General features: G+C 61.5%; 48 protein-coding genes, 2 tRNA genes and 1 pseudogene (2 of these 51 only partly in view). 38 read left to right on the top strand and 13 right to left on the bottom strand.

Going from position 1 to position 57671, the window contains the following annotated elements; genetic code table 11:
• From PBDP_RS02930 to PBDP_RS02945, 4 genes are all read right to left on the bottom strand, one after another.
• Window positions 1-1187, bottom strand: the 5' portion of a protein-coding gene (locus PBDP_RS02930) for a cyclic-di-GMP receptor FimW-related protein (protein ID WP_109752152.1). 574 nt of this gene lie to the left of the window's left edge; 1187 of the gene's 1761 nt are visible here — the first part of the coding sequence; the start codon lies at window positions 1185-1187; its stop codon lies off the left edge, out of view.
• 125 nt (window positions 1188-1312) lie between these two features.
• The gene (asd, locus tag PBDP_RS02935) at window positions 1313-2173 is read right to left on the bottom strand and encodes an archaetidylserine decarboxylase (RefSeq protein WP_212801795.1); all 861 of its coding nucleotides are present in this window, start codon (window positions 2171-2173) and stop codon (window positions 1313-1315) included.
• Window positions 2174-2192: 19 nt separating this feature from the next.
• Window positions 2193-3008: a rhodanese-like domain-containing protein gene (locus PBDP_RS02940; RefSeq protein WP_212801796.1), complete on the bottom strand. Its 816-nt coding sequence runs from the start codon at window positions 3006-3008 to the stop codon at window positions 2193-2195.
• A gap of 42 nt (window positions 3009-3050) precedes the next feature.
• The gene (locus tag PBDP_RS02945) at window positions 3051-4589 is read right to left on the bottom strand and encodes an HDOD domain-containing protein (protein WP_116834039.1); all 1539 of its coding nucleotides are present in this window, start codon (window positions 4587-4589) and stop codon (window positions 3051-3053) included.
• A 166-nt stretch (window positions 4590-4755) separates the two neighbouring features.
• On the opposite strand from PBDP_RS02945, the gene motA reads away from it, so the two are divergent.
• Window positions 4756-5607: a flagellar motor stator protein MotA gene (gene motA, locus PBDP_RS02950; protein WP_003197198.1), complete on the top strand. Its 852-nt coding sequence runs from the start codon at window positions 4756-4758 to the stop codon at window positions 5605-5607.
• Window positions 5608-5610: 3 nt separating this feature from the next.
• The gene (gene motB / locus PBDP_RS02955; RefSeq protein ID WP_176688728.1) at window positions 5611-6648 is read left to right on the top strand and encodes a flagellar motor protein MotB; all 1038 of its coding nucleotides are present in this window, start codon (window positions 5611-5613) and stop codon (window positions 6646-6648) included.
• A 138-nt stretch (window positions 6649-6786) separates the two neighbouring features.
• Here the strand turns inward: motB and rsgA are convergent, their stop codons facing one another.
• Entirely contained in the window at window positions 6787-7818 is a 1032-nt protein-coding gene (gene rsgA / locus PBDP_RS02960) for a small ribosomal subunit biogenesis GTPase RsgA (RefSeq protein WP_028237543.1), read from the bottom strand.
• A 109-nt stretch (window positions 7819-7927) separates the two neighbouring features.
• Here rsgA and orn point away from each other — a divergent pair, with 109 nt between their 5' ends.
• A complete protein-coding gene (gene orn / locus PBDP_RS02965; RefSeq protein ID WP_003197208.1) occupies window positions 7928-8470 on the top strand; it encodes an oligoribonuclease in 543 nt (180 codons plus the stop codon).
• A 220-nt stretch (window positions 8471-8690) separates the two neighbouring features.
• Complete coding sequence (locus PBDP_RS02970; protein ID WP_170866829.1) at window positions 8691-9305, top strand: trimeric intracellular cation channel family protein; 615 nt, start codon at window positions 8691-8693, stop codon at window positions 9303-9305.
• Here PBDP_RS02970 and queG read toward each other — a convergent pair.
• Window positions 9287-10366, bottom strand: a complete 1080-nt coding sequence (queG, locus tag PBDP_RS02975) for a tRNA epoxyqueuosine(34) reductase QueG (protein WP_212801797.1) — start codon at window positions 10364-10366, stop codon at window positions 9287-9289. The two genes, PBDP_RS02970 and queG, sit on opposite strands and share 19 nt — an antisense overlap.
• A 63-nt stretch (window positions 10367-10429) precedes the next feature.
• On the opposite strand from queG, the gene PBDP_RS02980 reads away from it, so the two are divergent.
• From PBDP_RS02980 to PBDP_RS30210, 13 genes and pseudogenes are all read left to right on the top strand, one after another.
• Window positions 10430-11929, top strand: coding sequence for an NAD(P)H-hydrate dehydratase (locus PBDP_RS02980; protein WP_212801798.1), 1500 nt, complete (start codon window positions 10430-10432; stop codon window positions 11927-11929).
• Window positions 11917-12387 carry a tRNA (adenosine(37)-N6)-threonylcarbamoyltransferase complex ATPase subunit type 1 TsaE gene (gene tsaE, locus PBDP_RS02985; protein ID WP_109752159.1) on the top strand — a complete coding sequence of 157 codons (471 nt, stop codon included), beginning with the start codon at window positions 11917-11919 and terminating at the stop codon, window positions 12385-12387. Before PBDP_RS02980 ends, tsaE begins: the two co-directional genes overlap by 13 nt.
• Window positions 12387-13817 (top strand): N-acetylmuramoyl-L-alanine amidase, encoded by a 1431-nt coding sequence (locus tag PBDP_RS02990; RefSeq protein WP_109752160.1) that lies wholly within the window; start codon window positions 12387-12389, stop codon window positions 13815-13817. The genes tsaE and PBDP_RS02990 overlap by 1 nt, the downstream gene beginning before the upstream one ends.
• On the top strand, window positions 13814-15727 hold the full coding sequence (gene mutL, locus PBDP_RS02995) for a DNA mismatch repair endonuclease MutL (RefSeq protein ID WP_116834041.1): 1914 nt from the start codon (window positions 13814-13816) through the stop codon (window positions 15725-15727). The genes PBDP_RS02990 and mutL overlap by 4 nt, the downstream gene beginning before the upstream one ends.
• Window positions 15727-16698, top strand: a complete 972-nt coding sequence (gene miaA / locus PBDP_RS03000) for a tRNA (adenosine(37)-N6)-dimethylallyltransferase MiaA (protein ID WP_109752162.1) — start codon at window positions 15727-15729, stop codon at window positions 16696-16698. Before mutL ends, miaA begins: the two co-directional genes overlap by 1 nt.
• Window positions 16699-16789: 91 nt before the next feature.
• Window positions 16790-17050, top strand: a complete 261-nt coding sequence (gene hfq / locus PBDP_RS03005; protein ID WP_003186419.1) for an RNA chaperone Hfq — start codon at window positions 16790-16792, stop codon at window positions 17048-17050.
• Between the two features lie 12 nt (window positions 17051-17062).
• On the top strand, window positions 17063-18364 hold the full coding sequence (gene hflX, locus PBDP_RS03010; protein ID WP_109752163.1) for a ribosome rescue GTPase HflX: 1302 nt from the start codon (window positions 17063-17065) through the stop codon (window positions 18362-18364).
• Between the two features lie 85 nt (window positions 18365-18449).
• Entirely contained in the window at window positions 18450-19622 is a 1173-nt protein-coding gene (gene hflK, locus PBDP_RS03015; RefSeq protein WP_212801799.1) for an FtsH protease activity modulator HflK, read from the top strand.
• On the top strand, window positions 19622-20491 hold the full coding sequence (gene hflC / locus PBDP_RS03020) for a protease modulator HflC (RefSeq protein WP_109752165.1): 870 nt from the start codon (window positions 19622-19624) through the stop codon (window positions 20489-20491). Before hflK ends, hflC begins: the two co-directional genes overlap by 1 nt.
• A 313-nt stretch (window positions 20492-20804) precedes the next feature.
• Window positions 20805-21992, top strand: coding sequence for an ATP phosphoribosyltransferase regulatory subunit (locus PBDP_RS03025; protein ID WP_109752166.1), 1188 nt, complete (start codon window positions 20805-20807; stop codon window positions 21990-21992).
• 54 nt (window positions 21993-22046) lie between these two features.
• A complete protein-coding gene (locus tag PBDP_RS03030) occupies window positions 22047-23339 on the top strand; it encodes an adenylosuccinate synthase (protein WP_003186407.1) in 1293 nt (430 codons plus the stop codon).
• Between the two features lie 1125 nt (window positions 23340-24464).
• Window positions 24465-24518, top strand: a pseudogene (locus PBDP_RS30205) (hypothetical protein); the annotation flags it as partial.
• Window positions 24519-24719: 201 nt separating this feature from the next.
• Entirely contained in the window at window positions 24720-25424 is a 705-nt protein-coding gene (locus PBDP_RS30210) for a methyl-accepting chemotaxis protein (RefSeq protein ID WP_370873794.1), read from the top strand.
• Window positions 25425-25798: 374 nt separating this feature from the next.
• Here the strand turns inward: PBDP_RS30210 and PBDP_RS03040 are convergent.
• Together PBDP_RS03040 and PBDP_RS03045 are read right to left on the bottom strand one after the other, a co-directional pair.
• Window positions 25799-25885 (bottom strand) — tRNA-Leu (locus tag PBDP_RS03040).
• A gap of 177 nt (window positions 25886-26062) precedes the next feature.
• Window positions 26063-26149, bottom strand: a tRNA-Leu gene (locus tag PBDP_RS03045).
• A 227-nt stretch (window positions 26150-26376) separates the two neighbouring features.
• Between PBDP_RS03045 and rnr the strand changes: the two genes are divergently transcribed.
• From rnr to PBDP_RS03115, 14 genes are all read left to right on the top strand, one after another.
• Window positions 26377-29013: a ribonuclease R gene (rnr, locus tag PBDP_RS03050; RefSeq protein WP_163855555.1), complete on the top strand. Its 2637-nt coding sequence runs from the start codon at window positions 26377-26379 to the stop codon at window positions 29011-29013.
• Window positions 29010-29771: a 23S rRNA (guanosine(2251)-2'-O)-methyltransferase RlmB gene (gene rlmB / locus PBDP_RS03055; protein WP_109752169.1), complete on the top strand. Its 762-nt coding sequence runs from the start codon at window positions 29010-29012 to the stop codon at window positions 29769-29771. The genes rnr and rlmB overlap by 4 nt, the downstream gene beginning before the upstream one ends.
• A 306-nt stretch (window positions 29772-30077) precedes the next feature.
• Window positions 30078-30506: a 30S ribosomal protein S6 gene (rpsF, locus tag PBDP_RS03060; RefSeq protein WP_003186395.1), complete on the top strand. Its 429-nt coding sequence runs from the start codon at window positions 30078-30080 to the stop codon at window positions 30504-30506.
• A 28-nt stretch (window positions 30507-30534) separates the two neighbouring features.
• On the top strand, window positions 30535-30765 hold the full coding sequence (gene rpsR / locus PBDP_RS03065; protein ID WP_002551829.1) for a 30S ribosomal protein S18: 231 nt from the start codon (window positions 30535-30537) through the stop codon (window positions 30763-30765).
• A gap of 36 nt (window positions 30766-30801) precedes the next feature.
• Window positions 30802-31692 (top strand): YybS family protein, encoded by an 891-nt coding sequence (locus PBDP_RS03070; protein ID WP_212801800.1) that lies wholly within the window; start codon window positions 30802-30804, stop codon window positions 31690-31692.
• An 18-nt stretch (window positions 31693-31710) separates the two neighbouring features.
• On the top strand, window positions 31711-32157 hold the full coding sequence (gene rplI, locus PBDP_RS03075) for a 50S ribosomal protein L9 (RefSeq protein ID WP_003197251.1): 447 nt from the start codon (window positions 31711-31713) through the stop codon (window positions 32155-32157).
• A 117-nt stretch (window positions 32158-32274) separates the two neighbouring features.
• Window positions 32275-33672 (top strand): replicative DNA helicase, encoded by a 1398-nt coding sequence (gene dnaB / locus PBDP_RS03080; RefSeq protein ID WP_027911801.1) that lies wholly within the window; start codon window positions 32275-32277, stop codon window positions 33670-33672.
• A gap of 196 nt (window positions 33673-33868) precedes the next feature.
• Window positions 33869-36169, top strand: coding sequence for a YgiQ family radical SAM protein (locus PBDP_RS03085; protein WP_176688725.1), 2301 nt, complete (start codon window positions 33869-33871; stop codon window positions 36167-36169).
• A 303-nt stretch (window positions 36170-36472) separates the two neighbouring features.
• Window positions 36473-37399 carry an Ssp4 family T6SS effector gene (gene ssp4 / locus PBDP_RS03090; RefSeq protein WP_109752172.1) on the top strand — a complete coding sequence of 309 codons (927 nt, stop codon included), beginning with the start codon at window positions 36473-36475 and terminating at the stop codon, window positions 37397-37399.
• Window positions 37396-37857: a hypothetical protein gene (locus PBDP_RS03095; RefSeq protein ID WP_116834045.1), complete on the top strand. Its 462-nt coding sequence runs from the start codon at window positions 37396-37398 to the stop codon at window positions 37855-37857. The genes ssp4 and PBDP_RS03095 overlap by 4 nt, the downstream gene beginning before the upstream one ends.
• 174 nt (window positions 37858-38031) lie before the next feature.
• Window positions 38032-41307: a transglutaminase family protein gene (locus PBDP_RS03100; protein WP_212801801.1), complete on the top strand. Its 3276-nt coding sequence runs from the start codon at window positions 38032-38034 to the stop codon at window positions 41305-41307.
• Between the two features lie 88 nt (window positions 41308-41395).
• A complete protein-coding gene (locus PBDP_RS03105; RefSeq protein ID WP_163855547.1) occupies window positions 41396-43882 on the top strand; it encodes a circularly permuted type 2 ATP-grasp protein in 2487 nt (828 codons plus the stop codon).
• Window positions 43882-44775, top strand: a complete 894-nt coding sequence (locus tag PBDP_RS03110; RefSeq protein ID WP_116834047.1) for a transglutaminase family protein — start codon at window positions 43882-43884, stop codon at window positions 44773-44775. The genes PBDP_RS03105 and PBDP_RS03110 overlap by 1 nt, the downstream gene beginning before the upstream one ends.
• Before the next feature lie 124 nt (window positions 44776-44899).
• Window positions 44900-45277: an NUDIX hydrolase gene (locus tag PBDP_RS03115; protein ID WP_176688723.1), complete on the top strand. Its 378-nt coding sequence runs from the start codon at window positions 44900-44902 to the stop codon at window positions 45275-45277.
• A 43-nt stretch (window positions 45278-45320) separates the two neighbouring features.
• Here the strand turns inward: PBDP_RS03115 and PBDP_RS03120 are convergent, their stop codons facing one another.
• Together PBDP_RS03120 and PBDP_RS03125 are read right to left on the bottom strand one after the other, a co-directional pair.
• A complete protein-coding gene (locus tag PBDP_RS03120) occupies window positions 45321-45509 on the bottom strand; it encodes a hypothetical protein (protein WP_109752178.1) in 189 nt (62 codons plus the stop codon).
• A gap of 68 nt (window positions 45510-45577) precedes the next feature.
• Window positions 45578-46165: a cytokinin riboside 5'-monophosphate phosphoribohydrolase gene (locus PBDP_RS03125; protein WP_109752179.1), complete on the bottom strand. Its 588-nt coding sequence runs from the start codon at window positions 46163-46165 to the stop codon at window positions 45578-45580.
• A gap of 342 nt (window positions 46166-46507) precedes the next feature.
• Between PBDP_RS03125 and azu the strand changes: the two genes are divergently transcribed.
• Window positions 46508-46954, top strand: a complete 447-nt coding sequence (gene azu, locus PBDP_RS03130) for an azurin (protein ID WP_109752180.1) — start codon at window positions 46508-46510, stop codon at window positions 46952-46954.
• A 171-nt stretch (window positions 46955-47125) separates the two neighbouring features.
• Here the strand turns inward: azu and nadE are convergent, their stop codons facing one another.
• From nadE to PBDP_RS03145, 3 genes are all read right to left on the bottom strand, one after another.
• A complete protein-coding gene (nadE, locus tag PBDP_RS03135; protein ID WP_109752181.1) occupies window positions 47126-47953 on the bottom strand; it encodes an NAD(+) synthase in 828 nt (275 codons plus the stop codon).
• A 4-nt stretch (window positions 47954-47957) separates the two neighbouring features.
• Window positions 47958-49184, bottom strand: coding sequence for a nicotinate phosphoribosyltransferase (gene pncB, locus PBDP_RS03140; protein WP_109752182.1), 1227 nt, complete (start codon window positions 49182-49184; stop codon window positions 47958-47960).
• 142 nt (window positions 49185-49326) lie between these two features.
• Entirely contained in the window at window positions 49327-50238 is a 912-nt protein-coding gene (locus tag PBDP_RS03145; protein WP_109752183.1) for a LysR family transcriptional regulator, read from the bottom strand.
• A gap of 178 nt (window positions 50239-50416) precedes the next feature.
• Here PBDP_RS03145 and amaB point away from each other — a divergent pair, with 178 nt between their 5' ends.
• From amaB to PBDP_RS03175, 6 genes are all read left to right on the top strand, one after another.
• Window positions 50417-51907: an L-piperidine-6-carboxylate dehydrogenase gene (amaB, locus tag PBDP_RS03150; protein ID WP_212801802.1), complete on the top strand. Its 1491-nt coding sequence runs from the start codon at window positions 50417-50419 to the stop codon at window positions 51905-51907.
• A gap of 155 nt (window positions 51908-52062) precedes the next feature.
• Entirely contained in the window at window positions 52063-53346 is a 1284-nt protein-coding gene (amaA, locus tag PBDP_RS03155; RefSeq protein WP_212801803.1) for an L-pipecolate oxidase, read from the top strand.
• A 371-nt stretch (window positions 53347-53717) separates the two neighbouring features.
• Window positions 53718-54854, top strand: coding sequence for a branched-chain amino acid ABC transporter substrate-binding protein (locus PBDP_RS03160; protein ID WP_109752186.1), 1137 nt, complete (start codon window positions 53718-53720; stop codon window positions 54852-54854).
• Between the two features lie 164 nt (window positions 54855-55018).
• Complete coding sequence (locus PBDP_RS03165; RefSeq protein ID WP_042732182.1) at window positions 55019-55933, top strand: ABC transporter permease subunit; 915 nt, start codon at window positions 55019-55021, stop codon at window positions 55931-55933.
• A 2-nt stretch (window positions 55934-55935) separates the two neighbouring features.
• Entirely contained in the window at window positions 55936-57216 is a 1281-nt protein-coding gene (livM, locus tag PBDP_RS03170; protein ID WP_163855533.1) for a high-affinity branched-chain amino acid ABC transporter permease LivM, read from the top strand.
• Window positions 57213-57671: the 5' portion of an ABC transporter ATP-binding protein gene (locus tag PBDP_RS03175; protein WP_109752188.1), read on the top strand. The gene runs 414 nt beyond the window's last position; 459 of the gene's 873 nt are visible here — the first part of the coding sequence; its start codon is at window positions 57213-57215; the stop codon falls past the right edge of the window. The genes livM and PBDP_RS03175 overlap by 4 nt, the downstream gene beginning before the upstream one ends.

Consider the following 57671-nt stretch of genomic DNA (forward strand, 5'->3'; position numbering starts at 1 on the left):
TCGATTTCTTCATAGGGCAGCAGGTCGCTGTCACCGGCGGGGGCGGCGTCGAAGGCCTGCTTCCAGGCGTCGTTTGTCTTGCTCGGCGAGGCTTCGAAGCGGGCTTTGCGGGTGGTGGGGCTTTTCAGGATTTCGTTGAAAGAGCGCTCGCCGCCGAGGTAGTAGTGCAGCGCACTCATGCCCACGCACAGGGTCAGCGTGCCGTTGCCCTCGGTGCGCTGGAAGCTGCGTTCGGCCGCTTCGCCCCAGGCCGCTTGCAGGTGATGCAAGGTGTCGACGCTCATGCCGCCAGGTACTGGCAGGTTGTTCTCGGCAGGTTGTTCCAGGTGAGTGGCGATTGCACGCACCAGGGGCTGGGGATCGAAGCCCTGCAAGGTCGGCTGCTGTTCGGCTCGGAACTTGGAGCGGTAGCGCGGCCCGACATCCAGCTCCGGCGCGACCGCGAACAGGCTGCTGGCAGCGGTGGCAGGGTCCAGCTTGACCCACTGGCTCCAGGATTCGAGCACTTGGGTCAGTCGCCCGATCTGGCTCTGGCGCAGTTGATTGCTGCGTGACGCGCCCAGCAGCAGGGCGACGACATAGGTTTGCTCGGCGTTCAATTGATGAACCTGGCTGGCCAGGTCATCACTCACGCTCAGGTGCTGCAAGCGGTGCAGGCAAGCGATCCGGTACAGCTGATGCAAATCGAGCCATAGCCCTTCAGGTACTGGGCTGTACAGCTGGCTGGCACGCAGCAGCGGGCCGTTGAGGGCATGTATCGCCCGTTGCAGCGCGGTGCTCAGCAGGCGAGCCCGATCCTTGGTGTATTTCGAGGCGATACGCGCCACGATCTGTTTGTAGCCCATCGCCAGTTGGGTTTGCAGGGCCTGGCACAGGTTGACGATCTTGCGCGAGCGCTCATCCAGCACGATGGCCTGTTGCAGGAAGTGCCGCTCCAGGTGCTTGCAGACGTAATACACCTCGGGCCGCAGCAGCTCGAGCAGTTGCAGTCGATTGTCGCTGGGCGTGAGCAGTTGGTTGAGTTCACCAAGGGCCTGGTACAACAGGCGGGCGGTTTCGCCGATGTTGGCCTTGGGCAGGTTGGCGATCCAGCGCTTGAGGTCCCGTGGCGTGGCATCGCAGAACGACAGGCGTGATTGCGTTGGGGGCTGGACGCGCAATAGCTGGAGAGGGCTGGTCTCATTCATGCCGTGGTCGGGCTCCGGCGGGAAATAAACGTGATGTTTCCAACTCTAGCAGTTGTGGGCGAAAGAGGTGCTCTATCTATGCAGCATGCCCTGTGGGGAGCTCGCTCCCCACAGGGGCCGATGACTCAGGCTTTTGGCAGTGCCAGGCCTTGACCCATCTGCACGGGCGAACCAGCCACCAGTTCCTCGGTCCATTTCACTTGATCCGGACCAAACAGCACGATGGCGGTCGAACCCAGCTTGAAGCGGCCCAGTTCGGCGCCTTTTTCCAGGTGGATCGGCGCACGGGCGACTTCGTCGTAGCGGAAAGTCTTGAGTTCGCGCTTGGGCGGTGTCACCAGGCCGGCCCAGACGGTTTCGATGGACGCCACGATCATCGCGCCCACCAGCACCACGGCCATCGGCCCGCGTTCGGTGTCGAAAATGCACGCCACGCGTTCGTTACGAGCAAACAGTTCTGGAACGTTTTCGGCGGTGGTCTGGTTGACCGAGAAAATTCGTCCTGGGATATAAACCATCTCCCGCAGGGTGCCGGCCAGCGGCATGTGCACGCGGTGGTAGTCCTTGGGGGAAAGATAGATGGTGGCAAAATCGCCGCCCATGAACGGCGCCGCGTTGGCTGCATCGCCGCCCAGTAGCTCCAGTACGCTGAAGCTGTGGCCCTTGGCCTGGAATACCCGGCCGTGCTCGATCGGGCCGAGCTGGCTGACGGCACCGTCGGCGGGGCTGAGGATGGCGCCCGGGGTTGGGTCCAGCGGACGCGCACCGTCTTTCAGGGCGCGGGTGAAGAAGGCGTTGAAGTGCTCGTACGCCGTCAGGTCTTCCACCAGGGCCTGGGACATGTCCACTTGGTAGCGCTTGGCAAACCACGCGGTGAAGGCGTTCTTGAACCAGCGCACGCGGCATTCGGCAATGCAGCCGGCCAGCCGCGACAGCAGGTGGTGGGGCAGCAGGTATTGAGTGAGGATGAACAAACGGTTTTTCATTAACTGTCCTTAAGAACCTTCAAAGCTCGATGGAGGTATCGGGGTGGTTGCCCCATTCACCCCAGGAACCGGCATAGCCTTTGACTCGTGGATAACCGAGCGCCTTGGCCACCAGGTAGGTGAAGCCGGAGCGGTGGTGAGTCTGGCAGTGGGTGATGATTTCTTTGTCGGGCGTGATGCCCAATTGTTCGAGGATTTGCGGCATGTCCTTGCGGATGCGCAGGTTGCGCTCCTGGTCCATGCCAGCAGTCCATTCGAAATTGACCGCGCCGGGAATGTGCCCGCCTCGGGCTGCGACGACTTTCTCGCCGGAATACTCCAGCGGGCCGCGAGCGTCCCAGATGGCCAGGTCGGCAGCGCCGAGACGGCTTTGCAGATACTCGCGGGTAGCGGTGGGAGCATCGTGCAGTGTCAGGCTGACCGGGCCTGCAACCGGTGCAGGGACGTCGACGGACACCGGCAGGCCTTCGGCCAGCCACGACAGCAAGCCGCCGTCGAGGTAGTGGTAGTTCGAGTGACCGATCACGTCCAACAGCCAGATATAACGCCCGGCCCAGCCGCCGCCTTCATCGTCGTAGACCACGTAGACCGCATCCGGGTTATGCCCGAGCTCGCCGAACAGTGCTTCGAGGTCGGCTTTGGCTGGCAGCAGGCCCGGGGCTGGCGGCTGGCCGAGCTGGGTGCGTTTGGGATCGACGAAGCGTGCACCGGGAATATGCCCGGTGCTGTAGCGGGCGGCGCTGGTCAGGTCCACCAGAATCAGTTCGCGGGCGTCGAGGCGCGGTAGCAGTTCGCTCGGCTCGATCACCAGTGGCAAGCCAGAGAAGTCAGGCATGTGAGGTCTCCAGGGGCGCAAAGGGAAAGGATTGTAGCAAGTTCAGCGGCCGCGGTTGGTAAAGGTATGCAGGGCCCGTTCGATGCATTGCACGGTTTTGCCGAAGGCTTGCACGGTCACGTCCGAGAACGGCCCGCCGCCCTGGTCCACCGCCACCAGCATGATGACTCGGCCATTGCAGGTCAGTGAGCGCAACAGCAGGTGCTCACCCCGGAACAGGCTGCGCAGGCCCGGTGGCAGCAGAGCCGAAAACTGCGCATTGTTGTCCGGGTTCAGGCGAACCTGGGCCTGCTGGGCCAGCAACCGCTGCAATATCTTGCTCTGGCTGATGGTAAAACTCATGGCCGCGGCTTCTTTCGGCAGGCCGGCGGTCTGGTGTACGCGCACGCTGGCCTGGCTGCGGTCGGCCATCAGGATCATCACCCGACGCATGCCACAGGCCACCAACACGTCCCGTGCCGAGGTGGTCAAGTGCATGGCATTGCGAAAGGGGCTCGGTTCCACCAACAGTGCGGAGCATTGCTTGCGCCACTGGCTCAGGTCTTCGGCGCTGGGTGGGGCGGGGGGGAGCAATCCGGGGTGGATGCGACGGCTGTCCCAGGGCCAGAGCAACGCCACGGCCGGGTGCCAGAGGTCCGGCATGGCGTCATGACGGGCGCTGGTGACAGCTTGTTGGTGCAGTTGTTGCTGGACCTCATCCATCGGCATCTGCAGATACAAACTGGTGAGGTATTGCCAGCGGACAATGTGGGGGCTGTCCCAGGCCTGTTGCGCTGAAAGTGCCAGGCCGTTGGCCAGCAATACGGTATTGGCCGGTTGATTGAGCCAGCGCCGCAGCGTCGGGTCATCGTCCAGGCGATTCTGTTGGCGCAGTGGGTGTTCGCTGTCCCGGGCGATGCGCAGCACTCTCACCAGCTCGCGGCGTTCATTGAGCAGCAGGCGATAGCCCTGCATCACCCAGATCGGCAAGCGCCAGGTTTCTACCAGTGCCAGGCAGATCTTCAGCAGGCTGACGCCGAACAATTCGCGCTCGACCTTGCTCGCGGGCTCACCTTTATGGACGACCCGCAACTCCCACTCCCCCAGCAACCGCGGGTGAGTCAGTGCCAGGGGCCAGAGCGGCGACAGAAACAACAGGCTGCCCCAGTGTATGTCCTGCCACAGTCGCGCCAGGCGGCTGGCAAAAAAGCCATTGGCCTGTTGCGTGGCGTGCTGGCTGATCAATTGCAGCTGGCGCAAGGCAACGGGGATTTCTTGCCCCGGCAACGACGGCAAGCGAGCGAGCAGTTCCTCGGTGCGCTTGAGGCCGAGACGGTTGATGGCTACTTCGAGATTTTCCGCCGGTTCTGCAAGGCTGCCATGGGTGTGATGGTTGGCCTCGCGGATGACGCTCAGGGCCAGGGCCGGGCTGTCCTGCATCAGTTCGGCGATGTCGCGCAACGAGCGGCGGCTGTCGGCAATGGCCTTGCAGACCAGGTCATGACTGGCCTGGGGCACTGGTAGGTGCACGCCGTCCAGCAGCTTTACCCAGCCTTCGAGCGTGGTCGGTCGCGGCGTTGGAACCTTAGTTTCGTTAGTCATGGCTGGACGTGATCATCGTATGAATTCTCTACGCCCGAAGCGGGCCAAACTGGCTTTTCGCCAGAACTGGCTATAGTCTGGCGCAGTTTTGCCGATAAGTAGAAGAAGAGATTTTTCAGCTTCCGAATATGACCTTGAACCCGACTTAAATAAGTACTTTCTATCTATGGCTAAAATTATCGGCATCATTGTCGTGTTCGCGAGCGTACTCGGCGGATACGTGCTTTCTCACGGCAAGATTGCCGCCCTGATCCAGCCTTTCGAGGTGATGATCATTGGTGGCGCGGCCCTTGGCGCATTCCTGCAGGCCAACCCCGGCTACATGACGATGCACGTGCTCAAGAAGTCCCTGGGCATGTTCAGTTCGCGTTTCAGCCACACCTTCTACCTCGAAGTGCTGGGCCTGATCTACGAGATTCTCAACAAGAGCCGCCGCGAAGGCATGATGGCGATCGAAGGCGATATTGAAGACGCCGCTGCCAGCCCGATTTTCGCCAAGTATCCTGCGGTGCTCAAAGATGCCCGCATGACGGCGTTCATCTGTGATTACCTGCGCATCATGTCGTCCGGCAACATGGCGCCCCATGAGCTCGAAGGCCTGTTCGACATGGAGCTGTACAGCCTCAAGGAAGACCTGGAGCACCCTTCCCACGCAGTCACCGGTATCGCCGACGCCATGCCCGGCTTCGGTATCGTCGCGGCGGTATTGGGCATCGTGGTGACCATGGCTTCCCTGGGCGACGGCGACCAGAAGTCCATCGGCCTGCACGTGGGGGCGGCACTGGTGGGTACCTTCTTCGGTATTCTGGCTGCGTATGGTTTTTTCGGCCCACTGGCCCACTCCCTGGCCCATGACGCCAAGGAAGAACTCAACGTCTACGAAGCCATCAAGGCTTCCCTGGTGGCCTCGGCCTCGGGCATGCCGCCATCGCTGGCGGTGGAGTTCGGTCGCAAGGTCCTGTACCCGGCGCACCGTCCAAGCTTCGCCGAGCTGGAACAAGCGGTTCGCGGTCGTTAAGTCATGGAAAATAACCAGCCGATCATCATCAAGCGCGTCAAGCGCATAGCCGCGGGGCATCACGGGGGCGCCTGGAAAATCGCCTTCGCCGACTTTGCGACGGCGATGATGGCGTTCTTCCTGGTGCTGTGGCTGCTGTCCACCGCGACCCCGGAACAGAAGATCGCCATCGCCGGTTACTTCAAGGACCCGGTCGGTTTTACTGAAAGCGGCACGCCGTACATCATCGACCTGGGTGGTTCACCGACCCTGGCGCCGGACACGACCCTCAATCCTGAAGTCAAATCCGAGCCCCAGCCCGACAAGGTGACGGTGGATTCCGAGCAGGTCGAAGGCATGGCCGAGCAGATCGAGCGCGAGCGCCTGGAATTGTTGCTGCAGGAATTGCAGAACAAGGTCGAGGAGAACCCGCAGCTGCAGAAATTCAAGGACCAGATCCTGTTCGAGATCACGCCGAACGGCTTGCGCATCCAGATCATGGACGCCGAGAACCGGCCGATGTTCGATTCCGGCAGTGCGCGCCTGAAACCTTATTTCGAAGACATTCTGCTGGCCATGGCCGACACCATCAAGGCGGTGCCGAACAAGATCAGCATCAGCGGTCATACCGATGCCAAGCCCTACGTCGGCAAAGGTGATTTCGGTAACTGGGAGCTGTCCGCCAACCGCGCCAACGCGGCCCGTCGTGCCCTGGTGGCTGGCAGCTATCCGGACGAACAGGTGGCGCGGGTGGTCGGTTACGCATCCTCGGCGTTGTTCGACCGCAAGGACCCGTTCAACCCGGTCAACCGGCGTATCGATATCGTGGTGTTGACCAAGAAGGCCCAGCAAGCCATCGAAGGTTCGCAAACCGACGACCCGGCGCCGGATCCGGCCCAGGGCCAGGGCGCACCGGGTGAAGTCCCGGCGACGCCTGGTGCTGCGGTTGATCCGAACGCCTTGCCGGCGGACCAGCAGCCCGTGCCGGCCCATGAGCTGCGCGAACGTCTGAACCTGTTCGACGATGCTGCGCCCAAGCCTGCTGGAACGCCTGCGCAGTGACCTAAGGGCCGATACAGACCTGTGGGAGCAAGGCTTGCCCGCGATGAAGGCGATGCGGTCTTTCAGAGACCGAGGTGCCTGTTTCGCGAGCAAGCTTTGCTCCCACGAATCCCCTCGCCACAAAGGTGTCCGGTCGGGTCAGTAACTGCTTTCCGGCAGGCTGGCGATGATCGAGCGGTAGCTGTTCATCCGTTGCTGATGCACACGACCTTCTTCCAAGGCCTTGAGCAGGGCACAGCCGGGTTCGCGATCGTGCTTGCAGTCGCGGAAGCGGCAGGTGCCGATCAGCTCGTTGAACTCGATGAATCCGGCTTCGACATCGGCCCGGCTCACGTGACCCAAGCCAAACTCACGGATGCCCGGTGAGTCAATCAATTCACCGCCGCCGGGGAAGTGGAACAGTCGCGCGGTGGTGGTGGTGTGGGTGCCCTGGCCGGACAGCTCGGACAGCGGCCCGACACGGGTCTCGACGTCCGGCAGCAGGCTGTTGACCAGCGACGACTTGCCGACACCGGACTGGCCGACGAACACACTGATGCGCCCGTCCAGTTGCTGCTGCAATTGCTCCATGCCGTTGCCGTGATGGGCCGAGACTTCCAGCACCGGGTAACCCAAGTCCCGATAGACCGACAGCAAGGCGTTCAGCGCCGGAGCGTTGTGTTCGTCGATCAGGTCGAACTTGTTGAGCAGCAATAACGGTCGGATGCCAGCATGCTCGGCGGCTACCAGGTAACGGTCGATCAGGTTGGCGTGGGGTTCGGGCAGCGGGGCGAACACGATGACGATCATGTCGACGTTGGCGGCCACGGGCTTGAGCTGACCCCGACTGTCTGGACGGCACAGCTCGGTGTGGCGCGGCAATTGTGCGACGATCACGCCGATGCCCTGGTTGCCGGCACGCCAGACGACCTGGTCGCCCGTCACCAGCGCCGGCAGGTTGGCGCGCAGGTGGCAGCGGAATACCTGGCCGGCCAATTCGCCTTCCCGGGCCTCGACCTCGACCTGCACGCCGAAGTGGGCGATTACCAGGCCGGTCTGTTCAGGGCCCAGGTCGCCACCCTCCAGGGCTTCGACAGCACTGGATTCGCGTTTGGCGGCGCGGGCGGCGCGCTCGCCCTGGATCTTTTCGATGCGCCAGTTCTGACGACGATTGAGTTGGCGTTTGGCCATGGGTGTTCCGTATGAAGAAATACAGCGAATAGGGTAAAACGGCCGCGAGTTTAGCACGCCCAAAGGCCGGCCTAGGCTAAACTGCGTGGCTACGCCGAGGAGCCTCCCTATGCAAAACCCGCAGAACCTGATCTGGATCGACCTGGAAATGACCGGTCTGAACCCTGATACCGACGTCATCATCGAAATGGCCACCATCGTCACCGACAGCGACCTCAACACCTTGGCCGAAGGCCCGGTGATCGCAATCCATCACAGCGACGAGATCCTGGCCGGCATGGACGAATGGAACACCCGCCAGCACGGCGGCTCGGGCCTGACCCAGCGGGTGCGCGAAAGTAAGATCAGCATGGCCGAGGCCGAGGCCCAGACCATCGCCTTCCTGGAACAGTGGGTGCCAAAGGGCAAGTCGCCGATCTGTGGCAACAGCATCTGCCAGGACCGTCGCTTCCTCTATACCCACATGAAATCCCTGGAAAGCTACTTCCACTACCGCAACCTGGATGTCTCCACCCTCAAGGAACTGGCCGCCCGCTGGGCCCCGCAAGTGCGCGACAGCTTCCAGAAGGGTGGCAGCCACCTGGCCCTGGACGACATTCGCGAGTCCATTGCCGAGTTGCAGCACTACCGTAAGCACTTCATCAAGTTCTGATTCCAGCGCACGGCGTTCTTGTAGCTTGTGGTTTTGTGGGAGCAAAGCTTGCTCGCGAAACAGGCGACTCGGTTTCTGAATGACCGCACCGCCATCATCGCGGGCAAGCCTTGCTCCCACAAATCTTCTCGCCACGGGTTCTGTGTTGACATGTCGGAGCTGCCCTCTTTTGGTGCCTGCCCAAACTGGCTAGACTGCGCGCCTTCCCGTACGGACCGCCATCATGTTGCTGATGCTTTATCTGATCGCCATCACCGCCGAAGCCATGACCGGCGCCTTGTCTGCCGGACGCCGGGGCATGGACTGGTTCGGCGTGGTGCTGATCGCCTGTGTCACGGCGCTGGGTGGCGGCTCGGTGCGCGACGTGCTGCTCGGTCATTACCCGCTCACATGGGTCAAGCACCCCGAATACCTGGTGCTGACCACGGCAGCGGCGATGCTGACGGTGTTCCTGGCGCGCTGGATGCGCCATTTGCGCTCGTTGTTCCTGGTGCTCGACGCCGTGGGCCTGGTGGCGTTCACCCTGATCGGCTGCATGACGGCCCTGGAAATGGGTCATGGCATGCTGGTGGCGTCGGTCAGTGGGGTGATCACCGGGGTGTTCGGCGGCATTCTGCGGGACATCTTCTGCAACGATATTCCGCTGATCTTCCGTCGTGAACTTTACGCCAGCGTCTCGTTTGCCGCGGCATGGTGTTATCTGCTGTGTGTCTTCCTGCAACTGCCGAACGAACAAGCGATCCTCATCACCTTGTTCGGTGGTTTCCTGTTGCGGCTCCTGGCGATTCGCTTCCACTGGGAAATGCCGAAGTTCGTCTACAACGACGAAGTTTGACGCTCGGCATGTTGGCGCAACGCCCACTCCACGTGCTCGCGCACCAGCTCCGACGGGTAGTCGCGCCGGGCCTCCAGAGCTTGCAGCACGGGAATCGTCGAGGGCGCATTACCCAGGCCCACCGCCAGGTTGCGCAGCCAGCGCTCGTACCCGGCGCGGCGCAGCGGTGAACCTTCGGTGCTGCTGAGGAAAGTCGCCTCGTCCCACATGAACAGCTCGGCCAACCCGGCATTGTCCAGGTTGTGCCGTGGTTTGAAGTCGCTTTCCCCGGACGGTCGGGCGAAGCGGTTCCATGGACAGACGATCTGGCAGTCATCACAGCCGAACACCCGGTTGCCGATCAACGGCCGCAGCTCCTCGGGGATGGCGTTTTTCAGTTCGATGGTCAGGTAGGAAATGCAGCGTCGGGCGTCAAGCACGTAGGGCCCGACGAAGGCATTCGTAGGACAGATATCCAGGCATGCGGTGCATTTTCCGCAATGTTCGCTGGCATGGGGCGGGTCCACCGGCAGGGGCAGATCGACAAATAGCTCGCTCAAGAAGAAATAGCTGCCGGCCTTGCGGTTCAGCACCAAGGTGTTTTTACCGATCCAGCCCAGCCCGGCCTGTTCGGCGATGGCTTTTTCCAGCACCGGCGCGCTGTCGACGAAGGCGCGATAACCGAAGGGGCCGATGACCGCGTGAATTTTTTCTGCCAGTTGTTGCACGCGTTTACGGATCAATTTGTGGTAATCGCGGCCCAACGCATAACGCGAGACGTAGGCTTTCTCCGGTTGACCGAGCATCTGCGCCATGTGCGTGTCGCCCGACAGGTAGTCCATGCGCAGGGACACCACCCGCAGCGTACCTGGCACCAGCTCCTCGGGGTGTGAGCGTTTGCTGCCGTGGGCGCCCATGTAGTCCATTTCGCCGTGGTAGCCGGCGTCGAGCCAGCGTTGCAGGTGTTGCTCATGCTCGGCAAGGTCCAGGCCGCTGATGCCGACCTGCTGGAAACCCAGCTCGCGGCCCCATTCCTTGATGGATTGGGCGAGGGCGGGGAGGTCTGTGGGAATGGCAGGCATGAGGCGAGAGAAACCAGAGCTGAGATGCGTATAATTCTGCCAGACATCGGAGCCCGAAGACGCATGCCGCACACTAAAGATGATTTTCCCGACGCGCTGTACAGTGCTGCGCAGGTCCGGGCCCTCGACGCACAACTGATCGCGGCCGGCACCGCCGGTTTCGAATTGATGCAGCGGGCTGCCCGCGCCACCTGGCGAGCGATTGTTCGGCGCTGGCCTGACGCCCGCGAACTGACCGTGCTGGCCGGGCATGGCAACAATGCGGGTGATGGCTACCTGGTCGCTACCCTGGCCCGGCGCGCTGGCTGGTCGGTGCGGGTGCTGACGGTGGGCGAGCCCCGGCGATTGCAGGGCGACGCGGCCAATGCCCATGCCGAAGCCGTGGCGGTGGGCGTGCCGATGGAGCCATGGTCGGATGAGGCAGAGTTGCGTGGCGTATTGCTGGACGCACTGCTGGGCACGGGCCTGAGTGGCGATGTGCGCGAGCCTTATGTGCAGGCCATCGATACGATCAATGTCAGCGGCCTGCCGGTCGCGGCGGTGGATATTCCCTCGGGGTTGTGTGCCGACACCGGGCGGGTGCTGGGCACGGCGGTGACGGCTGACCTGACCGTGACCTTCATTGGCTTGAAACTGGGCCTGTTTACCGGCGAAGCGGCGGACCGGGTCGGTGAACTGGTATTCAATGATCTGCACGCCGACCCAGATATTGTTGAAGCCACACCGGCCAGTGCCCGACTGCTTTCACCCCATAATCTGCCACGTCTGACACCTCGCGCCGCCACGTCCCACAAAGGCAAGTTCGGTCACGTGCTGCTGATCGGTGGCGACCGGGGTTTTGGCGGTGCGATCCAGATGAGTGCCGAAAGCGCCCTGCGCTGCGGTGCGGGCATGGTGTCGATGGCGACCCGCAGCGAGCATGTAGCGGCTGCGCTGACGCGTTTACCTGAAGTCATGGTGCAGGGTACCCATTCGGCGAACCAATTGATGGGCTTGCTCCAACAGGCCAGCGTGCTGGTGGTCGGGCCAGGCCTGGGCCAGGCCGCTTGGGGGCGTAGCCTGTTGTCGGCGGCGGCCAATGCGTCGCTGCCGCAAGTGTGGGATGCCGATGCGCTGAACCTGCTGAGCAACGGTGACGTTGGTTTGCCCGAGCAGTGTGTGATCACCCCACACCCGGGCGAGGCGGCGCGATTGCTGGGGATATCCACAGCCCAGGTGCAGGCCGATCGCCCGGCGGCGGCCCATGCATTAAGTCAGAAATACACCGCCACGGTGATCCTCAAGGGCGCCGGCAGCCTGATTGCCAGCCCGGATGGTCGCCTGGCGGTTTGCAGCCAGGGCCATCCGGCCATGGCCACGGCGGGCCTGGGGGATGTGTTGGCCGGCGTGGTCGGTGCCTTGCTCGCCCAGGGCATGGAGAGCTTCGAGGCCGCGAGCCTGGCGGTCTGGCTGCATGCCAGTGCTGGCGCCCAGGCCGGTCGTGCGGGGCGGGGGTTGGCGGCGACCGATCTGATCCCGACCATTCGTCAGTTGTTGGAGGAGCATTCACCGTGTCTGAAGTAACCCTGTACGTGGCCGATGAACACGCCATGACACAATTTGGTGCTCGCATCGCGCAGATCACCGCCGGCCATGGCCTGATTTTTCTCGAAGGCGACCTTGGCGCGGGGAAAACTACCTTGTCCCGTGGCATCATTCGCGGCCTCGGGCACGTCGGCTCCGTCAAAAGCCCTACGTTCACCCTGGTCGAGCCCTACGAGATCGGCGACATTCGCGCCTTCCATTTCGACCTGTATCGACTGGTGGATCCTGAAGAGCTGGAATTCCTCGGTATCCGCGATTATTTCGAAGATGACGCCTTGTGCCTGATCGAATGGCCCCAGAAGGGTGCAGGCTTTTTGCCAAAGCCCGACCTGACCATTACCATTGGCGCGCAGAACGGCGGGCGTTCGCTGAAACTGACGCCGCAAGGCTCGCGTGGCGAGTCGTGGTGTGCCGCTTTGGCATTGGAAACTAATTGATGATGGGGTTTGGTATGCGCTTTCGCGCGGTGGTTGCTGTCGTAGGACTGTTGCTTACGGCACTGGCCGTCGATGCTGTGGCCGAGACAAAGGTCAACAGCGTTCGCCTCTGGCGGGCGCCGGACAATACACGGCTGGTGTTTGACCTGACGGGCCCGGTGCAGCACAGCGTATTCACCCTGACCGCCCCGGATCGCCTGGTGATCGACATCAATGGTGCGACCCTGGGCGCGCCATTGAACGTGGCGACCGCCAACACGCCGATTACCGCGATGCGCTCGGCCCAGCGTACGCCGACCGACCTGCGGGTGGTCATCGACCTGAAAAAAGCCGTGACCCCGAAAAGCTTCACCCTGGCCCCCAACGCCCAATACGGCAACCGGCTGGTGGTGGACCTGTTCGACAACCCGGCCGATGCGGCGCCACCTCCACCGCCGCCGACCAATGTCGCCACGGTCCCAGCGGTGCCGGTGACCCCTACCGAGCCTGCGCTCAAGCTACCACCGGCCCCGGCCGGCAAGCGCGATATCATCGTGGTGATCGATGCCGGTCACGGTGGCGAAGACCCTGGAGCCTCGGGCTCGCGCGGACAACGTGAGAAGGACGTGGTGCTGTCCATCGCCCGCGAATTGCAGCGCCAGGTCAATGGCATGAAAGGCTTCCGCGCCGAGCTGACCCGTACCGGCGACTACTTCATTCCCCTGCGCGGGCGTACCGAAATCGCCCGCAAGAAGGGCGCCGACCTGTTCGTCTCCATCCACGCCGACGCCGCGCCTTCGGCCGCTGCGTTCGGGGCCTCGGTGTTTGCCCTGTCCGACCGTGGCGCCACCTCCGAGACCGCCCGTTGGCTGGCCGACAGCGAAAACCGTTCCGACCTGATCGGCGGTGCCGGCAACGTCAGCCTCGATGACAAGGACCGGATGCTCGCCGGTGTATTGCTCGATTTGTCGATGACGGCCTCGTTGACCTCCAGCCTCAACGTCGGCCAGAAAGTCCTGAGCAACATCGGTCGCGTCACGCCGCTGCACAAGCAGCGCGTCGAACAGGCCGGGTTCATGGTGCTCAAGTCGCCGGACATCCCGTCGATCCTGGTGGAAACCGGCTTCATCTCCAACTCCAACGAGGCGTCCAAGCTGTCGTCCTCCAGTCATCAGCAGGCCCTGGCCCGTTCCATCAGCAGTGGCGTGCGGCAGTTCTTCCAGCAGAATCCACCGCCAGGTACCTACATTGCCTGGCTGCGCGATTCCGGCAAGATTGCCCAGGGCCCGCGGGACCATCGGGTCAACCCCGGCGAAACCCTGGCGATGATCGCCGTGCGTTACCAGGTGTCGCCTGCGACCTTGCGCAGCGCCAACAACCTCAAGAGCGACGAGCTCAAGATCGGCCAGACCCTGACCATTCCCGGCAATGACGTGGCGGTTCAGCAATGAGTGACGAAGTGATCGGCAGCAACGCCCGCATCGAGCTGCTCAGCCCCCGGCTGGCGAACCAGATCGCCGCCGGCGAAGTGGTCGAGCGGCCGGCGTCGGTCATCAAGGAGTTGCTGGAAAACAGCCTCGACTCCGGGGCCAGGCGCATCGATGTGGATGTCGAGCAAGGCGGCGTCAAGCTGCTGCGGGTACGCGATGACGGTGGCGGTATTTCTTCCGAGGACCTGCCGCTGGCCCTGGCGCGTCACGCCACCAGCAAGATTCGCGACCTGGAAGACCTTGAGCGGGTCATGAGCCTGGGCTTTCGTGGTGAGGCGCTGGCGTCCATCAGTTCGGTGTCGCGCCTGACTCTCACCTCCCGCACCCGTGACGCCGAACAGGCCTGGCAGGTCGAGACCGAGGGCCGGGACATGGCCTCTCGCGTCCAGCCCGCGGCCCATCCGGTGGGTACCTCGGTGGAAGTGCGCGACCTGTTCTTCAACACTCCGGCCCGGCGCAAGTTCCTCAAGGCCGAGAAGACTGAATTCGATCACTTGCAGGAAGTCATCAAGCGCCTGGCCCTGGCGCGTTTTGACGTGGCGTTCCATTTGCGCCACAACGGCAAGACCATTCTCAGCCTGCACGAGGCCCATGATGATGCGGCCCGTGCCCGCCGTGTCGGCGCGGTGTGCGGTGCCGGTTTCCTGGAGCAGGCATTGCCCATCGAGGTGGAGCGCAATGGCCTGCACCTGTGGGGTTGGGTCGGGTTGCCGACGTTTTCCCGCAGCCAGGCGGACTTGCAGTATTTCTACGTGAACGGTCGCGCTGTGCGCGACAAGCTGGTGGCCCACGCGGTGCGCCAGGCTTATCGCGATGTGCTGTTCAACGGTCGGCATCCGACCTTCGTGCTGTTTTTCGAAGTCGACCCGGCGGTGGTGGACGTCAACGTGCACCCGACCAAGCACGAAGTGCGCTTTCGTGACGGGCGCATGGTCCACGATTTCCTCTATGGCACCTTGCACCGTGCCTTGGGCGATGTGCGCCCGGAAGATCAGTTGGCGGCTCCGGCGGCAGTGGCTGGCATGGTCCGGCCAACGGGGCTGGAAGCGGGCGAGTTCGGCCCGCAGGGCGAAATGCGCCTGGCGGCCAACGCGCTGCTGGAGCAGTCCCCGCCGCAACCGAGCTACAACCCGGCCGGGAGCGGTGCCGGCAGCGGCTACCAGTATCAATACACCCCACGCCCGCAATCCAACGTGCCGGCGGCCGAGGCTCAGGCAGCCTATCGCGAGTTCTTCAAACCCTTGCCTGAACCCGGTGCGGTGGCATTGCCCGACGGCCAGGGTGATATCCCGCCGTTGGGTTATGCCCTGGCGCAACTCAAAGGCATCTATATCCTCTCGGAAAACGCCCAGGGCCTGGTCCTGGTGGATATGCACGCCGCCCACGAACGGATCATGTACGAGCGGTTGAAAATCGCCATGGCCAGCGAAGGCTTGAGCGGCCAGCCGCTGTTGGTGCCCGAATCCCTGGCCGTCAGCCAGCGCGAAGCCGATTGTGCCGAGGAACATGTGGCCTGGTTCCAGCGCCTGGGCTTCGAATTGCAGCGCCTGGGGCCGGAAACCCTGGCGATCCGCCAGATTCCGGCGTTGTTGAAACAGGCCGAGGCCAATCGCCTGGTCAGCGACGTGCTGGCGGACTTGATGGAATACGGCACCAGCGACCGGATCCAGGCGCACCTGAACGAACTGCTCGGCACCATGGCCTGCCACGGCGCGATCCGCGCCAACCGGCGCCTGGCCCTGCCGGAAATGAACGGCCTGCTGCGGGACATGGAAAACACCGAGCGTAGCGGTCAATGCAACCATGGCCGGCCGACCTGGACCCAACTGGGCCTGGACGACCTGGACAAACTGTTCCTGCGCGGTCGTTGATGAGCCAGTTGCCTCCTGCGATTTTCCTGATGGGCCCGACCGCCGCCGGCAAGACCGACCTGGCGATCGAGTTGACCAAGGTTTTGCCCTGCGAGCTGATCAGCGTCGATTCGGCCCTGGTCTACCGGGGCATGGACATCGGCACTGCCAAGCCGTCAAAAGAACTGCTGGCCGAATTTCCCCACCGCCTGATCGACATCCTGGACCCGGCCGAGGCGTATTCAGCGGCCGACTTCCGCCGTGACGCGCTCCAGGCCATGGCCGAAATCACCGCGCGAGGCAAGATCCCGCTGCTGGTGGGCGGCACGATGCTGTATTACAAGGCTTTGGTCGACGGGCTGGCGGACATGCCGGCGGCCGATCCCGAGGTGCGCGCGCAGATTGAAGAAGAAGCCGCGCGCCTTGGCTGGCAAGCCCTGCATGAGCAATTGGCGGTCATCGACCCGGAGTCGGCGGCGCGTATTCACCCCAATGACCCGCAGCGGCTCAGTCGGGCCCTGGAGGTTTATCGGGTCAGCGGCCAGAGCATGACGGCCCTGCGCCAACGACAATCTGCGCAAAGTACTGAAGCAGCCGCTTCGGGACTGCAACAATTGCCCTATACTGTCGCGAATCTGGCCATCGCTCCGGCGAACCGGCAAGTGCTGCATCGGCGAATTGAACAAAGATTCACATTAATGTTGGAACAGGGGTTCATAGACGAGGTCGTAGCCCTGCGTGAGCGAAGTGACCTGCATCCCGGGTTGCCGTCTATACGTGCGGTAGGTTATCGACAAGTCTGGGATTACCTGGACGGCAAGCTGACGTCAGCCGAGATGCAGGAGCGTGGGATCATTGCCACGCGCCAATTGGCGAAACGCCAGTTCACCTGGCTGCGCAGCTGGACTGACCTGCATTGGCTCGACAGTCTCGATTGCGACAATCTGCCACGCGCCTTGAAATACCTTGGGACCATCTCCATATTGAGCTGAGTCCTTGCAATTGCCGTCTATCCTTGGGGGTGTGACGGCCCAAGCCATCTGATTCCGATTTTTATAATTGATCCTTAAAGGAGTGCGGCACATGTCAAAAGGGCATTCGCTACAAGACCCTTACTTGAACACTTTACGTAAAGAGAAAGTTGGGGTGTCCATCTATCTGGTCAACGGGATCAAACTGCAAGGCACGATCGAGTCTTTCGACCAGTTCGTCATCCTTCTGAAAAACACCGTCAGCCAGATGGTCTACAAGCACGCGATCTCTACAGTCGTGCCAGTTCGTCCAATTCGTCTGCCTAGCGCAACCGAATCCGAAGGCGGTGACGCTGAACCGGGTAACGCCTGATAGGAGCCTCCTTTGTTCTTTGAGCGCCACGGTGGTGGTGAACGGGCCATTCTCGTTCACTTGGATGGACAGGACCCTGAGGCGCGCGAAGATCCGCAGGAGTTTCAGGAATTGGCACTTTCGGCCGGCGCCGAGACCGTCGCGTTTTTCAACGTGCCGCGTCATCGGCCAACCGCCAAGTTCCTGATCGGCAGTGGCAAGGTCGAGGAGTTGCGCGACCTGGTCAAGGCCGAGCAGGTCGACCTGGTGATTTTCAATCACATCCTCACGCCCAGTCAGGAACGTAACCTCGAACGTGTCTTCGAGTGTCGCGTGATCGACCGTACGGGGCTGATCCTCGATATCTTCGCCCAACGCGCCCGCACCCATGAAGGCAAGCTCCAGGTCGAACTGGCCCAGCTTGAGCACATGAGTACGCGGCTGGTTCGCGGCTGGACTCACCTTGAGCGGCAGAAAGGCGGTATCGGTCTGCGCGGCCCGGGTGAAACCCAGCTGGAAACCGACCGGCGCCTGTTGCGGGTTCGCCTGCGCCAGATCAAGGGGCGGCTGGAAAAGGTCCGCAGCCAGCGCGAGCAGTCGCGACGCGGCCGCAAGCGCGCGGATATCCCGACGGTTTCACTGGTGGGCTATACCAACGCCGGCAAATCGACCCTGTTCAATAACGTCACCCAATCCGACGTCTACGCCGCCGACCAATTGTTCGCCACGCTCGACCCGACCCTGCGCCGGCTCGACCTGGACGACCTCGGGCCGATCGTGCTGGCCGACACCGTAGGCTTCATCCGTCACCTGCCGCACAAGCTGGTCGAGGCTTTCCGGGCTACGCTCGAAGAGTCGAGCAACTCCGACCTGCTGCTGCACGTGATCGATGCCGCCGAACCGGACCGGATGCTGCAGATCGAGCAGGTGATGGTGGTGCTGGGTGAGATCGGAGCCCAGGACTTGCCGATCCTCGAGGTATACAACAAACTCGATTTGCTCGAAGGCGTGGAGCCGCAGATCCAGCGCGATGCCGATGGCAAGCCGCAAAGGGTCTGGCTGTCGGCCCGCGATGGCACCGGCCTGGACCTGCTCAGGCAGGCCGTGGCCGAGCTGTTGGGCAACGATCTGTTTGTAGGCACCCTGAAATTGCCGCAACGTTTCGCCCGGCTGCGTGCGCAGTTTTTCGAGCTGGGGGCCGTGCAAAAAGAAGAACACGACGACGAAGGCGTCTGCCTGCTGGCTGTTCGCCTGCCTCGGTCGGAGCTCAACCGGCTGGTCAGCCGCGAAGGGCTGCAACCGATGGAATTCATCGAGCAACACACTTTGCAATAAAAGCCTGAGAAAGCTGTGTCAGGCATTCTGTAGCATTGGTCGGCGCGCCGTGGGTGCGTCTTTGCTTTATCAGATGGAGAGCGCTATGGCTTGGAATGAGCCGGGTGGCAACTCGAATAATCAGGATCCTTGGGGTGGCAAGCGTCGTAACAACGGCGACCGCAAGGGGCCGCCGGATCTCGACGAGGCCTTCCGAAAGCTGCAGGAAAGCCTGAACGGTTTGTTCGGTGGTGGTAAAAAACGCGGTGACGAGGGTGGTGGTCGTCCGGGCAAGGGCGGCGGTTTCGGCCTGCTCGGCATCGGCCTCGTCGTGCTGGCGGCTGTCTGGCTGTACAGCGCGGTCTATGTCGTGGACGAGCAGGAGCAGGCCGTGGTGCTGCGCTTCGGCAAGTACTACGAGACGGTTGGCCCGGGCCTGAACATCTATTTCCCGCCGATCGACCAGAAGTACATGGAAAACGTCACGCGTGAGCGGGCGTACACCAAGCAGGGCCAGATGCTGACCGAAGACGAGAACATCGTCGAAGTGCCGCTGACCGTGCAATACAAGATCACCAACCTGCAGGACTTCGTGCTGAACGTCGACCAGCCGGAAATCAGCCTGCAGCACGCGACCGAAAGCGCCCTGCGCCATGTGGTGGGTTCCACCGCCATGGACCAGGTGCTGACTGAAGGTCGTGAACTGATGGCCAGCGAAATCAAGGAACGCCTGCAACGGTTCCTCGATACCTATCGCACCGGGATCACCGTGACCCAGGTCAACGTCCAGAGCGCAGCGGCACCGCGTGAGGTCCAGGAAGCCTTCGATGACGTGATCCGTGCCCGTGAAGACGAGCAGCGTTCGCGCAACCAGGCCGAAACCTATGCCAACGGCGTCGTGCCGGAAGCCCGTGGCCAGGCCCAGCGCATCATCGAGGATGCCAACGGTTACCGTGACGAAGTGGTCTCCCGCGCCAAGGGTGAGGCTGATCGCTTCACCAAGCTGGTGGCCGAGTATCGCAAGGCCCCTGAAGTGACCCGCCAGCGTCTGTACCTGGACACCATGCAGGAAGTCTTCAGCAACACCAGCAAGGTCCTCGTGACCGGCAACAAGAACGGCCAGAGCAATCTGCTGTACCTGCCACTGGACAAGATGGTCGAGAGCGGTCGCAACACCAGCGCGCCAGTGACCAGTTCGGCGGCCGCCAGCAATGAAGCCAACGCTCGTGCGGCGGCGGATCTGCAGCAACAGCAAGCACGTACCAGGGAGAGTCGCTGATGAGCAATAAATCGCTGATCGCCCTTATTGTCGGTGTCGTCGTGGCGATCGCTGCCTGGAACTGCTTCTACATCGTGGCTCAGACCGAGCGTGCGGTGTTGCTGCAATTCGGTCGCGTGGTCCAGGCTGATGTCCAGCCGGGGCTGCATGTGAAGGTGCCGTACGTCAACAAGGTGCGCAAGTTCGACGCGCGTCTGATGACGCTGGATGCGCCGACGCAACGCTTCCTGACGCTGGAAAAGAAAGCCGTGATGGTCGACGCCTATGCCAAGTGGCGCGTGAAGGATGCCGAGCGCTTCTACACCGCGACCTCGGGCCTGAAGCAGATCGCCGACGAGCGCTTGTCCCGTCGCCTGGAATCGGGCCTGCGTGACCAGTTCGGTAAGCGCACATTGCATGAAGTGGTGTCCGGTGAGCGTGATGCGCTCATGGCCGACATCACCCGTTCGCTGAACTCGATGGCAGAAAAAGAGCTGGGTATCGAAGTGGTCGATGTCCGGGTCAAGGCCATCGACCTGCCGAAGGAAGTGAACCGCAGCGTGTTCGAGCGCATGAGCACCGAGCGTGAGCGTGAAGCCCGTGAGCACCGTGCCAAGGGTAACGAGCTGGCCGAAGGCATCCGTGCCGACGCCGATCGTCAACGCCGTGTGCTGCTGGCCGAAGCCTATCGTGAATCGGAAGAGGTCCGTGGTGATGGTGATGCCCAGGCCGCTTCGATCTATGCCAAGGCCTACGGGCAGGATCAGGAGTTCTACGCGTTCTACCGTAGCCTGCGTGCCTACCGTGAAAGCTTCGCGAACAAATCCGACGTCCTGGTCCTGGACCCAAGCAGCGACTTCTTCCACTACCTGGAAAAGTCCAAGCCTTGATGCGACGTTGACCTGAGACACTCCGCCCGGCGGCTAAAGCGTCGGGCGGGGTGATCCTTTGGGAAAACGTGTGTATGATGCGGCAGCCGGGAAATTCCCGGCTTTTTTGCGTCTGCACGTTTGATTGCGGTTTTGGTTGCAGGCGTCGGGTTGAACGATCCGACAGGTTTTTCGAGGAAAGCGCTGGGCGAGGCCGATTGCGGGCCATTCGTCACGTCGCTCATGCGCGTGTTTTGCGTGTGGGCCAAGTGTTTTCTGCTTCACTCAAGGCTTGCCCGAGGGCTGGCCGCCCGGACCATAGGGGAATGGCGTAATGGCAACGGTAGACCGCTGGCTGCTGCCAGATGGCATCGAAGAAGTACTGCCACCGGAAGCTGCGCGTATCGAAGTAGCGCGTCGGCAGGTGTTGGATCTGTTCCAGAGTTGGGGTTACGAGTTCGTCGTCACCCCGCATATCGAGTACCTGGAATCCCTGCTCACCGGCGCGGGCCAGGACCTGGACCTGCGCACCTTCAAGGTTATCGACCCGCAGTCGGGCCGGCAGATGGGCTTTCGTGCCGACATCACGCCGCAAGTGGCGCGCATCGACGCCCACACCCTGCGCCGTGAAGGTCCGAGCCGCCTGTGCTACGCCGGCAGTGTGCTGCATGCCCAGCCGCGGGCCTTGTCGTCTTCGCGCAGCCCGATCCAGCTGGGTGCCGAATTGTATGGCGACGCCAGCCCGAGCAGCGACGTAGAAGTCATCAGCCTGATGTTGGCCATGCTGCAACTGGCTGACGTGCCGGATGTCCACATGGACCTGGGGCATGTCGGCATCTATCGCGGCCTTGCCCGTGCGGCCGGTTTGTCCGGCGAAGTGGAGCAACAGTTGTTCGATGCCCTGCAACGCAAGGCCATCGACGAGGTCATCAGCCTGACCGAGGGCCTGCCGGCCGATCTGTCGGACATGTTGCGGGCGCTGGTGGATCTGTGTGGCGGACGTGAGGTGTTGACCGCTGCCCGTGAGCGCCTGGCTCGTGCGCCGGCGCCTGTATTGGCGGCGCTGGACGACTTGCTGGCGATTGCCGAGCGTCTGTCGGTGCGCTTCCCCGAGTTGTCGCTGTATTTCGACCTGGGTGAGTTGCGCGGTTATCACTACCACACCGGCGTGGTGTTCGCCGTGTTCGTCCCGGGCGTGGGTCAGTCCATTGCCCAGGGCGGTCGTTATGACGACATCGGTGCCGACTTCGGTCGTGCCCGTCCGGCGACCGGTTTCTCTACCGATTTGAAAACCCTGGTGACCCTGGGGCGTGCTGAAGTCGAGCTACCGTCTGGCGGTATCTGGATGCCTGACAGTACGGATGCGGCACTCTGGCAAGCAGTCTGCCAGTTGCGCAGTGAGGGTCAGCGTGTCGTCCAGGCCTTGCCTGGGCAACCATTGGCCGCCGCCCGTGAAGCGGACTGCGACCGGCAATTGATTCAGCAGAACGGGCTTTGGCAAGTATTGCCGCTGGCTTCTTGAGTTTTCCTGCCGGCCGCGGCCGGCACCAAGTTTGCGCGAATGAGGACAAGTGTTATGGGTAAGAATGTCGTAGTCCTGGGCACCCAGTGGGGTGATGAGGGCAAAGGCAAGATCGTTGATCTGCTGACCGAACATGCTGCCGCCGTAGTGCGCTACCAGGGTGGCCACAACGCAGGTCACACCTTGGTGATCGACGGTGAAAAAACCGTCCTGCACCTGATCCCCTCGGGCGTGCTGCGCGAAGGCGTCCAGTGCCTGATCGGCAACGGCGTGGTGGTTGCTCCCGACGCCTTGCTGCGGGAAATCATCAAGCTGGAAGAGAAAGGCGTACCGGTGCGCGAGCGCCTGCGTATCAGCCCGTCCTGCCCGCTGATCCTGTCCTATCACGTTGCGCTGGACCAGGCCCGTGAAAAGGCCCGTGGCGAGCTGAAGATCGGCACCACCGGTCGCGGCATCGGCCCGGCCTACGAAGACAAGGTGGCCCGTCGTGGCCTGCGCATCGGTGATCTGTTCCACCGTGAGCGTTTCGCGGCCAAGCTGGGCGAGTTGCTGGACTACCACAACTTTGTCCTGGTCAATTACTACAAAGAACCGGCCATCGACTTCCAGAAAACCCTGGACGAGTGCATGGAGTACGCCGAGCTGCTCAAGCCGATGATGCTCGACGTCACTGCCGAACTGCACGAGCTGCGTCGCGCCGGCAAGGACATCATGTTCGAAGGTGCCCAGGGTTCCTTGCTGGACATCGACCACGGCACCTACCCGTACGTCACCAGCTCCAACACCACCGCTGGCGGCATCGCCACCGGTTCGGGTTTCGGTCCGATGTACCTGGACTACATCCTGGGCATCACCAAGGCCTACACCACTCGCGTGGGTTCGGGTCCGTTCCCGACCGAGCTGTTCGACGACGTCGGTGCCTTCCTGGCCAAGCGTGGCCACGAGTTCGGTGCTACCACTGGCCGTGCCCGTCGTTGCGGCTGGTTCGATGCCGTCATCCTGCGTCGCGCCATCGACGTCAACAGCATCTCGGGCTTGTGCCTGACCAAGCTGGACGTGCTGGACGGCCTGGAAACCATCAATATCTGCGTGGGCTACAAGAACCAGGACGGCGCCGTCATCGACGCTCCGACCGACGCCGACAGCTACATTGGCCTGGAGCCGGTGTACGAGCAGATGCCTGGCTGGACTGAATCGACCGTGGGTGCCAAGACCCTGGAAGAACTGCCTGTGGCGGCTCGCAACTACATCAAGCGCGTCGAAGAGTTGGTCGGTGCGCCGATCGACATTATTTCGACGGGGCCGGACCGCAACGAAACCATCGTTCTGCGTCATCCGTTTGCCTGATAAGTCATTGATGTAAAACACAAAGGACCCTCGTTTGGGTCCTTTGTCGTTTCTGGTTGCCGCACGGCACGACACTTGCTATGCATCTTCATTAAGGCACCGCTTCCATAAGTGCCATCAAATTAATGGCGTTTGGTAGAGGGATTTCACGTGTCGGCCGTTCTCTCACTGTTACAAAGCCGTTTGTTGCGGCCTGTGTTCATTACCCTCGGTATCGCCCTTTTGGTGCAGGTACTGGTGGCCGTTGCGCTGACCCGAAGCACGGTCACGGCGCTGGAAGCCGACCTCGGTGCGCGCCTGGGGGCTGACAGCCAGAAGCTTTCCGGCGAGCTGGAGCAGGCGGGGCGTGAAGTCACGTCGAGCCTGGACAGTCTCTCTGCCAATACCCGCCAGCGGCTCAATGCCGGGTTGTCGGCTCGCCTGAAGGATGAGCAGGCGCAACTGCGTGGGACATTGGAAAAGGATTTGAGGGATTCCGCCAATGATATGGCGCAACTCCTGGCTTCCGTCGCTCCTCGCGCCATGTGGGACAGCGACGTGCCCACGCTCTCCGAATTCGCCCGTCGGGCCCAGCGTAATCCCAATGTGCTGTTTGTCATTTATGACGACGCGAATGGTGAGCACCTCACCCGCTACCTGAACCGGGAAAACCCGATCAACAAGGCGCTGCTGGAGAAAGGCAAGGGCGAGCGGGCCTTGGACAAGGTGCTGGATGCGGCGAAGAACGACCCTTCCGTGTATTACCTTGAAGCCTCGATCAATCCCAACGGCGTGGAGATCGGCAAAGTACTGATGGGGGTTTCCACGGCTGCCGTTGAAACCGATCTGAAGGCGCTGGACCAGCGCTTCTCGGCCTTGATCGCCAGCAGCGACCAGTTGGTCGGCGACAGCCTCAAGGGGGCGGCAGCCGACAGCGCCACCGCCATGCGCGGTCGCCTGGAATCGGCCCAGGCCACCGCCACGCAGATGCAGACCAACACCGCCACCACCGTGCAGGAAGCCGCGGCTACCCTGCGCTGGCGCATCGGCCTGGGCCTGGCGCTGGTGGGCTTTGGCGTGCTGGCGCTGCTGGCTGTGGTGCTGGGGCGTCGGGTGGTCAATCGCTTGAAGTTGCTGATCGCGGCCATGAACGACCTGGCGGCGGGTGAGGGGGACCTGACCAAGCGTGTGCAAATCAACAGCAAGGACGAAATTGGCGACATGGCCTCGGCGGTCAATCGCTTTGTGGATAAGTTGCAGCCCATCGTGCGCGAGGCGGGTGATGTGGCCCAGCGTACCGGTGTGGAAATCGGTGCGATGACCTTGCGTAACTCCGGTGCCGATGCGGCGGCCGGGATGCAGCGTGATGAAGTGGCCGAGAGCCTGCGTGCGCTATCGCAAATGGCTGATGAAGCTCAGTCGGAAAGCCAGGCGATGCAGGCGGCTTTGCAGCAGGTGGTAGAAATTCGCCAGGCCACCGATGAAAACACCCGCACTTCGGCCAAGGTCAGTGGCTTGATCGAGGCGCTGGCTGGGCAGGTGGACACAGGGGCGAAAGTGATCGAGCGGCTGGCGCAACAGAGCGAGCAGATCGAAGTGGTGTTGACGGTGATCCACGGCATCGCCGAGCAGACTAACTTGCTGGCCTTGAACGCGGCCATCGAGGCGGCGCGGGCTGGGGAAACCGGGCGCGGGTTTGCCGTAGTAGCGGATGAGGTGCGGGCGTTGGCGAGCAAGACCCAAAGCTCGACGGGCGATATACAGGCGCATATCGTGGCCTTGCAGCAGGGGGCTCGCGAGGCTGTGGCCGCCATCGGCCAAGCTGGGCGCCAGGCAAGTGAAGGTTTGTTGGTGCTGCGAGACAGCGCGCGGTTGCAGCAGTCGGTGCAGGCCTCTGTAGAGCAGGTGCATGCGGCTATTGGTCTGGCTACTCAGGCGGCGGCTCATCAGGCCCAGGGGGCGCAGGCGGTGCGTGGGCGGGTGGAGACGATTCATGCCCAGGCTGAGAAAGCGGCCCAGGCTGTGGTTGAGACCACGGCCAGTGGCAAGGTGCTGGATAGTTTGGCGGCGCAGTTGAAGGCGAGTTTGGGGCAGTTCAGGGCTTGATCGGGTTTTCACAGGCTTATACGCGACCAAAACCTGTGTGCGAGTTTGCTCGCGAAGGCGGCCTAACAGCCGACCTGAGTCCTCCCGGTCGTACACCCATCAGATCTGTGGGAGCAAAGCTTGCTCGCGAGGCGGCCTGACAGCCGGCCTGGTTCTTCCCGGTGGTACACCAGTCAGATTTTGTGGGAGCAAAGCTTGCTCGCGAAGGCGGCCTGACAGCCGACCCGGTTCTTCCGGTCGTGCCTCCATCAGGCCTGGTTCGGTCGGGGAGGGCTTTGCCCTCCAGCGGGAGCAAAAGTTCAGATGGCAGAAACGCAAAAACCCGCTTTTGCGGGTTTCTGTGAGGTTCAAGGTCGTGACCTTGAAGCTTGAATTGGTGCCCAGAAGAAGACTCGAACTTCCACGACCTTGCGGTCACCAGCACCTGAAGCTGGCGTGTCTACCAATTTCACCATCTGGGCAGCATCTTCAGCGTTGCCGCTGTTGATGTGGCGCACTATACGGAGCGCGTTTTGATCTGTAAACCCCTGTTTTTGTTTTAGTAATTGCCAAACGCAATTTCAGGGAGATAGAAATGCAAAAACCCGCTTTCGCGGGTTTTTGTTGGGCTTGCAGGTCATTGACCTGTTGCTCGAAATTGGTGCCCAGAAGAAGACTCGAACTTCCACGACCTTGCGGTCACCAGCACCTGAAGCTGGCGTGTCTACCAATTTCACCATCTGGGCAGTATCGGCAACGTGTGTACGTCGTCGATGGCGCGCACTATACGGAGCGTGTTTTTAACTGTAAACCCCTCCTGAGAAAAAAACCGCTAAATTTCACGAGCGGTGCTTTTCCGGGGCTTCAAAGGCAGGCCAAATCGATCTGGAAAAGCCATCGCATGTTTGAAATTTCCCGTTTCATTAAGCCTATGCCAAACTAACCCGCATATAGACAAGGTGAAAACTCTCTAATGGCCGATTGGCAGTCCCTCGATCCCGAGGCCGCTCGTGAAGCGGAAAAATATGAAAACCCTATTCCTAGTCGCGAACTGATCCTGGCGCATCTCGCCGATCGGGGTTCGCCTGCTAGCCGCGAGCAGTTGGTCGAAGAGTTCGGTCTCACCACCGAGGACCAGCTCGAAGCCCTGCGCCGCCGTCTGCGCGCCATGGAGCGCGACGCTCAACTGATCTACACCCGGCGCGGCACCTATGCGCCGGTGGACAAGCTCGACTTGATCCTGGGCCGCATCGCCGGCCACCGTGACGGCTTTGGTTTCCTGATTCCGGACGACGGTAGCGACGACCTGTTCATGAGTCCGGCGCAAATGCGTCTGGTGTTCGATGGCGACCGGGCCCTGGCCCGCGTGTCCGGCCTGGACCGTCGTGGTCGCCGTGAAGGCGTGATCGTCGAAGTGGTGTCCCGTGCCCATGAAAGCATTGTCGGCCGTTACTTCGAAGAAGGCGGCATCGGTTTTGTTGTGCCGGATAACCCGAAGGTTCAGCAGGAAGTGCTGATTACTCCGGGTCGTAATGGCGCCGCCAAGGTGGGTCAGTTCGTCGAGGTGAAAATCACCCACTGGCCAACTGCGCGCTTCCAGCCACAGGGCGATATCGTTGAAGTGGTCGGCAACTACATGGCGCCGGGCATGGAAATCGACGTTGCGCTGCGCACCTACGACATTCCTCACGTCTGGCCCGAGGCTGTGCTCAAGGAAGCCGCCAAGCTCAAGCCGGAAGTCGAAGAGAAAGATAAAGAAAAACGCATCGACCTGCGCCATCTGCCGTTCGTCACCATCGACGGCGAAGACGCCCGCGACTTCGACGATGCGGTCTACTGCGAAGCCAAACCCGGTAAGCTGCGCCTGTTCTCCGGCGGCTGGAAGCTGTTCGTCGCGATTGCCGACGTGTCCAGCTACGTGAAGATCGGTTCGGCCCTGGATAACGAAGCCCAGGTGCGCGGCAACTCCGTGTATTTCCCTGAGCGCGTGATCCCGATGCTGCCTGAGCAGTTGTCCAACGGCCTGTGTTCGCTGAACCCGAAAGTCGACCGTTTGGCCATGGTTTGCGAGATGACCATCTCCAAAACCGGCGAAATGACCGACTACCAGTTCTACGAAGCGGTGATCCACTCCCAGGCGCGTCTGACCTACAACAAGGTCAGCACCATCCTGGAAACGCCGAAGACCAGTGAAGCCAAGGCGTTGCGCACCGAATACGCTGGCGTGGTGCCGCACCTCAAGCAGCTGTACGCGCTGTACAAGGTGTTGCTGGGTGCCCGTCACGTGCGCGGCGCGATCGATTTCGAGACCCAGGAAACCCGGATTGTCTTCGGTTCCGAGCGCAAGATCGCCGCAATCACCCCGACGACCCGTAACGATGCGCACAAGCTGATCGAAGAGTGCATGCTGGCGGCCAACGTGGCCACTGCGGAGTTCCTCAAGAAGCACGAGATTCCTGCGTTGTATCGCGTGCACGACGGCCCGCCGCCGGAGCGCCTGGAAAAACTGCGCGCCTTCCTCGGCGAGCTCGGCCTGTCCCTGCACAAAGGCAAGGACGGTCCGACGCCGAAGGACTACCAGGCACTGCTGGCCAGCATCAAGGACCGCCCGGATTACCATGTGATCCAGACGGTGATGCTGCGCTCTCTGAGCCAGGCGGTGTACAGCGCCGACAACCAGGGCCACTTTGGTCTGAATTACGAGGCGTACACCCACTTCACCTCGCCGATCCGCCGTTATCCGGACCTGCTCACGCATCGCGCGATCCGCAGCGTGATCCATTCCAAGCTGAACACCCCGCACGTCAAGCGCGCCGGTGCCATGACCATTCCAAAGGCGCGGATCTACCCGTACGACGAAGCGGCCCTGGAACAGTTGGGCGAGCAATGCTCCATGAGCGAACGCCGCGCCGACGAAGCCACGCGTGACGTAGTGAACTGGCTCAAGTGCGAGTTCATGAAAGACCGCGTGGGCGAGTCGTTCCCAGGCGTGATCACTGCGGTGACCGGCTTTGGTTTGTTTGTCGAACTGACCGACATCTACGTCGAGGGCCTGGTGCACGTCACCGCCTTGCCGGGTGATTACTATCACTTTGATCCTGTGCATCACCGCCTGGCGGGCGAGCGCACCGGTCGCAGCTTCCGTCTGGGCGACACCGTGGAAGTGCAGGTCATGCGCGTCGACCTCGATGAGCGCAAGATCGACTTCGGAATGTCTGACAAGCCCGCCGAAGCGCCGACTGGCCGTAAAAAGCGTGGCGGCGAGACCGCAGCGCCTGCGACCAAGGGTAAAGGTAAAGGTGCTCCTGCCAAAACCGCAGAGCCTGAGCCAGCCAAGGCCGGTCGTCGTTCGTCCGTCAAGGACAAGGCTCCCGAAGCCTACCGCCCCAGCGACGCAGCGGCGAAGAACGCCGAGCTTCGCAAGAGCCGCGAGTTGAAGCAGCAGTTGCTCAACGAAGCCAAAAGCGGTGGTAAAGCGGCGTCTGGGGGAAAGTCCCACGGGGCGGAAAAGTCGTCGAGCAAGCCAAGCAAACACCGGAAGGGTCCGCCGAAAGCGGGCTCGGCCCCAGCCAAGAGCGGCGGGGCGCGTAAACCCAAGGCCAAGTCATGAGTCAGTTGGAAAAAATCTACGGCGTGCATGCCGTGGAAGCGTTGTTGCGTCATCACCCCAAGCGGGTCAAGCAGATCTGGTTGGCCGAAGGCCGTAGCGATCCGCGGGTCCAGACCCTGGTCGAACTCGCCAACGAAAGCCGCGTCGCGGTCGGCCAGGCCGAACGGCGCGAAATGGATGCCTGGGTCGAAGGCGTGCACCAGGGGGTCGTGGCCGAGGTCAGTCCGAGCCAGGTCTGGGGCGAAGCGATGCTCGACGAACTGCTCGATCGCACCGAGGGCGCGCCCTTGCTGCTGGTGCTCGATGGCGTGACCGATCCGCACAATCTGGGCGCCTGCCTGCGTTCGGCGGATGCCGCCGGTGCGTTGGCGGTGATCGTGCCCAAGGACAAGTCGGCCACCTTGACGCCAGTGGTGCGTAAAGTCGCCTGCGGCGCCGCGGAAGTGATTCCGTTGGTGGCGGTGACCAACCTGGCGCGCACCCTGGAAAAACTCCAGCAGCGCGGCCTGTGGGTGGTCGGCACGGCGGGCGAGGCCGAGGTCAGCATCTATGACCAGGACCTGACCGGCCCGACGATCCTGATCATGGGGGCCGAAGGCAAGGGCATGCGCCGCCTGACCCGCGAGCATTGCGATTACCTGGTCAAGTTGCCGATGGCTGGCAGCGTCAGCAGCCTCAACGTCTCGGTGGCGACTGGGGTGTGCCTGTTCGAAGCGCTGCGCCAGCGTAGCGTCAAGGCTGTCGCCAAAAAGCCCTGATCTTGCTGTAAGTCCTGTGGGAGCGAGCCTGCTCGCGATAGCGGCGTGTCATTCAGCGCAAATGTTGAATGTGGCGTCCTCATCGCGAGCAAGCTCGCTCCCACATTGATTTTGTGTTTGGGCGTGGATTGGTGGCTGTTCAAATAATCACCAATTACCTTGCGCCTCCCTCGGCCCTTCTCTACAATTGCGCCCCTTGCTGTGATGGCAGGCACTTATGTGTCTAGCGTCCACAAGTCCATAAGTGTCATTCACTCCTTGTCTGACCGTTTTTGAGCGGCAGGCTACAACCCGTAAGGAGCATTCATGCGTCATTACGAAATCATCTTTTTGGTCCACCCGGATCAAAGCGAGCAAGTCGGCGGCATGGTTGAGCGTTACACCAAGCTGATCGAAGAAGACGGCGGCAAAATCCACCGTCTGGAAGATTGGGGCCGTCGTCAACTGGCCTACGCAATCAACAATGTTCACAAGGCTCACTACGTGATGCTGAACGTTGAGTGCACTGGCAAGGCCCTGGCCGAGCTGGAAGACAACTTCCGCTACAACGATGCAGTGATCCGTAACCTGGTCATCCGTCGCGAAGAAGCCGTCACCGGCCAATCCGAGATGCTCAAGGCTGAAGAAAACCGCAGTGAGCGCCGTGAGCGTCGCGACCGTCCTGAGCACTCTGACAGCGCCGATGGCGATGACAGCGATAGCGACAGCGACAACAGCGATAACGCTGACGAGTAATCCACGGACCTTTTAAGGAGCCAATCACATGGCACGTTTCTTCCGTCGTCGTAAATTCTGCCGCTTCACCGCTGAAGACGTGAAAGAGATCGATTACAAAGATCTCAACACTCTGAAAGCCTACGTATCCGAGACCGGCAAAATCGTTCCAAGCCGTATCACCGGTACCAAAGCTCGTTATCAGCGTCAGCTGGCCACCGCTATCAAGCGCGCCCGCTTCCTGGCCCTGCTGGCCTACACCGACAGCCACGGCCGCTGAGACCGGGCAGTCGACGAGTAGTAAGGGATTGAATGCATGCGCGCCTTAGCTGACTTCATCATGCGGGGACGTGTGCAGGCCACGTTGGTTGTGGCCGGATCCGCGGCATTGCCGCTGTTGTTCTGGTTGAGTGCCGCCGCTGGGTGCCTTGTGCTCCTGCGGCGCGGTTCGGACGCCTTGAGCGTCCTGGGTATCGGGTTGCTGTCAGCGTTGGTGAGCTGGTATTTCCTGAAGGACCCGACAACACTCCTGGTGTTGCTCGGGGCTTGTGGCCTGGCGTTGGTTCTGCGCGCCGGACATACCTGGAACCGCGTGCTGCTGTGCAGCGTGGCCGTGGGGTTGTTGTGTGCGGTGAGCCTGGGGACCGTATTCGGTTCCTTCATCGAGTCACTGGCGCAGACGTTCGAACACGTCCTGCCGCTGGCGATGGGTGAGGTCTACGAGACATTCTCGACAGACCAGAAGGCATTTCTCGCCGCACTGAGCGCTCCGCTGATGATCATCTCGATAGCGTCTTCGCTGCAGATCTTTAGCGTGCTGTGCCTGATTCTTGGGCGCTATTGGCAGGCGTCGTTGTATAACCCCGGTGGTTTCGGTCGCGAGTTTCGCGCCATCCGATTCCCCAAGAGCGTGGCGCTGTCACTGCTGGCCGTCATGTGTGTTGCCCCGTTTTTCGGGCTGCATGCACTGATCCTGTTGCCGTTGTGCAGTGTACCGCTGGTCTTCGCCGGCCTGGCCCTGATTCACGGGCTGGTGGCGCAGAAGCGACTGGCCACGTTCTGGCTGGTGGGGATATACGTGACGTTGTTGCCTTTCATGCACTTGCTCGGTCCGTTGCTCGTGGTCTTGGCCATCGTCGACAGCCTGATTGATTTTCGCGGTCGTATGGCGCCGAAAGACGCCGACAACGCGAACGGTGAAGGTTAAAAGTTAGAGGATTTTCACATGCAACTGATCCTTCTGGAAAAAGTCACCAACCTGGGCAACCTGGGTGACAAAGTAAACGTTAAGGCCGGCTACGGTCGTAACTACCTGCTGCCTTACGGCAAAGCCACCGCTGCGACCGCTGCCAACCTGGCTGCGTTCGAAGAGCGTCGCGCTGAGCTGGAAAAAGCTGCCGCAGACCGTAAAACCTCGGCTGAAAGCCGTGCTGCCCAACTGGCCGAGCTGGAAGTGACCATCACTGCCACCGCTGGCGACGAAGGCAAGCTGTTTGGTTCGATCGGTACTCACGACATCGCTGACGCACTGACCGCCTCTGGCGTTGAAGTTGCGAAAAGCGAAGTTCGTCTGCCGAACGGCACCATCCGCAACGTAGGCGAATTCGACGTAGCCGTGCACCTGCACGCCGAAGTTGAAGCCACCGTACGCGTTGTCGTGGTAGCAGCCTAAGCAACACCTGTCGGCTGGCACCCTCGGGTGCTTGCCGGTAACATCGGGCACGATCCTGTTTACAGGTCGTGCCCTTTGTCTTTCTGCAATTGCTGAATTTCATAACCAGACGTGGCCATGAACGAAATCACCGCTCCCGAGCAATATGATCTGCAAACCGCTGCCCTGAAGGTGCCCCCGCATTCCATCGAGGCCGAACAGGCCGTGCTCGGTGGCCTGATGCTGGACAACAACGCCTGGGAACGCGTGCTCGATCAAGTCTCCGACGGCGATTTCTATCGACATGACCATCGCCTGATTTTCCGTGCGATCGCCAGGCTTGCCGATCAGAACATGCCGATCGACGTCGTCACCCTGGCCGAGCAATTGGACAAGGAAGGGCAGACGTCCCAGGTCGGTGGCCTCGGTTACCTGGGCGAGTTGGCAAAAAACACGCCGTCTGTCGCCAACATCAAGGCCTATGCGCAGATCGTCCGCGAACGGGCGACGTTGCGTCAGTTGATCGGTATCAGCACTGAAATCGCCGACAGCGCCTTCAACCCGGAAGGCCGCACCGCCGCCGAGATCCTCGACGAAGCCGAACGGCAGATCTTCCAGATCGCCGAGGCCCGGCCGAAAACCGGCGGCCCGGTGAGTGTCAACGACCTGCTGACCAAGGCCATCGACCGTATCGACACCTTGTTCAACACCGACAACGCCATCACCGGCCTGTCCACTGGCTACACCGATCTCGACGAGAAGACCAGCGGTCTGCAGCCGTCCGACCTGATCATCGTCGCCGGCCGTCCGTCCATGGGTAAGACCACCTTTGCGATGAACCTGGTGGAAAACGCCGTGCTGCGCAGCGACAAAGCCGTGCTGGTGTACTCCCTCGAGATGCCAGGCGAATCGCTGATCATGCGTATGCTCTCGTCCCTGGGGCGTATCGACCAGACCAAGGTCCGTTCCGGCCAATTGGAAGACGATGACTGGCCGCGCCTGACATCGGCGGTCAACCTGCTCAACGACCGCAAGCTGTTCATCGACGATACCGCGGGTATCAGCCCGTCGGAAATGCGTGCCCGGACCCGTCGCCTGGTGCGTGAGCATGGTGACATCGCGCTGATCATGATCGACTACCTGCAATTGATGCAGATCCCGGGTTCCAGCGGCGACAACCGGACCAACGAGATTTCCGAAATCTCCCGTTCCCTCAAGGCCCTGGCCAAGGAATTCAACTGCCCGGTGGTTGCACTTTCCCAGTTGAACCGTTCCCTGGAACAGCGCCCGAACAAACGCCCGGTGAACTCCGACTTGCGGGAATCCGGAGCGATCGAGCAGGACGCCGACGTGATCATGTTCGTCTACCGTGACGAGGTGTATCACCCTGAGACGGAACACAAGGGCATCGCCGAAATCATCATCGGCAAACAGCGGAACGGTCCGATCGGCTTCATTCGCCTGGCGTTCATCGGTAAATACACCCGATTCGAGAACTTGGCGCCGGGTAGCTACAATTTTGATGACGATGAGTAAATTCTTCATCGCCTGATCTGGCCTCATCGCGAGCAGGCTCGCTCCCACATGGGATCTGTGTGTTGCAGATATTTTGTGGGAGCGAGCCTGCTCGCGATGAGGGCGTCACCATTTCCGACCATAGCCGTCGGAATTGGTCAAATTTTGTGCTATATTCCGCGCCCGCGATTTTTCATCCTTTATACCGGTCATCGACATGCAAGCAGCCAAGCCGTTATTTGACTATCCCAAGTACTGGGCCGAATGTTTCGGCCCGGCGCCGTTCCTGCCCATGAGCAGGGAGGAGATGGATCAGCTCGGCTGGGATTCATGCGACATCATCATCGTGACCGGTGATGCCTACGTCGATCACCCGTCGTTCGGCATGGCGATCATTGGCCGTTTGCTGGAAGCCCAGGGCTTTCGCGTCGGGATCATTGCCCAGCCGAACTGGCAGTCCAAAGACGACTTCATGAAGCTCGGCGAGCCCAACCTGTTTTTCGGTGTCGCGGCCGGCAATATGGACTCGATGATCAACCGCTACACCGCCGACAAGAAAATCCGTTCCGACGACGCCTACACCCCCGGTGGCCTGGCGGGCAAACGTCCGGACCGTGCGAGCCTGGTCTACAGCCAGCGCTGCAAGGAAGCCTACAAGCATGTGCCGATCGTGCTTGGCGGTATCGAAGCGTCGCTGCGGCGTATCGCCCATTACGATTACTGGCAGGACCGGGTCCGCAATTCGATCCTGATCGACGCCTGCGCCGACATCCTGCTCTACGGCAACGCCGAGCGGGCGATTGTCGAAGTCGCCCAGCGCCTGTCCTACGGCCACAAGATCGAAGACATCACCGATGTGCGCGGCACGGCGTTCATCCGCCGCGACACGCCGCAAGGCTGGTACGAAGTCGATTCCACGCGCATCGACCGCCCGGGCAAGATCGACAAGATCATCAACCCGTATGTGAATACCCAGGACACTGCTGCTTGCGCCATCGAGCAGGAGAAGGGGCCGGTTGAAGATCCGAGCGAAGCCAAGGTCGTCCAGATCCTGGCGAGCCCGAAGATGACCCGCGACAAAACCGTGATTCGTCTGCCATCGGTGGAAAAGGTCCGTGGCGACGCGGTGCTGTACGCCCACGCCAACCGGGTACTTCACCTGGAAACCAACCCGGGTAACGCCCGTGCCCTGGTGCAGAAACACGGCGAGGTCGATGTCTGGTTCAACCCGCCGCCCATTCCGATGACCACCGAGGAAATGGACTACGTGTTTGGTATGCCTTACGCACGTGTTCCGCACCCGGCTTATGGCAAGGAAAAGATCCCGGCCTACGAGATGATCCGTTTCTCGGTGAACATCATGCGTGGCTGCTTCGGCGGCTGCACCTTCTGCTCGATCACCGAGCACGAAGGCCGGATCATCCAGAACCGCTCCGAAGAGTCGATCATTCGCGAGATCGAAGAGATCCGCGACAAGGTCCCAGGCTTCACCGGCGTCATTTCCGACCTCGGCGGCCCGACCGCGAACATGTACCGCATCGCCTGCAAGAGCCCGGAAATCGAGTCCGCGTGCCGCAAGCCGTCGTGCGTGTTCCCCGGCATCTGCCCGAACCTCAATACCGACCATTCTTCGCTGATCCAGCTGTACCGCAGCGCCCGTGCCTTGCCTGGGGTGAAGAAGATCCTGATCGCCTCCGGCCTGCGTTACGACCTGGCGGTCGAGTCGCCGGAATACGTCAAGGAATTGGTGACCCACCACGTCGGTGGTTACCTGAAGATCGCCCCGGAGCACACCGAGGAAGGCCCGCTCAACCAGATGATGAAGCCGGGCATTGGCAGCTATGACAAATTCAAGCGGATGTTCGAGAAGTACACCAAGGAAGCCGGGAAGGAGCAGTACCTGATTCCGTACTTCATCGCCGCCCACCCGGGCACCACCGACGAAGACATGATGAACCTGGCGCTGTGGCTCAAGGGCAATGGTTTCCGCGCCGACCAGGTGCAGGCGTTCTACCCGTCACCGATGGCTACCGCGACCGCCATGTACCACTCGGGCAAGAACCCGCTGCGCAAGGTCACCTACAAGAGCGATGCGGTGACCATCGTCAAGAGCGAGGAGCAGCGCCGCCTGCACAAGGCCTTCCTGCGTTATCACGACCCCAAGGGTTGGCCGATGCTGCGTGAAGCGCTGACCCGCATGGGCCGCGCCGACCTGATCGGGCCGGGCAAGAACCAGTTGATCCCGTTGCACCAGCCGGCCACCGACAGCTACCAGAGCGCCCGGCGCAAGAACTCGACGCCGGCTGGCAGCCACAAGGTGGGCAAGGAAACCACCAAGATCCTGACCCAGCACACTGGGCTGCCACCGCGTGCCAGTGACGGTGGCAACCCATGGGACAAGCGTGAGCAAGCCAAGGCCGCGGCATTCGCCCGCAACCAGCAGGCCGCCAAGGAACGCAAGGACGCCGCCAAGGGCAAGGGCCCGAAACCGGCGCGCAAGCCTGTCGTGCCGCGCTGATCCTTGAGCGACAACGTAAAACGCCAGCCTTAAGTGCTGGCGTTTTGCTTTCTAGCGACGGTGCTGGCCGTTTGTTATCGTGGCGACCGCCTTACGACGTGATGGCGGATGCATAGCCTTTTGTGGCGAGGGAGCTTGCTCCCGCTGGGCTGCGAAGCGGCCCCAAATAATCCCATGCAATGTTCTCAGACAGACCGTGCCGGCCGGTTTACGACGGCTTCGCCGCCGAGCGGGAGCAAGCTCCCTCGCCACAGTATTGTGTGTGGATAAAGACTCACTTTCCGACTCTCAAGGACGATTCATATGAGCAGCGCTTCAACGGGCATCGGCATGGACCTGAGCTTCTCCCAGTTCATGGCCCGCAAACGCATCGAAAGCCAGATCAACCTGCCACGCCTGTTCGCTGCCATCGACGCTGATCCTGGCATCGCCGGGGCGGGTGTGGTCTATGTCGATTCCGAATACAACGTTGTGACCCTGCGCGAATTCAAGCCGATTTGCAGCATCGCGCCCAAGCGCATCATTCTGCGCGAGGCGAAAAAATACATCGCGCCGCAGCAGTTCATCGACCAGGTAAAAAGCAGCCCGCGTGAATCCAAGCTCGGGCTTGAAGCAACCAATGCCGGGTTGTCCTGTGTCGCCGCGGTGATTGGTTGGGTGGTGGTGTTCAGTGGCAGCGTCGCGGTGCCCTTTACGGCGGGGGCCAGTGCCTTTGTCGTTGCCCTGGGCGCCGCTGCCGCGACGGCCAGTACCGCGCAATGTGTCATTGGCGGGATGCGGGTGGCCAATGAGCTGACCAATCCGACTGGCAACGATGAGATGAATGATGCTGACTGGTACAACATCGTGTCGCCGATCCTTGACGGAGTGTCCCTGGTGGGTGTCGGTGGCTCGGCCCTGACGACTGTCCGACTGCTCAAGGCCAACAAGGCGGCTGGCACTGGAAAGAGTTGGTATCAGTTGCTCAAGGGCTTGAATCGGCAAGAGCGAAGCAAGCTGACCAAGGAACTGTTGACGCTCAAGGACCCGAGCCTGACTGCCAAGCTACTCAAGTTGCAGCAACGGGCCGGGGCCATGCCCAAGCGTTATTCTTCAGCCGAAATCAGGCACGCGACCCTGACCCAGATAAAGGATTCCCTCGGCGGCGCGCTGGGGATCATTGGCAGTTATACCGGCGATGGCGCCGTGAAGACTGTTGCCGTCGGCCTGTATGAGGAATTCACGGAATGATCGGTGGCGGATCGCTCAAGCAATTCCTCGCCCGTTATTTTCCGGTTTTCATGGGGACGATCCTGCTGGGCTGCTTTTCCGGGTCGACCCTGCTTGTGTTGGCGGGGACCACTTATTGGCGTGCCCTGGAGCCGTCAGCCAGGACCGACTATATCGGGCTCGGCACTCTGGCCCTGGTGCTCGTCCTGGTCCTGGGCAACCTCTTGATCGTTCGCGGACGCGCCTGGGCGGTCTGGTGGGTAGCGGGGTATTTCCTGGCCTGTCTGGCGGCGGTGCTGCCGATGTTCGCTTATCGACCGCATCAGGGGGTGTACCTGTTCGCGGTGCTGTTGCCACTGCTGGGGCTGTTGCTGCTCAACAGCAAGCGCCACCGGGAAATGCGCAAAAAACTGGTGGAGATCCGCCGCCAGCGCTCACTCATCACCCAGGCCGCCAAGGCACCACGGTCGCGTCGCTGAGTCGATTCGTGCTGCCCGCGCCGCATTTATGTGCGTTGCTTTGCAGATGAATACGGGCATCGCGCGTTTTTAGTGCTCTACTGCCTTGAGTAGATCAAGAAAGTGTCCGGCCTGCCTGCATGGCATAAGTCTTGCGCCGCTTTCGATATCGCCCAGGCTCGCAGGAGGCACGTCGTGTCGATCCATGTCGCATTGCATCACGTCACGCATTACCGTTACGACCGCGCCGTCGAGCTCGGCCCGCAGATCGTTCGCCTGCGCCCGGCGGCCCACAGCCGCACGCGCATTCTTTCCTATGCGCTGAAGGTTTCGCCCGACCAGCATTTCATCAACTGGCAGCAGGATCCCCAGGGCAACTACCTGGCGCGGCTGGTGTTTCCCGAGAAAACCCGGGAGCTGCGGATCGAGGTCGACCTGCTGGCGGAAATGGCGGTATTCAATCCGTTCGACTTCTTCCTCGAACCCTACGCCGAAAAGATTCCGTTCGCCTACGCGGCCGATGAGCGCAAGGAACTGGCGCCTTACCTGGAAACCCTGCCGCTGACGCCGAGGTTCCAGGCGTATCTGGATGGCATCGACCGCACGCCATTGCCGGCGGTGGATTTCCTGGTGGCGCTCAACCAGCGCCTGAGCGAAGACATCAACTACCTGATCCGCATGGAGCCCGGCGTGCAGACGCCGGAGCACACCCTGGAGCACGCGTCCGGCTCCTGCCGCGACTCGGCCTGGTTGCTGGTGCAGTTGTTACGCAACCTCGGCCTGGCGGCGCGGTTCGTGTCCGGTTACCTGATCCAGTTGACCGCCGATGTGAAAAGCCTCGATGGCCCATCCGGCACCGAGGTGGACTTTACCGACCTGCATGCCTGGTGCGAGGTCTACCTGCCCGGTGCCGGCTGGATCGGCCTGGATGCGACGTCCGGGCTGTTCGCTGGTGAAGGCCACATCCCGTTGGCCTGTAGTCCCGATCCGTCCTCGGCAGCACCGATCAGCGGCCTGGTGGAGCCTTGCGAGTGTGAGTTCAGCCACGAAATGTCCGTCGAGCGGGTCTGGGAAGCGCCGCGGGTGACCAAGCCGTACACCGAAGCGCAATGGCTGGCGATCCAGGCGCTGGGGCGCCAGATCGACGCCGACCTGTTGGAGGGCGATGTGCGCCTGACCATGGGCGGCGAACCGACCTTTGTCTCCATCGATGACCCGGACGGCGCCGAGTGGAACACCGCCGCCCTCGGGCCGGACAAGCGCCGGCTCTCCGCCGAGCTGTTCCAGCGCATGCGCAAGCACTATGCGCCCCAAGGTCTGGTGCACTTTGGCCAGGGCAAGTGGTACCCGGGCGAGCAATTGCCGCGCTGGTCGCTCAACTGCTATTGGCGACGCGATGGTGTGCCGATCTGGCACAACAGCGCATTGATCGCCGACGAGCAGGAGGATTACGGTGCCGATGGCGAACTGGCTGGGCGCTTCCTGGCGAGCGTCGCCGAGCGTTTGAAGATTCCTGCGCGGTTCGTGTTTCCGGCCTACGAAGACAATTTCTACTACCTCTGGCGCGAAGGTGCGTTGCCGTCGAATGTCACGGCCGAGGATCCGCGTCTGGAGGACGCCCTGGAGCGGGCACGATTGCGCAAGGTCTTCAGCCAGGGCCTGGATAAAGTGATTGGCCAGGTCCTGCCGCTGGCTCGCACTGCCAAGGGCGATCAATGGCAGAGCGGTCGTTGGTACCTGCGCGACAACCACTGCCGCCTGGTGCCGGGGGATTCGCCCCTGGGCTATCGCTTGCCGCTGGCGTCCCAGCCTTGGGTGACGGCGGCCGAGTACCCGTACATTCATCCCACCGACCCGAACCAGGACTTGCCTGAACTGCCCGGCACCGAGTCGCTGGCGCGTCACGGCGAGTCGGCGACCGAACAGGAGCGTGTCCCACAGATCGACATATCCGCCGACTGGCTGACCCGCACTGCCTTCTGTGCCGAGGCCCGTGAAGGCCGGCTCTATCTGTTCATGCCGCCGCTGGAGCGGGTCGAGGATTATCTGGAGCTGGTCAGCGCCATCGAGGCGACGGCTGAGGAGTTGCACTGTCCGGTGCTGTTGGAAGGCTACGAGCCGCCGAGCGACCCGCGCCTGAGCAATTTTCGCATCACCCCCGACCCCGGTGTGATCGAGGTCAACGTGCAACCCTCGGCAACCTGGGATGAGTTGGTCGAGCGCACCGAGTTTCTCTACGAGCAGGCGCGACAGACTCGGCTGACCACCGAGAAATTCATGATCGATGGCCGGCACACCGGCACTGGTGGCGGTAACCATTTCGTACTGGGTGGCGCGACACCGGCTGACTCACCGTTCCTACGGCGTCCCGACCTGTTGCGCAGCCTGATCAGCTATTGGCATAACCACCCGTCGTTGTCCTACCTGTTTTCCGGATTGTTCATCGGCCCGACCTCCCAGGCGCCTCGGGTGGATGAGGCGCGCAACGACGCGTTGTACGAGCTGGAAATCGCTTTTGCGCAAATGCCACAACCCGGCGAGGAATGCCCGCCATGGTTGGTCGATCGCTTGCTGCGCAACCTGTTGATCGACGTGACAGGCAATACCCACCGCGCCGAATTCTGCATCGACAAGCTCTACTCACCGGACGGCGCCACGGGCCGTCTTGGCCTGTTGGAACTGCGTGCTTTCGAAATGCCGCCTCACGCGCGCATGAGCCTGGCCCAGCAATTATTGCTAAGGGCGCTGGTGGCGCGGTTCTGGCGTGAGCCTTATGCACCGGCGAAATTGGCGCGCTGGGGCACGGAGCTGCATGACCGTTTCCTGTTGCCGCACTTTATCGAGCAGGATTTTGCCGACGTCATCCATGAGCTGAACGCCGCCGGTTACCCGCTGCGGGCCGAGTGGTTCGCCGCACACCTGGAGTTCCGCTTCCCCAAAGTGGGCGATTACGCGGTCAGCGGTATCGAACTGCAATTGCGCCAGGCCCTCGAGCCTTGGCATGTGCTGGGGGAAGAGGGCGCGGTGGGTGGCACTGTGCGTTATGTGGACTCCTCCCTGGAGCGCTTGCAGGTCAAGCTCAGCGGCCTGGCGCCGCAACGCTACCTGCTGACGTGCAATGGCGTGCCGGTGCCGTTGCAACCCACCGGTCGGGTTGGCGAGTTCGTCGCCGGGGTGCGTTTCCGCGCCTGGCAACCGGCCAACTGCTTGCAACCGACCATCCCGGTGCATGCGCCGCTGGTCTTCGACTTGCTCGACACCTGGATACAACGTTCCATAGGCGGTTGCCAGTATCACGTGGCTCATCCGGGCGGGCGCAACTACGACAGCCTGCCGGTCAATGCCAATGAGGCTGAGAGCCGGCGGATGGCGCGTTTCTTCCGTCTTGGACACACGCCTGGGAAACTTCCTATACCCAGCCTGGCCATGGATGACGAGTTTCCCCTCACGCTCGATCTGCGACGGTTCTGAGTCTTACGCGACGCCCGGATATTTCAACTATCCGGGCGTCATGCGCTTGCGCTAGTCTCACCTTTCATTGCCGTCTGCCGAGCTTTCCATGCCTGACCTGCTTGACCATTACCCGCTGACAACGGGCACCTATCATGAACTGTTGGACGACAGCGGTGCCGTGCGTACGCACTGGCGGCGGCTGTTCGACCAGTTGCAGCGCAGCACGCCGGCCCAGTTGGTCCAGCGCCAGGCCCTGCTGACCCGGCAGATCCAGGAAAACGGCGTGACCTATAACGTCTACGCGGACCCCAAAGGCGCCGACCGGCCGTGGGAACTGGACCTGCTGCCCCACGTGATCGACCCGCAAGAGTGGAAGCAACTGTCGGCCGGAATCGCCCAGCGTGCTCGGCTGCTCAACGCGGTGCTGGCCGACCTGTACGGGCCACAACGGCTGATCAGCGAAGGGCTGTTGCCGGCAGAACTGGTGTATGGGCACAACAATTTCCTTTGGCCTTGCCAGGGCATCGCGCCGCCGGACGGCAGCTTTCTGCACCTGTATGCGGTGGATCTGGCGCGCACGCCCGATGGACGCTGGTGGGTCACGGCGGATCGGACCCAGGCGCCTTCAGGTGCCGGATACGCGTTGGAAAATCGCATGATCGTTTCCCGCGCCTTTCCCGATTTGTATCGTGATCTGAAGGTGCGGCACTTGTCCGGCTTTTTCCGTACCTTGCAGGAAACCCTGGCACGACAGGCTCCCAGCGACGGCGAATCGCCGCTGGTGGTGCTGTTGACGCCGGGGCGCTTCAACGAAAGTTATTTCGAACATCTCTACCTGGCGCGCCAGTTGGGTTATCCGCTGGTAGAAGGGGGTGACCTGACCGTTCGGGACGCCACGGTCTACCTCAAGACCCTCAGCGGCCTGCGTCGGGTCCACGCCATCATGCGCCGGCTCGACGACGATTTCTGCGACCCCTTGGAACTGCGCACCGATTCAGCCCTCGGCGTGCCAGGGTTGTTGGAAGCGGTGCGTCAGGGCCGGGTACTGGTGGCCAATGCCCTGGGCAGCGGCGTGCTGGAATCACCGGGCCTCCTGGGGTTCCTGCCAAAGATCAACCAGTACCTGTTCGGCGAAGAGCTGCTGCTGCCGTCCATCGCCACCTGGTGGTGCGGTGAGCCGCCGGTGCTGGCCCAGGCCCTGGAAAAATTGCCGCAGCTGTTGATCAAGCCGGCGTTTCCTTCCCAGAGTTTCAGCCCGGTGTTCGGCCGCGACCTGAGCGAGAAGCAGCGCGTCCAACTGGCGGCGCGCATGCAGGCACGGCCCTATGCCTATGTCGCCCAGGAACTGGCGCAATTGTCCCAGGCCCCGGTCTGGCAGGCCGAAGATGGCCAGATCCAGCCCAGGGCGATTGGCATGCGCATGTATGCCGTGTCCGGCAAGGACGATTACCGGGTGCTACCGGGTGGGCTGACCCGCGTGGCCGCCGAGGCCGACGCCGAAGTGGTGTCGATGCAGCGCGGTGGCGCCAGCAAGGACACCTGGGTGCTGGGGGAGCAGGCGCCTGGCGGTGAACAATGGAAGGCCCAGCGAACCGTGGGGGTCCACGACCTGGTTCGACGCGATCCGTATTTGCCTTCGCGGGTGGTGGAAAACCTGTTCTGGTTCGGTCGCTACTGCGAGCGTTGCGACGACAGCGCGCGGCTGCTGCGGATCATGCTGGCGCGCTATGTCGATGGCGACGACCCACAGGCCCTGCAATCGGCGGTGTCCCTGGGTGAAAGCCTGATGCTGCTGCCCGAAGAGGGCGAGTTGCCCGAGCGTTTGCTGGCGGCACTGTTGGGGGATGACTGGTCGTTCAGCCTGCGCGCCAACCTGCAACGCTTGCAGTGGGCGGCCTCGCAGGTGCGCGGCAAGTTGTCCCGGGAAAACTGGCAAGCGCTGGTGGAATTGCAGCGCGAGGCCATGGAGTTGGAAACCGGGGAGCCGGATTTTGGTGAACTGCTGGATTTCCTCAACCGATTGGTGATGTCCCTGGCGGCATTGTCCGGGTTCGCCCTGGACGATATGACCCGCGATGAGGGCTGGCGCTTCTTGATGATGGGCCGGCGCCTGGAGCGCTTGCAGTTTCTCAGCAGTAGCCTGGCTGCGTTCCTGCGGGGCGAGGCGGTGTTCGACCAGGCCGGGCTGGAGTGGTTGTTGGAACTGGGCAACAGCAGCATCACCTACCGCTCGCGCTATTTGGCGGTGGCCCAGTTGATCCCGGTGCTGGACCTGTTGCTACTGGACGAGCAGAACCCCCACGCGGTGCTCTTCCAGTTGAAATTGGTGGCCCGTACCCTCAAGCGCTTGAACGATGATTTTGCCGCGCCCAGGGAAACCGCATTGCCGGACTTGGTCGCACGCCTGTCACGCTTTGACCTGCGATGCCTGGAAAACCCCTTGTTTGGTGAAGCCAGCCTGCGCGCCGCACTCGATGGTCTGGCCGACCTGTTGCAGGAAGTGGCCGACGTTAGCGGTCAGGTCTCCGATCGCCTGGCGTTGCGTCATTTCGCCCATGTCGATGATGTCAGCCAACGCACGGTGTCCGTCTGATGAACGCTCGTTACCAGATCCTCCACGACACTCATTATCACTACGACAGCCCGGTGTCCCTGGCCCAGCAACTCGCTCACTTGTGGCCGCGCGCCTGTGACTGGCAGCGGTGCACCGAACAACAGTTGCTGATCAGCCCGGAGCCGACGATCCGTCGCGATGAGCAGGATGTGTTCGGCAACCCGCTGACGCGCCTGGCCTTTGAACGGCCCCATGACGAGCTGTTGGTCAATGCTCGCTTGAGTGTCGAGGTGCTGGCTCGCCCCGAGTTGGATTTCAACCTGTCCCCGGCCTGGGAGTCGACCTGCAACGCGCTGACCTACAGTGGTCGGCCACTCGCGGCGCCACTGCTGGAGGCGTGCCGTTACCGTTTCGAGTCACCGTATGTGCACCTCAAGCGCAGTTTCGTCGAGTTTTCCGAAAGCTGCTTCCCGCCGGGGCGACCCTTGATGGTGGGGGTTCGAGCGCTGATGGAGAAAATTTTCGAGGAGTTCACCTTCGATGCCGAGGCGACCCAGGTGGCAACGCCGCTGGTGGAGGTGCTGGAGCGGCGGCGGGGCGTATGCCAGGACTTTGCTCACCTGATGCTGGCTTGTGTGCGCTCTCGCGGTTTGGCGGCGCGTTACGTCAGTGGCTACCTGCTGACCCAGCCGCCACCCGGCCAGCCACGGCTGATTGGCGCCGATGCGTCCCATGCCTGGGTCTCGGTGTATTGCCCGGTGTTGGGCTGGGTGGACTTCGACCCGACCAACAACGTACAGCCGGCCCTGGAACACATCACTCTGGCCTGGGGCCGGGATTTTTCCGATGTGTCGCCGCTGCGGGGAGTGATCCTGGGGGGCGGTGCCCATGATCCTGAAGTGCGTGTGACGGTGATGCCGTTGGAGTCGTGAAGCGTTCCCTTGTGGGAGCGAGCCTGCTCGCGATGAGGCCATCACATCCAGCATGTAATTGACTGTCGTGACGCTATCGCGAGCAGGCTCGCTCCCACAGTATGTATCGAACTAAGGAGGGTGCATGTTCCCGGTGTCCATCAAAGGCGTGCTGCAATCCCCCGAAGGCCTGGTTGTGCTGATGCTCAACGAACGGGACGAATGGGAACTGCCCGGTGGGCGGATCGAACTGGGCGAAACGGCGCCGCAATGTCTGGCGCGGGAAATTGCCGAGGAGCTGGCGGTTGAGGTGAGTGTAGGGGAGCCGTTGGATTCGTACCTGTTCGAGGTCATTCCCGGCAAGCACGTCTTCATCTCCACGTACCGCTGCCAGTTGCTGGGCGGTTTCGTGCCGATCGTCAGTCATGAGCACAAAGAGATCGGGCTGTTCGCGCCGGGCCAGTTGCCGGTGAACCTGCCTGTCGGTTATCGCCTGTCGATTACCAAGGCGCTGGGATTGTAAGGGTCGACAGCGGGGCTGTCGGCCCTGGACACAAGATGGGGTATCAGGCGTCGGGTGCCTGATCTTTCGGTGCATCGACGTCATGTTCTGCTGCTACTTCGCCTTCGGTATCCGGGCTCAGTGCGGCTTCTTCTTCAGCTGTGGCTTTCTTGCGCTGCAGCTTTTCCTCTTTCTTCTGCTCCTTGGCCAGGTCTCTCTGACGTTTGGCGAAGGAATAATTGGGTTTAGCCATGGGCGATCCTCTGGGGTCGAAGGTGAGGTAGAGCGGCGCGTATTCTGCCCTGTATCGGGGCCGAGCCGTTAGCTGGGTTTTTGTTCGGCCCACTTTGGCTGCACGGACGGTTGCCATTCGTCCAGCGCATCGAGCAGGTTGTGCGGTGATTGGCTCACTTGCAGCATGTCACGATGGGCCGGGCGGACGAAGCCTTCGCCGACGATATGATCGAGAAAACCGGTGAGCTTGCTGTAGAAACCGTTCACTTCCAGCAGCCCCAGCGGCTTGCCGTGGTAGCCGAGCTGGCCCCAGGTCCAGACCTCGAACAACTCCTCCAGCGTGCCGAGGCCGCCGGGCAGGGCGATGAAGGCATCGCTGAGTTCGGCCATGCGCGCCTTGCGGGCATGCATGCCATCCACCACTTCCAGGCGGGTCAGGCCGCCGTGGCCGATTTCCTTGTCCTTCAGGCTTTGCGGGATGATACCGATGACCTCGCCGCCGGCCGCCAGGGCCGCATCGGCGACGATGCCCATCAGGCCGACGGCTCCGCCACCATAGACCAGGGTCAATTTTCGTTCCGCCAACGCCCGGCCCAGGGCCTGCGCCGCTTCACGATACGTTGGATCGGTGCCGGTGCTGGCGCCGCAAAATACACAAACGGATGCTATGGACATGCTTTACTCCATGATCAGTAACCGATCCAGAGTAAAGCCTGGCCTATGCTGCGCAAAGGACTTAAACCTCGCGTTGGGGTTTTTCGTAGGTACCACTGGCGCCGCAGGCATAGGCGGCGAGCAAGCTGCACAACAGGCTGTTGAGGTTCATGATGGGCGCTCCAGAGAGGTGATGGGGCCAATCATAGAGAGGTGTCATTCCTCTGGCTGGTTGATTGTGTCCATCAGGCTGATAGCCTTAAGTTGTATACAATGTTTGATTCAGGTCATAGGAACTTGTCTCAAATTCAGGCAGTCTTCCCCTTTGACGGAATTTTGTTAACCATGCCTTGGAGATTCACGATGTTTGCCAAACTTGTTGCAGTATCCCTGTTGACGCTGGCCAGCAGCCAACTGATGGCAGCGGAGTGCAAGACCACCATCGATTCGACCGACCAGATGTCCTTCAACACCAAGGCCATCGAGATCGACAAGAGCTGCAAGACGTTCACCGTTGAGCTGACTCACTCGGGCAGCTTGCCGAAAAACGTCATGGGCCATAACTGGGTGCTGAGCAAAGAGGCTGACATGCAGCCGATCGCCACTGATGGCCTGGCCGCCGGTATCGACAAGAACTACCTGAAAGAAAATGACGCTCGCGTCATCGCCCATACCAAAATCATTGGTGCCGGGGAGAAAGACTCGGTGACTTTCGACGTATCGAAACTGGATGCCGCTGAAAAGTACGGCTTCTTCTGCTCGTTCCCAGGCCACATCTCGATGATGAAAGGCACTGTTACCCTGAAGTAACCCGCTTCGGCATCAAAAAAGCGCCCCCGTGCAGGGCGCTTTTTTGTGTCCGGCCAATAATCGCATCTCCTGTGGGAGCGAGCCTGCTCGCGATGGCTGCGGCACATTCAACATCAATGCAAACTGATCCACCGTTATCGCGAGCAGGCTCGCTCCCACAGGGACTGCCGGTCACGGCGCGTACGGCATCACCCGCTTGTGCTCGGTCTTGCGGTAGGTGTCGCAAATGATCCTGAACGCCTCGTCCCGCACCGGCTCGCCGTGCAGGAAAGCATCGATCTCGGCGTAGGTCACACCGTGGGAGGCTTCGTCCGGCTTGCCTGGCGACAGGTCTTCGAGATCGGCGGTGGGGACTTTTTCCACCAGCGATTCCGGTGCGCCGAAGTCTCGGGCAATGGCCCGGACCTGGTTTTTCACCAGGCCGCTGAGCGGGGCCAAGTCGCAAGCACCGTCACCGAACTTGGTGAAGAAGCCCATCACCGCTTCGGCTGCATGATCGGTACCGATTACCAGGCCTTGCTCAGTGCCCGCGATGGTGTATTGCGCCACCATGCGCATCCGCGCCTTGGTATTGCCCAGCACGAAATCCCGCGACACCGCTGCCTTGCCTTCGAACGCTGCGACCTGCTCGGCCAAGGCTTTGACCGCCGGACCGATGTTGACGGTATGACGCTCGTCCGGATCGATGAAGTCCACACAGGCTTGCGCTTCATGTTCGTCGAACTGGGTTTCGTACGGCAGGCGCACGGCGATGAACTTGTAGGCGGTGTTGCCGGTTTTCTCCCGCAGTTCGCGCATGGCTCGTTGGGCCAGCAGCCCGGCAGTCAGCGAGTCGACCCCGCCACTGATGCCCAGCACGAGGGACTTGAGACCGGAGTTGACCAGGCAATCCTGGATAAAGCCCACCCGCCGGGCGATTTCGGCCTTGAGGGCGGCGTCATCGGCGAACGGTGGCTGGACCTTGAGCTGTTCAGCAATCTCACGCTGTACGGCTTGCATGAATTCACTCCTTGCTTGATGTGTCAGAAAGGGCGGCAGGTACTTGGAAAACGTGTCGCATGTAGGCGACGAAATTCGGGTCTTTGCAATGGGTCTTGCCGGGCTCGTCTGAAATCTTGGCCACGGGTTGCCCGTCACAGCTGATCATTTTAAGCACGATGCTCATCGGCTCTACACCTGGAATGTCACATGTCAGGTTGGTGCCAATACCGAAGCTGACATTAATGCGACCACGCAATGCCCGAAAAATCTCCAGGCATTTGGGCAATGTCAGGCTATCGGAGAACACCAGGGTCTTGCTCATCGGGTCGATGCCGAGCTTGTGATAGTGGGCGATGGCTTTTTCGGCCCAGATCACCGGGTCGCCGGAGTCGTGGCGCAAACCGTCGAACAGCTTGGCGAAGAACAGATCGAAATCCTTGAGGAAGGCGTCCATGGTGATGCAGTCGGTCAGGGCGATCCCCAGCAGACCGCGGTACTCGCGCACCCAGCAATCGAGGGCGGCGATCTGGCTGTCGATCAGTCGCGGGCCCAGTTGCTGGTGGGCCATGATCCATTCATGGGCCATGGTGCCCAGCGGTTTCATGTCCAGCTCACGGGACAGGTGCACGTTGCTGGTGCCAACGAAACGCCCCGGGAAGTCGTGCTTGAGCACGTTGACCACTTCTTCCTGGACGCGGAAGGAAAAACGACGGCGGGTGCCGAAGTCCGCGACTTGCAGCTCGGACAGCTCTTCGGCGCTGGCGTTGGCGCTCAGCCAGTCGAACTTGCGATACAACTGCTCGCGGGCCTGCTCCAGGACAATTTCACGGTAGCGATAGCGGTTGCGTACCTCGCTGACAATCGCCAGCAGCGGCACTTCGAACAGAATCACGTGCAGCCACGGCCCACGCAGGCGGATAAACAGTTCACCGTTGTCGATACCGGTATGCACGTAGCGCAGGTTGAAGCGAAACAGTCCCAGGAAACGCAGGAAGTCCGGTTTGAGGAAGCTGATACGCTCCAGGAAGCCCAACTGGTCGGCGCTCAGGCTCAACTCGGCCAGACGCTCGATCTGGAAGCGGATCTCCGCCAGGTACGGGCGCAAGTCCTCGCTGTTGCGGCAACGAAATTCCCACTCGACTTCGACGTTGGGGTAGTTGTGCAGCACTGCCTGCATCATCGTCAGTTTGTAGAAGTCGGTGTCGAGCAGGTTCTGCACGATACGATCGGCAAATACGCTCTCGCTCATAACGGGAATCTCCAGACAGGCCGCTGCGGTAGGCGGCGGGGTGCTGCGGTTGGTGAAGGGGTTAGTGGCGCATATCACTCATGATGATTGCCAGTTTTTTTTGGTCACTGAAGCTTTTTTGGCCATGAACGTCATCCATGGCTTATTGCTGCAGTCCATCCGGGTTGTCGATCTGCTCCAGCATCCACTCGACAAAAAGCCGCACCTTGGGTACTTCCGCCGAATGTTCCGGGTAGGCCAGGTAGTAGGCGTTGGTGCTGGGCATCGCATGAGGCCAGGGAATGACCAACTTGCCGTCGGCCAATTCTTCTTCCACCAAAAAACGCGGCAGTAAGGCTACGCCACAGCCAACCTGGGCGGCACGAATGCACATGTAGAAGGTTTCGAAGCGCGGCCCGTGGTAGCTGTGTTCGGTGTGATAGCCCTGGTTGTCGAACCAGTCGTGCCAGGCCTGGGGGCGCGAGGCATTTTGCAAAAGCACCAGCTCGGCCAGTTGGGTCGGGTCGGTAAAAGGCTGCTCAGGCAGGCTGCCGGGCGCGCAGACCGGCACCAGTTCTTCGCCAAACAGCTTCAGGGATTCGGTGCCGGGCCGTGAGCCCTGGCCGAAATAGAACGCCAGGTCGCTGCGCCCTTGCAGCAGATCGTCGGCCTCCTGCTCGCTGCACAGGTCCAGGTGAATCGTCGGATGCCGCAGTCGCCAGCCCTTCAGGCGCGGGACCAGCCAGCGGGCACCGAAGGTCGGGGGAGTGGAAACGCGCAGGACTTCGGTATCGCCGCCGTAGGAGCGCAGGTAATGGGTAGACATCTCCACCTGCGTGAGGATTTTTCGCACTTCTCCCAGGTACAAGTCTCCGGCTGGCGTCAGTTGCAAGCGGCGGCGTATGCGCCGGAACAGCAAATGCTGCAGCAACTCCTCCAATTGCGCGACCTGCTTGCTGACTGCGCTCTGGGTCAGGTTCAGCTCTTCGGCGGCGCGGGTGAAGCTCAGGTGGCGGGTCACCGCTTCGAAGCACTGCAGTGCCGTGATCGACGGCAAATAGCGTTTATTGAGCATGATGAGGCCTTATTTCTTGTGGCTCTGCTTATCCGGTCATGGCCAGCATGAATAAACGGAATGATATCTCGCTTAAAGGTCGTTTGTTGGCAAGTCTCGGGCCAGCTACAACTACAGGTCTGATCAGCCGTATTCGTCCGGCTGCCAATTCTTTGTCTTTCGTTTGAGGAAATTTTCCATGGTTGCTGCATTGCTTGATCGCCTGGGCGTCGACTCGACCCTGTACCAGAACGGCACACAACCGGTGCATTCGCCCATTGATGGCAGTCGCATCGGCGCCGTGAACTGGGAAGGCGCGGCTGAAGTCGAGCAGCAGGTCAGCCGTGCCGAACACGCTTTCGACCTGTGGCGCCAGGTGCCGGCCCCGCGTCGTGGCGAGCTGGTACGTCAATTCGGTGACCTGTTGCGTGAATACAAGGCTGACCTTGGCGAACTGGTGTCGTGGGAAGCTGGCAAGATCACCCAGGAAGGCCTGGGTGAAGTGCAAGAGATGATCGACATCTGCGACTTCGCCGTCGGCCTGTCCCGCCAGTTGTACGGCCTGACCATCGCCTCCGAGCGTCCGGGCCACCACATGCGTGAGTCCTGGCACCCGCTGGGCGTGGTCGGGGTGATCAGTGCCTTCAACTTCCCCGTCGCGGTCTGGGCCTGGAACACTACGCTGGCCCTGGTGTGCGGCAACGCGGTGATCTGGAAACCGTCGGAAAAGACCCCGCTCACCGCCCTGGCGTGCCAGGCGTTGTTCGAGCGTGTACTGAAGAACTTCAGCGATGCACCGCCGTACCTGAGCCAGGTGATCATTGGTGGTCGCGATGCCGGTGAAGCATTGGTGGATGACCCGCGCGTGGCCTTGATCAGCGCCACCGGCAGCACCCGCATGGGCCGTGAAGTGGCGCCGAAAGTCGCCGCGCGCTTCGCCCGCAGCATTCTGGAGCTGGGCGGCAACAACGCCATGATCCTGGCCCCGAGCGCCGACCTGGATATGGCCGTGCGCGCCATCCTGTTCAGCGCCGTCGGCACCGCCGGCCAGCGTTGCACCACCCTGCGCCGGCTGATTGCCCACGAGTCGGTGAAGGAAGAAATCGTCACCCGCCTCAAGGCCGCCTATTCGAAAGTGCGCATCGGTCACCCGCTGGAAGGCAATCTGGTCGGGCCGCTGATCGACAAACACAGCTTCGACAACATGCAGGATGCGCTGGAGCAGGCCTTGAGCGAAGGCGGGCGAGTATTTGGTGGCAAGCGCCAGCTTGAAGACCAGTTCCCGAATGCCTATTACGTCTCGCCGGCCATCGTCGAGATGCCGGAGCAGAGTGATGTGGTGCGTAGCGAAACGTTCGCCCCGATCCTGTACGTGGTCGGCTACAAGGACTTTGCCGAGGCCCTGCACCTGAACAACGCCGTGCCCCAAGGCCTGTCGTCCTGCATCTTCACCACCGACGTGCGTGAAGCCGAGCAGTTCATGTCGGCGGTGGGCAGCGACTGCGGCATCGCCAACGTCAACATCGGCCCGAGCGGCGCGGAAATCGGCGGTGCATTCGGCGGTGAGAAAGAAACTGGCGGCGGTCGCGAATCCGGTTCCGACGCATGGCGCGGCTACATGCGTCGTCAGACCAACACCGTGAACTACTCGCTGGAGTTGCCGTTGGCGCAGGGGATTACCTTCGACTGAGGCTGAGTCAACGGAATTCCCTGTGGGAGCGAGCCTGCTCGCGATAGCGCCGGATCAGCCGACATCAATATTGGCAGATACACCGCCATCGCGAGCGGGCTCGCTCCCACAATGAGTCGTGTGTGATGGTTGGGTTTCTTTTTCGGAGTCTGGCAATGCCGTTACGCGAAGAATGTCTGTGGGAAAAGCTGACGCCGCAAAGGCCTGAAAACACCGCGCTGACGGGCGAAATCACCGTTGATGTGTGTGTGATCGGTGCCGGTTTCACCGGGCTGTCGGCGGCGGTTCACTTGTTGGAGCAGGGCAAGCGTGTTGCCGTGCTGGAAGCCCACCGCGCCGGGCATGGCGGATCGGGGCGTAACGTCGGCCTGGTGAACGCCGGCCTGTGGATCCCGCCGGACGACATCGAGGCCGGGTTCGGCGAGGCGGTGGGCAGCCAGCTCAACCGCATGCTGGGGGCCGCGCCGGCCCTGGTGTTCAGCCTCATCGATAAATACAACATTGATTGCCAGTTGCGCCGCGAAGGCACTTTGCACATGGCCCATAACGCCCGGGGTGAGGCAGACCTGCGCAGTCGCGAAGAACAATGGAAACGCCGTGGTGCCCCGGTGGAGTTACTCACCGGCCAGGCGTGTGCCGAGGCGACCGGTACGTCGAAAATCGCCGCGGCATTGCTCGACCGCCGCGCCGGCACCCTCAATCCGATGGCCTACACCAGCGGGTTGGCCAAGGCGGCCACGGACCTTGGCGGCCAGTTGTTCGACCATTCCCCGGTGACGCGCCTGGAACGCCAAGACCAGCGCTGGTCGGTGCAGACCGCCCAGGGTTCGGTATTGGCCGAGCAGGTAGTGATCGCCTCCAACGCCTATACCGAAGGCGACTGGACCGAGCTGCGGCGAAATTTCTTCCCCGGTTATTACTATCAGGTCGCCTCCACCCCACTGACCGACGATGCCGCCCGACGCATTCTGCCGGGTGGGCAGGGTTCGTGGGATACCCGCCAGGTGTTAAGCAGCATCCGTCGGGACAAGGACGGCCGTTTGCTGCTGGGCAGCCTGGGCAATGGCAACCGCAAGCCGACCTGGTTCCTCAAGGCCTGGGCCGACCGGGTGCAGCAGCACTATTTCCCTTACCTCAAGTCGGTGGAGTGGGAATGCACCTGGACCGGTTGCATTGCCTTCACCCCTGATCACCTGATGCGTCTGTTCGAACCGGCCCCGGGGTTGGTGGCCGTGACCGGCTACAACGGTCGGGGCGTAACCACCGGTACAGTGGTGGGCAAGGCTTTCGCCGACTACCTGTGCCACGGCAATGCCCAGGCGCTGCCGATTCCGTTCGCACCCATGCAGCCGTTGGCCGGGGTGGGCCTGCGCAGTTGCTTGTATGAGGCGGGCTTTTCGCTGTATCACGCGGGCCAGTGCCTGCGGATCGTCATTTGAGTGTTGAAAAATGTTGCCGGAAGCCACGTTTTTCCGGCATAGCGTCTAGCCTGTTATGGTGCGGGTTGTAGCAGTCGCGCACCGACAGTGTGCAGTTCGGTGACGTGGGTTGTTACACAGTGGTTGCACGCCGTTTCGTGTGATGGTTGCAATGATGGCTCAAGGAGGGTTTCACCCATTTAAGTAAAAGGTTGCACCTCGTGCGGTTTAGACGGTTGCACGCCCTATGAAAAAGGGCCCGAAACAGTCGAAATAACAATAAAGCAGCGACTTTTTTCAGAATAAAAAACCGATGGCACGGCCCTTGCTCTGAGCTTTTCAGTGAAATGAAGTCGCAGTGCCAACTAAAAAAAACCTTGGAGCACCACCTCATGTCCCAGACGTTTTACAAGAAAGGTTTCCTGGCCCTCGCAGTGGCAGCTGCGCTGGGTGTTTCTGCGTTTGCTCAAGCTGATGTGAAAATTGGTGTGGCGGGGCCGATGACCGGCGCCAACGCTGCATTTGGCGAGCAGTACATGAAGGGGGCCCAGGCGGCAGCCGATGTCATCAACAAAGCGGGTGGCGTCAACGGCGAGAAAATCGTACTGGTTGCCGGCGACGACGCCTGCGAACCCAAGCAGGCCGTTGCCGTGGCCAACCGCCTGGTCGAACAGGACAAGGTAATCGGCGTGGTCGGGCACTTCTGCTCGTCCAATACCATCCCGGCCTCCGAGGTCTATGACGAAGCCGGCATCATCGCGATCACCCCGGGCTCGACCAACCCGAAGGTTACCGAGCGTGGCCTGAGCGCGATGTTCCGCATGTGCGGTCGTGACGACCAGCAAGGCATCGTGGCGGGTGACTACATTGTCGACGTGCTCAAGGGCAAGAAAGTCGTCGTGCTGCACGACAAGGACACCTACGGCCAGGGCCTGGCGGATGCAACCATGGCCCGGCTCACGGAGCGTGGCGTGAAGCCAGTGCTGTACGAAGGCCTGACCCGTGGCGAAAAAGACTTCAGCGCCGTAGTCACCAAGATCCGTTCGACGGGTGCCGATGTGGTCTATTTCGGCGGCCTGCACCCGGAAGCCGGCCCGCTGGTTCGCCAATTGCGTGAACAAGGCCTCAAGGACGTGAAATTCATGTCCGACGATGGCATCGTGACCGACGAACTGGTCACCACCGCCGGCGGCGCGCAATACGTCGATGGCGTGTACATGACCTTTGGCGCCGACCCGCGCCTGCTGCCAGACAGCAAGGCCGTGGTTGACGAATTCCGCAAGAATGGCACCGAGCCTGAAGGCTACACCCTGTACGCCTACGCTTCGGTCCAGGCCCTGGCCGCCGGCTTCAATGGCGCCAAGTCCAATAAAGGCGAAGACGCGGCCAAGTGGCTCAAGGCCAACCCTGTCCAAACCGTGATGGGCAAGAAGGAATGGGACGCCAAGGGCGACTTGAAAGTCTCCGACTACGTGGTTTACCAGTGGGACAAGGACGGCAAATACCACCAGCTGGAAAAACAGAAGTAAGGCCTGACGCGACCGTCCAGGCCTCCTTTGGGAGCCGGGCAAGCCCCGGTTGCCAAGGGATGCGCAGCGGTCGTGCCTGACATTGCTCCGACGTACATCTGTATTTTCCTTAGAAGAACCGCACACCCCAGGGTGTGCAGGTTCTCACTGCGTGAGATTGCGTTATGGATGGTATTTTCCTGCAGCAACTGATCAATGGCCTGACCCTCGGGTCGGTCTATGGTCTGATCGCCATCGGCTACACAATGGTCTACGGCATCATCGGCATGATCAACTTCGCCCATGGCGAGGTTTACATGATTTCCGCTTACCTCGCGGCAATCAGTCTGGCTCTGCTGGCTTACTTCGGTATCGAATCCTTTCCGCTTATGATCCTCGGCACTCTCGTGTTCACGGTCGTGGTCACCGGGGTTTATGGCTGGGTCATCGAACGCGTCGCCTATAAACCCCTGCGCAACTCGACCCGGCTGGCACCGCTGATCAGTGCCATCGGCATTTCGCTGATCCTGCAGAACTACGCGCAGATCAGCCAGGGCGCCCGCCAACAGGGCGTGCCGACACTGCTCGAAGGCGCCATGCGCGTCGACATCGGCAGCGGCTTCGTCCAGCTCACCTACACCAAGATTTTCATCCTGGTTGCCGCATTCGCCGGGATGGCCTTGCTGACCTACATCATCAAGTACACCAAGCTCGGGCGCATGTGCCGCGCCACCCAGCAAGACCGCAAGATGGCGTCGATCCTGGGGATCAACACCGACCGGGTGATTTCCTACGTGTTCATCATCGGTGCAGCCATGGCGGCCCTGGCCGGTGTGCTGATCACCATGAACTACGGCACGTTCGACTTCTATGCCGGCTTCATCATCGGCATCAAGGCGTTCACCGCGGCGGTACTCGGAGGTATCGGCTCCCTGCCTGGGGCGATGCTTGGCGGGATCATCCTCGGGATCTCCGAGTCGCTGTTCTCCGGTCTGATCAACTCTGACTACAAAGACGTGTTCAGTTTCTCGCTGCTGGTGCTGATTCTGATTTTCCGTCCCCAAGGCCTGTTGGGTCGCCCACTCGTGGCGAAGGTATAAGTATGTCTGCTGCCAATAAACCGATTGATATCAAAAAGAGCGTCATCGACGCGATCCTGGCCGGCCTGATCTCGCTGATCGTGTTCGGGCCGATTGTCGGCGTGGTGCTCGACGGCTACAGCTTCAACCTGCAACCGGCCCGCGTCGGCTGGCTGGTGGCGATCGTGATGATCGGGCGCTTTGCCTTGAGCCTGTTCCTGCAAACACCCAAGGGCCTGAAGGTGCTCCAGGGGTTCGAAAGCACTGGTTCCGGCGTGCATGTACTGCCACCGGACTACAAGTCGAACCTGCGCTGGATCATCCCGGCGCTGATCGTGATTGCCATCGTGTTTCCGTTCTTTGCCAACAAATATGTGCTCACGGTGGTCATCCTCGGGCTGATCTATGTGCTGTTGGGCCTGGGCCTGAACATCGTGGTTGGCCTGGCGGGGCTGCTCGACCTGGGTTACGTGGCGTTCTACGCCATCGGCGCCTATGGCCTGGCGCTGGGCTATCAATACCTGGGGCTGGGTTTCTGGACGGTGCTGCCGCTGGCGGCCATTACGGCGGCGATGGCCGGGTGCATACTGGGTTTTCCTGTGTTGCGAATGCACGGTGACTACCTGGCCATCGTGACCTTGGGCTTCGGGGAAATCATTCGCCTGGTGCTCAACAACTGGCTGTCGTTCACCGGCGGACCGAACGGCATGCCTGTGCCTTCGCCGACCTTTTTCGGCCTGGAGTTCGGTCGAAGGGCGAAAGATGGCGGGGTGCCGTTCCATGAGTTCTTCGGCATCGATTACAACCCGAACCTGAAATTCCTGTTCATCTACATCGTGCTGTTCATCGTTGTGCTGCTGGTGCTCTACATCAAGCATCGCCTGACCCGCATGCCAGTCGGGCGTGCCTGGGAGGCCCTGCGCGAGGATGAAATCGCTTGCCGCTCCATGGGCCTGAACCATGTGCTGGTCAAGCTCTCGGCCTTCACTATTGGCGCGTCCACGGCGGGCCTGGCCGGGGTGTTCTTCGCCAGTTACCAGGGCTTCGTCAACCCGGCGTCGTTCACCTTCTTCGAGTCGGCGCTGATCCTGGCAATCGTGGTGCTGGGGGGCATGGGCTCGACAGTCGGCGTGGTGATTGCCGCGTTCGTGCTCACCGTGGCCCCGGAGCTGCTGCGCAGTTTCTCTGAATACCGGGTGCTACTGTTCGGCGTACTGATGGTGTTGATGATGATCTGGCGCCCGCGCGGCCTGATCCGTATCAGCCGTACCGGTGTGACGCCGCGCAAGGGGGTAGCGCCATGAGCGAAGTCGTACTCAAAGTTGAAAACCTGATGATGCAGTTCGGCGGCATCAAGGCCCTCAGCGATGTCAGCCTACAAGTCAAACGCAACTCGATCTTCGCCCTGATCGGCCCCAACGGCGCGGGCAAGACCACGGTGTTCAACTGCCTGACCGGTTTCTACAAGGCCTCGGGCGGCAAGATCGAACTCAACGTGCGTGGCGAGCGAACCAACGTCATCAAGCTGTTGGGCGAAGCGTTTCGCCCAACCGACTTCGTGTCGCCGAAATCCTTCGCCAGCCGGCTGTACTACAAGATGTTCGGCGGCACCCACCTGGTGAACCGCGCCGGCCTGGCGCGCACTTTCCAGAACATTCGCCTGTTCAAGGAAATGTCGGTGCTGGAAAACCTCCTGGTCGCCCAGCACATGTGGGTCAACCGCAGCCTGGTGGCGGGCATCCTCAACACCAAGGGCTAC

The sequence above is a fragment of the Pseudomonas sp. St290 genome (assembly GCF_018325805.1).
In the GTDB taxonomy this organism is placed as follows: Bacteria; Pseudomonadota; Gammaproteobacteria; order Pseudomonadales; family Pseudomonadaceae; genus Aquipseudomonas; species Aquipseudomonas bijieensis.

Coding starts and splice junctions, on each gene's coding strand:
- asd (WP_212801795.1), bottom strand. CDS start 2,173: ATGAAAAACCGTTTGTTCATCCTCACTCAATACCTGCTGCCCCACCAC.
- PBDP_RS02940 (WP_212801796.1), bottom strand. CDS start 3,008: ATGCCTGACTTCTCTGGCTTGCCACTGGTGATCGAGCCGAGCGAACTG.
- PBDP_RS02945 (WP_116834039.1), bottom strand. CDS start 4,589: ATGACTAACGAAACTAAGGTTCCAACGCCGCGACCGACCACGCTCGAA.
- motA (WP_003197198.1), top strand. CDS start 4,756: ATGGCTAAAATTATCGGCATCATTGTCGTGTTCGCGAGCGTACTCGGC.
- motB (WP_176688728.1), top strand. CDS start 5,611: ATGGAAAATAACCAGCCGATCATCATCAAGCGCGTCAAGCGCATAGCC.
- rsgA (WP_028237543.1), bottom strand. CDS start 7,818: ATGGCCAAACGCCAACTCAATCGTCGTCAGAACTGGCGCATCGAAAAG.
- orn (WP_003197208.1), top strand. CDS start 7,928: ATGCAAAACCCGCAGAACCTGATCTGGATCGACCTGGAAATGACCGGT.
- queG (WP_212801797.1), bottom strand. CDS start 10,366: ATGCCTGCCATTCCCACAGACCTCCCCGCCCTCGCCCAATCCATCAAG.
- PBDP_RS02980 (WP_212801798.1), top strand. CDS start 10,430: ATGCCGCACACTAAAGATGATTTTCCCGACGCGCTGTACAGTGCTGCG.
- PBDP_RS02990 (WP_109752160.1), top strand. CDS start 12,387: ATGATGGGGTTTGGTATGCGCTTTCGCGCGGTGGTTGCTGTCGTAGGA.
- mutL (WP_116834041.1), top strand. CDS start 13,814: ATGAGTGACGAAGTGATCGGCAGCAACGCCCGCATCGAGCTGCTCAGC.
- miaA (WP_109752162.1), top strand. CDS start 15,727: ATGAGCCAGTTGCCTCCTGCGATTTTCCTGATGGGCCCGACCGCCGCC.
- hfq (WP_003186419.1), top strand. CDS start 16,790: ATGTCAAAAGGGCATTCGCTACAAGACCCTTACTTGAACACTTTACGT.
- hflK (WP_212801799.1), top strand. CDS start 18,450: ATGGCTTGGAATGAGCCGGGTGGCAACTCGAATAATCAGGATCCTTGG.
- hflC (WP_109752165.1), top strand. CDS start 19,622: ATGAGCAATAAATCGCTGATCGCCCTTATTGTCGGTGTCGTCGTGGCG.
- PBDP_RS03025 (WP_109752166.1), top strand. CDS start 20,805: ATGGCAACGGTAGACCGCTGGCTGCTGCCAGATGGCATCGAAGAAGTA.
- PBDP_RS03030 (WP_003186407.1), top strand. CDS start 22,047: ATGGGTAAGAATGTCGTAGTCCTGGGCACCCAGTGGGGTGATGAGGGC.
- PBDP_RS30210 (WP_370873794.1), top strand. CDS start 24,720: ATGGCTGATGAAGCTCAGTCGGAAAGCCAGGCGATGCAGGCGGCTTTG.
- rnr (WP_163855555.1), top strand. CDS start 26,377: ATGGCCGATTGGCAGTCCCTCGATCCCGAGGCCGCTCGTGAAGCGGAA.
- rlmB (WP_109752169.1), top strand. CDS start 29,010: ATGAGTCAGTTGGAAAAAATCTACGGCGTGCATGCCGTGGAAGCGTTG.
- rpsF (WP_003186395.1), top strand. CDS start 30,078: ATGCGTCATTACGAAATCATCTTTTTGGTCCACCCGGATCAAAGCGAG.
- rpsR (WP_002551829.1), top strand. CDS start 30,535: ATGGCACGTTTCTTCCGTCGTCGTAAATTCTGCCGCTTCACCGCTGAA.
- PBDP_RS03070 (WP_212801800.1), top strand. CDS start 30,802: ATGCGCGCCTTAGCTGACTTCATCATGCGGGGACGTGTGCAGGCCACG.
- rplI (WP_003197251.1), top strand. CDS start 31,711: ATGCAACTGATCCTTCTGGAAAAAGTCACCAACCTGGGCAACCTGGGT.
- dnaB (WP_027911801.1), top strand. CDS start 32,275: ATGAACGAAATCACCGCTCCCGAGCAATATGATCTGCAAACCGCTGCC.
- PBDP_RS03085 (WP_176688725.1), top strand. CDS start 33,869: ATGCAAGCAGCCAAGCCGTTATTTGACTATCCCAAGTACTGGGCCGAA.
- ssp4 (WP_109752172.1), top strand. CDS start 36,473: ATGAGCAGCGCTTCAACGGGCATCGGCATGGACCTGAGCTTCTCCCAG.
- PBDP_RS03095 (WP_116834045.1), top strand. CDS start 37,396: ATGATCGGTGGCGGATCGCTCAAGCAATTCCTCGCCCGTTATTTTCCG.
- PBDP_RS03105 (WP_163855547.1), top strand. CDS start 41,396: ATGCCTGACCTGCTTGACCATTACCCGCTGACAACGGGCACCTATCAT.
- PBDP_RS03110 (WP_116834047.1), top strand. CDS start 43,882: ATGAACGCTCGTTACCAGATCCTCCACGACACTCATTATCACTACGAC.
- PBDP_RS03115 (WP_176688723.1), top strand. CDS start 44,900: ATGTTCCCGGTGTCCATCAAAGGCGTGCTGCAATCCCCCGAAGGCCTG.
- PBDP_RS03120 (WP_109752178.1), bottom strand. CDS start 45,509: ATGGCTAAACCCAATTATTCCTTCGCCAAACGTCAGAGAGACCTGGCC.
- PBDP_RS03125 (WP_109752179.1), bottom strand. CDS start 46,165: ATGTCCATAGCATCCGTTTGTGTATTTTGCGGCGCCAGCACCGGCACC.
- azu (WP_109752180.1), top strand. CDS start 46,508: ATGTTTGCCAAACTTGTTGCAGTATCCCTGTTGACGCTGGCCAGCAGC.
- nadE (WP_109752181.1), bottom strand. CDS start 47,953: ATGCAAGCCGTACAGCGTGAGATTGCTGAACAGCTCAAGGTCCAGCCA.
- pncB (WP_109752182.1), bottom strand. CDS start 49,184: ATGAGCGAGAGCGTATTTGCCGATCGTATCGTGCAGAACCTGCTCGAC.
- PBDP_RS03145 (WP_109752183.1), bottom strand. CDS start 50,238: ATGCTCAATAAACGCTATTTGCCGTCGATCACGGCACTGCAGTGCTTC.
- amaB (WP_212801802.1), top strand. CDS start 50,417: ATGGTTGCTGCATTGCTTGATCGCCTGGGCGTCGACTCGACCCTGTAC.
- amaA (WP_212801803.1), top strand. CDS start 52,063: ATGCCGTTACGCGAAGAATGTCTGTGGGAAAAGCTGACGCCGCAAAGG.
- PBDP_RS03160 (WP_109752186.1), top strand. CDS start 53,718: ATGTCCCAGACGTTTTACAAGAAAGGTTTCCTGGCCCTCGCAGTGGCA.
- PBDP_RS03165 (WP_042732182.1), top strand. CDS start 55,019: ATGGATGGTATTTTCCTGCAGCAACTGATCAATGGCCTGACCCTCGGG.
- livM (WP_163855533.1), top strand. CDS start 55,936: ATGTCTGCTGCCAATAAACCGATTGATATCAAAAAGAGCGTCATCGAC.